The organism is Aequorivita sp. CIP111184 (assembly GCF_900489465.1).
In the GTDB taxonomy this organism is placed as follows: Bacteria; Bacteroidota; Bacteroidia; order Flavobacteriales; family Flavobacteriaceae; genus Aequorivita.
The window spans coordinates 1-57,671 of record NZ_UEFQ01000024.1 but is presented as its reverse complement, the minus strand read 5'-3'; the positions used below and the strand labels follow the sequence as shown (position 1 = coordinate 57,671).

41 protein-coding genes and 1 pseudogene (1 of these 42 running past the window's edge) are annotated in these 57,671 nt (G+C 35.9%); 23 read left to right on the top strand and 19 right to left on the bottom strand.

The annotated features are described in order from the left end of the window. From AEQU1_RS09530 to azu, 16 genes and pseudogenes are all read left to right on the top strand, one after another. Positions 1-353: the 3' end of an oligosaccharide flippase family protein gene (locus tag AEQU1_RS09530; RefSeq protein WP_111880668.1), read on the top strand. 886 nt of this gene lie to the left of the window's left edge; only the last 353 of its 1,239 coding nucleotides appear in the window; the start codon falls outside the window, past its left edge; it ends in the stop codon at positions 351-353. Continuing rightward, positions 350-1,381, top strand: coding sequence for a RimK family alpha-L-glutamate ligase (locus tag AEQU1_RS09525; protein WP_111880666.1), 1,032 nt, complete (start codon positions 350-352; stop codon positions 1,379-1,381). The genes AEQU1_RS09530 and AEQU1_RS09525 overlap by 4 nt, the downstream gene beginning before the upstream one ends. Positions 1,382-1,464: 83 nt before the next feature. Further along, positions 1,465-2,766: an O-antigen polymerase gene (locus tag AEQU1_RS09520; RefSeq protein ID WP_111880664.1), complete on the top strand. Its 1,302-nt coding sequence runs from the start codon at positions 1,465-1,467 to the stop codon at positions 2,764-2,766. Next, a complete protein-coding gene (locus AEQU1_RS09515) occupies positions 2,763-3,866 on the top strand; it encodes a glycosyltransferase (RefSeq protein WP_111880663.1) in 1,104 nt (367 codons plus the stop codon). The genes AEQU1_RS09520 and AEQU1_RS09515 overlap by 4 nt, the downstream gene beginning before the upstream one ends. Further along, positions 3,856-5,019 carry a glycosyltransferase family 4 protein gene (locus tag AEQU1_RS09510; protein WP_111880661.1) on the top strand — a complete coding sequence of 388 codons (1,164 nt, stop codon included), beginning with the start codon at positions 3,856-3,858 and terminating at the stop codon, positions 5,017-5,019. The genes AEQU1_RS09515 and AEQU1_RS09510 overlap by 11 nt, the downstream gene beginning before the upstream one ends. 69 nt (positions 5,020-5,088) lie before the next feature. Next, positions 5,089-5,325, top strand: a pseudogene (locus AEQU1_RS09505) (sugar transferase); the annotation flags it as partial. Between the two features lie 133 nt (positions 5,326-5,458). Beyond that, entirely contained in the window at positions 5,459-6,580 is a 1,122-nt protein-coding gene (locus tag AEQU1_RS09500; RefSeq protein WP_111880660.1) for an ATP-binding protein, read from the top strand. Between the two features lie 4 nt (positions 6,581-6,584). Then, positions 6,585-7,193 (top strand): sugar transferase, encoded by a 609-nt coding sequence (locus AEQU1_RS09495; RefSeq protein WP_111880658.1) that lies wholly within the window; start codon positions 6,585-6,587, stop codon positions 7,191-7,193. 173 nt (positions 7,194-7,366) lie between these two features. Continuing rightward, positions 7,367-7,957 (top strand): acetyltransferase, encoded by a 591-nt coding sequence (locus AEQU1_RS09490; protein ID WP_111880656.1) that lies wholly within the window; start codon positions 7,367-7,369, stop codon positions 7,955-7,957. 116 nt (positions 7,958-8,073) lie between these two features. Beyond that, entirely contained in the window at positions 8,074-8,640 is a 567-nt protein-coding gene (locus AEQU1_RS09485; protein WP_111880655.1) for a sugar transferase, read from the top strand. A gap of 327 nt (positions 8,641-8,967) precedes the next feature. After that, positions 8,968-10,104, top strand: coding sequence for a DegT/DnrJ/EryC1/StrS aminotransferase family protein (locus AEQU1_RS09480; RefSeq protein ID WP_111880653.1), 1,137 nt, complete (start codon positions 8,968-8,970; stop codon positions 10,102-10,104). A gap of 68 nt (positions 10,105-10,172) precedes the next feature. Beyond that, on the top strand, positions 10,173-12,098 hold the full coding sequence (locus AEQU1_RS09475) for a nucleoside-diphosphate sugar epimerase/dehydratase (protein WP_111881379.1): 1,926 nt from the start codon (positions 10,173-10,175) through the stop codon (positions 12,096-12,098). Between the two features lie 233 nt (positions 12,099-12,331). Further along, positions 12,332-13,117: a polysaccharide biosynthesis/export family protein gene (locus tag AEQU1_RS09470; RefSeq protein ID WP_111880651.1), complete on the top strand. Its 786-nt coding sequence runs from the start codon at positions 12,332-12,334 to the stop codon at positions 13,115-13,117. Positions 13,118-13,232: 115 nt separating this feature from the next. Continuing rightward, complete coding sequence (locus AEQU1_RS09465) at positions 13,233-15,614, top strand: polysaccharide biosynthesis tyrosine autokinase (RefSeq protein WP_111880650.1); 2,382 nt, start codon at positions 13,233-13,235, stop codon at positions 15,612-15,614. 10 nt (positions 15,615-15,624) lie between these two features. Then, positions 15,625-16,962, top strand: a complete 1,338-nt coding sequence (locus AEQU1_RS09460; protein WP_181566747.1) for a capsule assembly Wzi family protein — start codon at positions 15,625-15,627, stop codon at positions 16,960-16,962. A 147-nt stretch (positions 16,963-17,109) separates the two neighbouring features. After that, positions 17,110-17,619, top strand: coding sequence for an azurin (azu, locus tag AEQU1_RS09455; RefSeq protein ID WP_111880646.1), 510 nt, complete (start codon positions 17,110-17,112; stop codon positions 17,617-17,619). Between the two features lie 120 nt (positions 17,620-17,739). On the opposite strand, the gene AEQU1_RS09450 is transcribed toward azu, so the two are convergent. The 3 genes from AEQU1_RS09450 to AEQU1_RS09440 form a co-directional block, all read right to left on the bottom strand. Next, positions 17,740-18,732: a lipoate--protein ligase gene (locus tag AEQU1_RS09450; RefSeq protein ID WP_111880645.1), complete on the bottom strand. Its 993-nt coding sequence runs from the start codon at positions 18,730-18,732 to the stop codon at positions 17,740-17,742. Between the two features lie 281 nt (positions 18,733-19,013). Further along, positions 19,014-21,305, bottom strand: a complete 2,292-nt coding sequence (locus AEQU1_RS09445; RefSeq protein ID WP_111880643.1) for a TonB-dependent receptor — start codon at positions 21,303-21,305, stop codon at positions 19,014-19,016. 108 nt (positions 21,306-21,413) lie between these two features. Continuing rightward, the gene (locus AEQU1_RS09440; RefSeq protein WP_111880641.1) at positions 21,414-22,697 is read right to left on the bottom strand and encodes a sorbosone dehydrogenase family protein; all 1,284 of its coding nucleotides are present in this window, start codon (positions 22,695-22,697) and stop codon (positions 21,414-21,416) included. A gap of 379 nt (positions 22,698-23,076) precedes the next feature. On the opposite strand from AEQU1_RS09440, the gene AEQU1_RS09435 reads away from it, so the two are divergent. Then, positions 23,077-24,636: an NAD(P)/FAD-dependent oxidoreductase gene (locus AEQU1_RS09435; RefSeq protein ID WP_111881377.1), complete on the top strand. Its 1,560-nt coding sequence runs from the start codon at positions 23,077-23,079 to the stop codon at positions 24,634-24,636. A gap of 52 nt (positions 24,637-24,688) precedes the next feature. On the opposite strand, the gene AEQU1_RS09430 is transcribed toward AEQU1_RS09435, so the two are convergent. The 12 genes from AEQU1_RS09430 to AEQU1_RS09375 form a co-directional block, all read right to left on the bottom strand. Continuing rightward, positions 24,689-25,564: a hypothetical protein gene (locus AEQU1_RS09430; RefSeq protein ID WP_111880640.1), complete on the bottom strand. Its 876-nt coding sequence runs from the start codon at positions 25,562-25,564 to the stop codon at positions 24,689-24,691. Between the two features lie 20 nt (positions 25,565-25,584). Then, positions 25,585-26,790, bottom strand: coding sequence for a hypothetical protein (locus AEQU1_RS09425; RefSeq protein ID WP_111880638.1), 1,206 nt, complete (start codon positions 26,788-26,790; stop codon positions 25,585-25,587). Positions 26,791-26,864: 74 nt separating this feature from the next. Then, on the bottom strand, positions 26,865-28,154 hold the full coding sequence (locus AEQU1_RS09420) for an OmpA family protein (protein WP_111880636.1): 1,290 nt from the start codon (positions 28,152-28,154) through the stop codon (positions 26,865-26,867). A 157-nt stretch (positions 28,155-28,311) separates the two neighbouring features. Next, the gene (locus AEQU1_RS09415; RefSeq protein ID WP_111880634.1) at positions 28,312-29,910 is read right to left on the bottom strand and encodes a tetratricopeptide repeat protein; all 1,599 of its coding nucleotides are present in this window, start codon (positions 29,908-29,910) and stop codon (positions 28,312-28,314) included. 149 nt (positions 29,911-30,059) lie between these two features. Beyond that, positions 30,060-30,488 (bottom strand): peptidylprolyl isomerase, encoded by a 429-nt coding sequence (locus AEQU1_RS09410; protein WP_111880632.1) that lies wholly within the window; start codon positions 30,486-30,488, stop codon positions 30,060-30,062. A 126-nt stretch (positions 30,489-30,614) separates the two neighbouring features. Further along, positions 30,615-32,018, bottom strand: coding sequence for a tRNA uridine-5-carboxymethylaminomethyl(34) synthesis GTPase MnmE (mnmE, locus tag AEQU1_RS09405; protein ID WP_111880630.1), 1,404 nt, complete (start codon positions 32,016-32,018; stop codon positions 30,615-30,617). A 159-nt stretch (positions 32,019-32,177) separates the two neighbouring features. Then, positions 32,178-32,690, bottom strand: coding sequence for a hypothetical protein (locus AEQU1_RS09400; RefSeq protein WP_111880629.1), 513 nt, complete (start codon positions 32,688-32,690; stop codon positions 32,178-32,180). A gap of 145 nt (positions 32,691-32,835) precedes the next feature. Beyond that, positions 32,836-33,954 (bottom strand): DNA polymerase III subunit beta, encoded by a 1,119-nt coding sequence (dnaN, locus tag AEQU1_RS09395; RefSeq protein ID WP_111880627.1) that lies wholly within the window; start codon positions 33,952-33,954, stop codon positions 32,836-32,838. A gap of 138 nt (positions 33,955-34,092) precedes the next feature. Further along, positions 34,093-35,787 carry a gliding motility-associated ABC transporter substrate-binding protein GldG gene (gene gldG, locus AEQU1_RS09390; RefSeq protein WP_111880625.1) on the bottom strand — a complete coding sequence of 565 codons (1,695 nt, stop codon included), beginning with the start codon at positions 35,785-35,787 and terminating at the stop codon, positions 34,093-34,095. Beyond that, positions 35,787-36,494, bottom strand: a complete 708-nt coding sequence (gene gldF / locus AEQU1_RS09385) for a gliding motility-associated ABC transporter permease subunit GldF (RefSeq protein ID WP_111880624.1) — start codon at positions 36,492-36,494, stop codon at positions 35,787-35,789. The genes gldG and gldF overlap by 1 nt, the downstream gene beginning before the upstream one ends. Before the next feature lie 10 nt (positions 36,495-36,504). After that, positions 36,505-36,801 carry a putative quinol monooxygenase gene (locus tag AEQU1_RS09380; protein WP_111880622.1) on the bottom strand — a complete coding sequence of 99 codons (297 nt, stop codon included), beginning with the start codon at positions 36,799-36,801 and terminating at the stop codon, positions 36,505-36,507. Positions 36,802-36,869: 68 nt separating this feature from the next. Next, the gene (locus AEQU1_RS09375; RefSeq protein ID WP_111880620.1) at positions 36,870-37,703 is read right to left on the bottom strand and encodes an S-adenosyl-l-methionine hydroxide adenosyltransferase family protein; all 834 of its coding nucleotides are present in this window, start codon (positions 37,701-37,703) and stop codon (positions 36,870-36,872) included. A gap of 107 nt (positions 37,704-37,810) precedes the next feature. Here AEQU1_RS09375 and AEQU1_RS09370 point away from each other — a divergent pair, with 107 nt between their 5' ends. From AEQU1_RS09370 to AEQU1_RS09360, 3 genes are all read left to right on the top strand, one after another. Further along, positions 37,811-38,764, top strand: a complete 954-nt coding sequence (locus AEQU1_RS09370) for a PhoH family protein (RefSeq protein WP_111880618.1) — start codon at positions 37,811-37,813, stop codon at positions 38,762-38,764. A gap of 3 nt (positions 38,765-38,767) precedes the next feature. After that, positions 38,768-39,715: a phosphoribosylaminoimidazolesuccinocarboxamide synthase gene (locus AEQU1_RS09365; protein WP_111880617.1), complete on the top strand. Its 948-nt coding sequence runs from the start codon at positions 38,768-38,770 to the stop codon at positions 39,713-39,715. Between the two features lie 209 nt (positions 39,716-39,924). Further along, positions 39,925-47,382: a choice-of-anchor Q domain-containing protein gene (locus AEQU1_RS09360; protein WP_111880615.1), complete on the top strand. Its 7,458-nt coding sequence runs from the start codon at positions 39,925-39,927 to the stop codon at positions 47,380-47,382. Between the two features lie 53 nt (positions 47,383-47,435). Here the strand turns inward: AEQU1_RS09360 and AEQU1_RS09355 are convergent, their stop codons facing one another. Further along, the gene (locus AEQU1_RS09355) at positions 47,436-48,701 is read right to left on the bottom strand and encodes an acyloxyacyl hydrolase (protein WP_111880613.1); all 1,266 of its coding nucleotides are present in this window, start codon (positions 48,699-48,701) and stop codon (positions 47,436-47,438) included. 108 nt (positions 48,702-48,809) lie between these two features. On the opposite strand from AEQU1_RS09355, the gene AEQU1_RS09350 reads away from it, so the two are divergent. Next, positions 48,810-50,165, top strand: a complete 1,356-nt coding sequence (locus AEQU1_RS09350) for an alanine/glycine:cation symporter family protein (RefSeq protein WP_408730907.1) — start codon at positions 48,810-48,812, stop codon at positions 50,163-50,165. 77 nt (positions 50,166-50,242) lie between these two features. Here the strand turns inward: AEQU1_RS09350 and AEQU1_RS09345 are convergent, their stop codons facing one another. Then, on the bottom strand, positions 50,243-51,052 hold the full coding sequence (locus AEQU1_RS09345; protein WP_146743738.1) for a hypothetical protein: 810 nt from the start codon (positions 51,050-51,052) through the stop codon (positions 50,243-50,245). Positions 51,053-51,206: 154 nt separating this feature from the next. Further along, positions 51,207-52,637 (bottom strand): MBOAT family protein, encoded by a 1,431-nt coding sequence (locus AEQU1_RS09340; protein ID WP_111881375.1) that lies wholly within the window; start codon positions 52,635-52,637, stop codon positions 51,207-51,209. Positions 52,638-52,977: 340 nt separating this feature from the next. On the opposite strand from AEQU1_RS09340, the gene AEQU1_RS09335 reads away from it, so the two are divergent. Beyond that, positions 52,978-55,344 (top strand): hybrid sensor histidine kinase/response regulator, encoded by a 2,367-nt coding sequence (locus AEQU1_RS09335; protein WP_111880608.1) that lies wholly within the window; start codon positions 52,978-52,980, stop codon positions 55,342-55,344. A 3-nt stretch (positions 55,345-55,347) separates the two neighbouring features. On the opposite strand, the gene AEQU1_RS09330 is transcribed toward AEQU1_RS09335, so the two are convergent. Beyond that, positions 55,348-56,433 (bottom strand): M42 family metallopeptidase, encoded by a 1,086-nt coding sequence (locus AEQU1_RS09330; RefSeq protein WP_111880607.1) that lies wholly within the window; start codon positions 56,431-56,433, stop codon positions 55,348-55,350. Positions 56,434-56,560: 127 nt separating this feature from the next. Here AEQU1_RS09330 and AEQU1_RS09325 point away from each other — a divergent pair, with 127 nt between their 5' ends. Then, positions 56,561-57,262: a DUF4294 domain-containing protein gene (locus tag AEQU1_RS09325; RefSeq protein WP_111881374.1), complete on the top strand. Its 702-nt coding sequence runs from the start codon at positions 56,561-56,563 to the stop codon at positions 57,260-57,262. Positions 57,263-57,671: the final 409 nt, after the last annotated feature.

Below are 57,671 nucleotides of genomic sequence, written 5' to 3'. Positions count from 1 at the left end.
AGTTAATGTTGGCAGTTTCAATAATTCTTACAGCACTGTGTCTAGTTTCCTATAAGTTAGTTTTTTGGTATTTAAACATACAGGATGATAATGCTTTTACGATTCTTGCAATATTAGCATTGGGGTTGATCGGATATACTCTGTACAATATTTACGGCGTAAATTATTTCATAATAAATAGGCAAGATAAACTTGTTATGAAAAACACTATTATTTCATCTATGATTGGTTTCGTCTTAGCCTTTCCTCTTATTTTTTATTTTGGAATAATAGGCGCCGCGCTTAACTTGAGTCTTTCCAGATGGATGATGGGTTTAGGGTTATTTTATAAATATAAAAAACGTATTAAATGAAAATAGCAATTCACAACAGAAAGGATAGTTTTTCAGATAGATGGATAGTTTACTGCGAAGACAAAAATATTGATTTCAAAATTGTAAATTGCTATAGTGTTGATATCGTAGAACAATTGAAGGATTGTTCTGGACTGTTATGGCATCACCATCACAATAACTATGGGGATGCAGTTTTTGCAAAAGGGTTGTTATTTTCTTTAGAACAATCAGGCCTTCAGGTGTTTCCGAATTTTAATACTGCATGGCATTTTGACGACAAGATTGGACAGAAATATTTATTGGAAGCTGTAGGGGCTCCATCAGTGCCTACATCTATTTTTTATGACGAACAATCTGCACTACTTTGGGCAAACAATACAACTTATCCTAAAGTCTTCAAACTTCGAGGCGGGGCTGGAGGGCAGAATGTGCGGTTAGTGCGTAGTGTGGATAATTGCAAAAAGTTGATTAAAAAATCTTTTGGAAAAGGTTTTGCTCAACATGATCCTTGGTACGGTTTAAGTGATCGAATTAATAAATACAGACAGGGAACCGCCTCCATTAAAACTGTTTTTGGCGGTATTTCAAGATTATTGCGACCAAATGATTTTGAAAAAATGTCACAATACGAGAAGGGTTATGTTTATTTCCAAGATTTTATTCCTGATAATTCATTTGATATAAGGATCGTAGTAATAGGCGATAGAGCTTTTGGCTTAAAAAGAATGACTCGAGCGAGAGATTTCAGAGCTTCTGGTAGTGGAGTTATTATTTATGATAAAGAGGCGGTAGATGAAAGGTGTGTGAAAATAGCCTTTAAAGTTAATAAGAAAATCAAATCTCAAAGTATTGCTTTTGACTTTGTTTTTGACGCCAATAATAATCCATTAATTGTAGAAATCAGTTTTGGATATTCAGTTCATGCCTATGACAAATGTCCTGGATACTGGAATAATAATTTAAGTTGGACCGGTGGCATTTTTAATCCACAGGAATGGATAATTGAGAATTTAATTAATGGAATAATTGAGTCTGACAAATTTTGATATTAGAGTTTCTAGAAAATAATTAATATTACCAATAATTTAGTTTTCAATAATCTTTGATATAAACTACTTAGAGACATATAATGATTATTCTTATTATATTTTATATTTTAATTGGTGTATTTTTTTTCGTCTCCTTACTACGTAGGTTACGTAAAGATGGGTGGTCTCTTTTTACATACTCGTGTATATATCTTTTTTTATTTTATATAGTATCTCCTATAATTTCATTATCAGTCTATAATTATGAAATATTAAGTGGTCTAAATATCGCTTACATAGTTCCTGATCAAGGGAATACTGAATTAATGACTATTACATTCTTTTGTATTTGTTTAGGTATAATATTTTTTTTCCTTGGCTATAATCGGCGAGTTAATATTCGAATAATCGCAATATCGCCAAAGTTCTTCGGTCGTCAAAGATTACCTCAATTGTATGTATCTATTATCTTTTTATTCTCATTAGCAGGATTATATTTTTACGTTACCGGTTTTGGCTCATTGTCAAACGCTATTGAAAATGCTAATTTGGTTCGGTCTGGTTACTATATTAGCGTTGAAGATGGTGACACCGCTCATACATTCTTTTTTAGATTTATTTTCCTTGCTATAATACCATTACTTTTTTTCTATTTTAATAAAAATCTTCATAACGTTGTTAGATTTTTCATTATTATCACTTCCCTTATTGTCTTATCTATTCTGTATCTATATCTTTCCCCGGGGAGGCAGTCAATTCTTGACCTTATCCTTATATTTTTATTTTCAGCAATGTTGAAAAGGAAAGAAATATTTAATTTGAAAATTTTAATTTTAGGGTTTGTATTTTTGTTATTTCTTCCGATCCTTGATTTCTTTTTTTCTAATAGATCACTAGCATCTGCAAATTACTCGAGCTCTATATTTGAAATATTATTGAATGAATTTGGCTTCCCTTACTATAGTTTATCATATTCAATAAAAGAGAATTATTCTTATTTTGTTTTTTCGGATTTTGTTTCTGGTACTTTCGGAAAGATAATTCCTTCATCTTGGAATCCAGGAATAGTGGGCAGTAACTATTTAAACAGTTTTTATATGGTTGGGGTGTCGGTGAAGTCCATACCACCAGGAATATTTGCGCAAGGTTTTTATAGCTTAGGATTTATTGGAATTATTCTAGTTTCTTATTTCACGGGCTTTTTATTCAAAGTTTTTGATGTTACCTTTAAACAAGTGTCAGCAATAAACGCTGATTATATTTACATCTATGCTTATTTTATTGTGAGCAGCATGATTTGGATTAGAACTGGTCTTCCAGCTAACTATTTCTATAATTTTACATTTATATTATTTTTAATATTCTTTTTTACAACTTATAAAATTCAACGCCAAAAGCAGTGAGTCACAAGAAAAAAATCTTAATCGTCTTACCCAATGATAATCTTGGAGGAGCTGAACAGTTTTTAAAACTTCTAGGAGATTATTTTAAAGAAAAGAAAGTAGCTAGTGTTTTTGTTATTTTTTTTAAAAAAAGGAAATCAGGCGCTTGGGATAAGTCGGAATTTATTTCATACTATGGAGCTAGTAATAAAGAAAGGTATGGAGTTTTTAATGTGATAAAAAGTATCTACAAGTTGCGCCATATTAATTTCGATTACACTTTCACATCACATATTCATACTAATGGTTTGGTAGGATTAATGAGAAGACTCAATGTTCTGAAAACAAAATACCACGTGGGCAGGGAATCTACGTCAACATTTTCAAGATTTGATGGATTAAAATTGAAAATTTTCAAAACTCAGTATAGGTATGGATATCCTGGATTAGATTTGCTTATTTGCCAAAGTGAATTAATGAAGGAGCAGCTTATAAATGGGATTTCTTGGATTAAAAAGGCAACTAAAATTGAGGTTATTGGCAATCCGCTTGACTTGGAAAAGATTAAAACTTTGGCTTTAGTTAAAATAAATAAAATAATGTTTGATGGCCCATATATAGTTTCCGCAGGAAGATTAATTCCAGAAAAAGGGTATGAAATTTTAATTGAATCATTCGCTATTCTTCATTTTGATTTTCCTGATTATAAATTGGTGATTTTTGGTGAAGGCTTGCTAAGAAATAAACTTGAAGGCAAAATAGCTGATTTAGGTTTAAAACATAAAATTTTGATGCCTGGTTTTGTAGATAACATATATCCATATTTCAGAGAAGCAAAGTTATGCGTAGTTTCTTCCCGAATCGAAGGTTTCCCCAATGTATTACTTCAAATGATGTCCCAAAATACTAACGTAGTTTCAACTAAGTGTGCTGGAGGCATTGAAAATTTAAAAGGAGTTTATGTATCAGAAACTAATGATGTAAATGATTTAGCGACGCAGATGGAAAAATGCTTAGTCACTGATAATACAAAGAATAGAAAATTATTCGATGATGAATTAGATACAAGAAGTGTAGAATCGTTTGTTTCTAAAATAGATTTTTATTTGAATGAAGCCTAGACTTATCCGTATTACAACTGTACCTATGTCACTTGAGAAGCTTCTTGAGGGACAACTTGAATTTATGCAAGATTATTTTCAGGTAATTGCTATTTCGGCAGATTTAGAAAGTTTGGAGGTTTTAGGCAAGAATAACGGTTATGAAACTTATCACGTTGAAATGACTCGCCAAATAACACCTATCTCTGATATTAAATCACTTTATAAACTATATAAATATTTTAAGAAAGAAAAACCAACAATTGTCCACACCCATACCCCAAAAGCAGGAATCGTTGGGATGATGGCTGCTTGGTTGGCCAGAATCCCAAATAGATTGCATACCGTGGCCGGACTTCCCCTGATGGAAGCCACAGGCAAAAAAAGAAAATTACTAGACTTTGTGGAAAAGCTTACCTATAGATTTGCCACTAAGGTATATCCAAATTCCAAAGGTCTTTATGATTTTATAGTTGCTGAAAACCTTGCCAAGCCAGAAAAGCTTAAAATAATAGGGCAGGGCAGTAGCAATGGTATAAATACCCAATACTTTGATCCTTCAATTTTTACTGCAAAGAGAAATACTTTCCGCCAAGAACTAAATATTCCGGCAGATAGTTTTGTCTTCGTATTCGTCGGGCGTCTAGTGGGAGACAAAGGGATAAATGAACTGGTTCAAGCTTTTTCGAAACTAAATTCAGAATTCAGAATTCAGGATTCGAAATTATTATTGGTTGGTCCTTTTGAGGGGGAGCTAGATCCATTAAAACGGGAGACAATAACTGCGATAGAAAACAACCCTAATATTATTTCGGTTGGATATCAGAACGACGTACGTCCTTATTTCGCAGCGGCAGATGCTTTAGTTTTTCCTAGTTATCGCGAAGGTTTTCCCAATGTTGCAATGCAAGCCGGCGCGATGGGATTACCCTCTATTGTAAGTGATATTAATGGCTGTAACGAAATTATAATCCCAAACGTAAACGGATTAATAATTCCTCCTAAGAATACTGAAGCATTAGCAGAAGCGATGCAATTACTAATAAATGATATTGAACTTTATAATCGCTTAAAAAGCAATGCGAGAATCCAAATAACAAGCCGCTACGAAAGGCAGCAGGTTTGGGATGCTCTGCTAGCCGAGTATCAGAGCCTACTGGAAGAAAAGAAATAGTTGAATTACGCGGAATTTTCAATGCCTCCAAGTTTATCTCTATTTTTGTAAACCAAATACATAACATTGATCTACCAAAACCTCATAAAACCCTTTTTAGATTTTATCTGTTCCCTTGTTGGTCTACTGATTTTAAGCCCCCTATTCTTATTGGTTTGGATAGGTCTGGCTTTAGCCAACAATGGCAAACCCTTCTTCTATCAAAGAAGACCGGGAAAAGGGGAGCGTTTGTTTACCATTATCAAGTTTAAGACAATGAATGACAAGCGCGATGACAATGGACAATTGTTAGCTGACGCCAAACAGCCATTCTTTTATAAATAAGCCCAATTATTTTATATCATAGAATATTTCAAATTTCAGGTAACAGATTCCGAAAAAGTTGTGCTTTTTATGGATTTGATTCCGAGAAAGTTGTATTTTTGGCCTTTACTTATATATGATAAAACGCAGTTTAGAGGGTATAATAAAGAATAAGCTTTTTGATGGTAAGGCCATTTTGGTCATGGGGCCACGGCAGGTAGGCAAGACCACTTTGCTAAAAGAACTATTTTTGGCCAATGAAGAAATGATTTGGTTGAACGGAGACGAACTCGATATTCAAAACTTATTTGAAGGTGTTTCAGCAGACCGATTTAAGGCGATTATTGGCAAAAAGAAAATAGTGATAATTGATGAGGCGCAACGTATTAAAGACATTGGACTACGATTAAAATTAATAACAGATACTTTGCCAGAAGTACAGCTTATTGCCACCGGAAGCTCTTCTTTTGAATTGGCAAACAGCGTCAATGAGCCACTGACTGGGCGAAAGTGGGAGTATAAACTTTACCCACTTTCTTTCTCTGAAATGGTGGCACACCACGGATTGCTGGAAGAGCGGCGCTTACTACCGCACCGGCTTTTATACGGTTATTATCCCGAAGTGGTAAAACAGCAGGGAAATGAGAAGGAACTGCTAAAACAATTGACGGATAGTTATCTTTATAAAGATGTGCTAATGCTGGAAACTATAAAAAAACCTGAAAAATTGGTGAAGTTGTTACAAGGCTTGGCGCTCCAGGTTGGTTCGCAGGTTTCGTACAGCGAGTTGGGGCAACTTTGTGGCCTCGATTCAAAAACCGTTGAAAAATATGTTACAGTATTAGAGCAGACTTACGTAATTTTTAAGTTGAGCTCCTTTAGCCGGAATGTTCGCAATGAGTTAAAGAACAGCAAAAAAATATACTTTTATGACAATGGCATACGCAATGCACTTATAGCCAACTTTAATCAGGTTGAAAATAGGACAGACGTTGGTGCACTTTGGGAGAATTTTCTAATCTCTGAACGCATTAAATATTTGGATTATAAAGGGAAGTGGGTTAATTATTGGTTTTGGAGGACAAAGGATCAAAAAAAACTGGACTTTATTGAAGAGGCAGATGGCCAGATTACTGGCTATGAGTTTAAATGGAATTCTAGAGCCCGTGTAAAAATCCCCAGACAGTTTAGTACTAACTATCCTAATACTGAAGTAAAAATAATAACCCAAGCGAACTTTGATAGCTTTATTCTTTAGCCTTATGTACAAAATCATCATAAAGCCACTATTCGATTTGCTTTCTGCACTATTGGGTCTCGTGATTTTAAGTCCTATATTTTTTTTAGTGTGGATAGCCTTGATAATCGCTAACAATGGAAAACCTTTCTTTTACCAACGCAGGCCGGGCAAAGGAGAAAGCATATTTACCATCATCAAGTTTAAGACAATGAACGATAAGCGGGATGACAGTGGCCTATTATTGCCCGATGCCAAAAGGCTTACGGCAATTGGTAATTTTGTGCGCAAAACTTCTTTGGACGAGCTACCGCAATTACTGAATGTATTAAAAGGAGATATGAGCTTTGTGGGACCAAGACCTTTATTGCCGGAATATTTACCTTTGTACAATGAAACCCAACGCAGACGGCACGATGTGAAACCGGGAATAACAGGTTGGGCACAGGTAAATGGCCGCAATGCCGTAAGCTGGGAACGCAAATTTGAATTGGACGTATGGTATGTAGATAATATCAGTTTTTGGTTGGACGTAAAGATCTTCTTCCTTACGGTAAAAAAAGTGTTTATCAGGGAAGGTATATCGCAAGAAGGACATGTGACCGCAGAGACATTCAAGGGCAGTAAGCAATAACTGGTCCTTCGATGCACGTTCTCGCTTTTTGGGCGGAAGAACGCACTCAGGGACCTTGATTAGGATTTATAAATAAAAGCAAGATTGAAGGTGTCCGAGTGAATTCAAAAAGCGCAGCGCATTTGAATTTGTATCGAGACCACCGATTAAGAAACGAAATAATTTAATTATAAATGATACTATACGGAGCAAGCGGACATTGTAAATCTGTAATTGACATTGCAGAATCCATAAGCGAGGAGATAACACGTATATATGACGATAATCCCAAAGTGGAGGCGGTATGCCATATTCCGGTTCAAAAATTTCTTACCGAACCTTCTAATGCATATGAGCCATGGATAGTTTCAATTGGCAATAATAGAAATAGAAGGAAAATTGCAGAAAAACTTACCCAAAACTTTGGCTTGCTTATACATCGTACTGCAAGTGTTTCTTCTTGGTCAACAGTAGGAGACGGAACCGTTATTATGGCAAATGTTGTAATAAATACCTGTACTTCAATTGGAAAGCATTGCATCATAAACTCCGGTGCCGTCATTGAACACGATTGCCAGATAGAGGATTTTGCACACATTTCCCCCAATGCTAGTTTAGCGGGCGGAGTAACAGTGGGTGAAGGCACCCATATTGGAATTGGAGCTTGTGTATTGCCTGAAATCAAAATAGGAAAATGGGTCACAATTGGGGCAGGAGCTGTAATTATTAAGGATGTGGCTGATGGGGCGGTTGTAGTTGGAAATCCAGGGAGAATAATTGGTTGACCTTTTTGAATTTAGAATATATGTTAAAAACTGTAGACCACGTTTTGGATTTTTGGTTGAGGTCTCTACTGCGCTCGACCAGACAATCCGCTATCATTTAACAATTAAAATATAATATTTCCATTAAAAGAATTTTCGACATACTATTTTCAGCATTTGGTCTTCTGTTTTTCGGTTGGCTTATACTATTATTAATTGTAATTGCGGCTATTGATACTGGAAAAGGCCTTTTTCTACAAACCCGAATTGGGCAATATGGCAAACCTTTCGCCATTTATAAAATACGTTCTATGCAAGTTTGTTGCGGAACTATATCTTCCTATGGACAGTTTCTTAGAAGCTCTAAATTTGACGAGCTGCCGCAGTTGTTAAATATACTTTTGGGTCAGATGAGCTTTGTAGGCCCGCGACCCGATGTACCCGGATATTACGATAAGATGGAAGGAGAGGAGAGAAAAATACTGGAACTAAAGCCCGGATTATGCAGCCGTGCCGCCCTTAAATACTATAATGAGGAAGCGCTATTGGCAAAACAAAAAGATCCCTTACTATATAATGATGAAATTATCTTTCCTGATAAGGTTCGGATGAATTTAGAGTATTATTATAATCGTTCGTTTTTTGGAGATTTGAGGATTATTTTGGAGGTGGTTGTTTGGAAGCTTTTGGCAGTTAGGTATTAGTGAGTAAGTGAGTATGTGAGTATGAGTATGTGAATATGTGAGTATGTGAATATGTGAGTATGTGAATATGTCCTGATAGCTATCGGGATAATGTTTTACAGATTCTATTTTTAGGCTTTTACTTTTAAGGTTAAACTTCTCTAAAAGGTTATAAATCCATTATAAATTTTCTAATTTTGCGCCCTCGAAAAAAAAACATAAGTATTTGAGAATTTTGACAATACAAAGTTCTGTGATATCGTCTACTAATTAATCCAGTTTAATTAATATTCGTTCGATTTCAGATTTATATTTTAATGAAAATTTGTTTTTAAGCAAATATTGCTAATGAAAGAAAAGATTTATTTATCATCGCCGCATATGGGCGGAAGTGAGCAAAATTACGTAAACGAAGCCTTTAAAACCAACTGGATAGCTCCCTTGGGACCTAATGTTCAGGAGTTTGAAGGCGCAATAGAAAATTATCTGGGCGAGGGAAATCACGTTGCAGCACTTAGTTCTGGAACGGCCGCGATTCATTTAGCGCTTATATTATTGGGTGTTGAAAGAGGCGATGAAGTAATTTGCCAAAGCATGACATTTTCCGCTTCTGCAAATCCAATTGTTTATTTAGGTGCTACACCTATATTTATTGACAGTGAGCTTGATACATGGAATATCTGTCCCAACCATTTGGAGGAAGCTATAAAAGACCGAATAGTTAAAGGAAAGAAACCGAAAGTAATTATAGCAGTGCATCTCTATGGAATGCCTTATAAGGTTGATGAAATAAGAAAGATTTCTGAAAAATACGAAATTCCTATTATTGAAGATAGCGCCGAAGCTTTTGGAAGTAGCTATAAAGGAAACAAATGCGGCACTTTTGGAGACCTATCAATCCTCTCATTTAATGGAAATAAAATTATTACCACCTCTGGGGGTGGGGCTTTGGTTTCCCGTAATTTAAAACACAAAGAGAAAGCGATATTCTTTGCCACCCAAGCACGTGATGCAGCGCCGCATTACCAACATTCAGAGATTGGGTATAATTATCGGTTGAGTAATATTTCAGCTGGGATAGGGCGTGGGCAGATGGAAGTGCTTGATAAACATGTAGGATTAAGAAGAGAGATGAACCAATTTTACCAAAATATTTTTCGGAATAAAGCAGGGGTGAAGGTATTTAAAGAGCCAAATGAAGATTACTTTTCTAACCATTGGTTGTCCTGTATTCTTGTAGATGAAAGAACCAGTGGTTTTTCAAATGAAGAGATACGCTTGGCAATGGCCGAAAATAATATTGAATGTAGGCCGTTATGGAAACCAATGCACTTGCAGCCTATTTTTAAAAATGCACCCTATTATGGAACCGATATTTCAGAAAAGCTATTCGAAATTGGCTTATGTCTCCCATCTGGTTCAAACTTGCAAAGTGAAGAAAAGGTTAAGATTAACGATGTTTTAATACATTTAATCGATAAATAGAGTATATTTGTAGTCCCAAATCTTACTTTATTGTGGTTTATAAAAATTCTCTTTTAGAAAAATTAAGAATGCGTACTAAGACCATGTGTTTACTCAATCAACGCTATTTACCGCGTTGGGCAGTATTTTTGCTTGATATTTTTATATGTATCGTATCTTTTGGGATAGCATATATGATATTGGACGGAACTCCGTTGAAATTTCAGAAGGTATGGTCGGTGCCAGTTAGGGCTTCTTTTATATTAGCCACCAATATTTTCTTTTTCTACATGCTTCGAACGTATGCGGGGATAGTTCGCCACTCTACTTTTACAGATGTATTTAGAGTTGCTGCGGCATCATTTTTAACTGCTCTTTCGGTAGTAGTTTTTAATTTGGCTTATTTTGCTGTGAGTGGAGAAAAAATATTTCTAACCACGGGCATAATTTTATATATGTTCTTTTCCTTTACCCTGATGCTGTTTTTCAGAATAGTAGTGAAGGAATCTTATCAGTATTTGAGAAGAATGAACAGCAGCAGTTTGAAAAAGCGTGTTGTTATAGTCGGAATGGACAACCAAACCATTAATTTGGCTAGAGCACTTACTACGGAATCTGACTTATCTTTTAAATTAGTTGGGTTTATTTCTGAAGATAATTTAAACAAAAGCTTAAACGTACTTGGAAAGCCTGTTTTTTCAATGTCTATCAACAAAGATTCTATTCAGTTTGCAGATCTTATCGCTAAACATAGAATAGACGGAATATTAATGGTTCGTGATTCTCTTTCTATGGCGGAGACAAATGAAATAGTAGAGACTTGTTTAGCTAATAGTATAGAAGTTTTCAATGTGCCGTTAGTGGAAAATTGGAACAAAAAAGAGAATATACAGACACAAATAAAACACATTGAAATTGAGGATCTTTTGGATAGACGTCCTATTGAAATAGATACTGAAATTATCAAGGACGATTTAGAAAATAAAACGATTCTGGTAACTGGTGGAGCGGGTTCTATAGGGAGTGAGATAGTGAAGCAATTAGCAGTATTCAATCCCCGAGAAATTGTTGTATTGGATAATGCTGAATCTGCACTTTACGAAATGGAGTTACATTTAAGCAGTGAATTTCCAGACTTAAAGTTTTCTACGGTTTTAGCAGATGTAAGAAATGTAGAACGTTTAGAGATGATATTTTCAAATTATAAGTTTGATATGGTGTATCACGCTGCGGCATATAAACATGTGCCTTTAATTGAAAAGAATCCTCACGAAGCAATAGACGTTAATATAAGTGGAACTGTAAATTTAGCTAATCTTTCTGTGCAACATGGAATTGATAAGTTTGTAATGATTTCCACAGATAAGGCCGTAAATCCAACAAATGTGATGGGCGCGTCCAAACGGGCTGCAGAGATGTATGTGCAATCTCTACAGGAAAAAATAGGTACCCATACACGATTTATTACCACACGTTTTGGTAATGTATTGGGATCTAATGGATCTGTAATCCCATATTTTAGAAAACAAATTGCAGCGGGAGGTCCAGTTACCGTTACACATAAAGACATTATAAGATATTTTATGACCATTCCTGAAGCCTGTCAGCTCGTTTTGCAAGCAGGAACAATGGGAAATGGGGGCGAAATTTATATTTTTGATATGGGTAAGCCAGTGAAAATATTGGATATGGCTGAACGGATGATATCACTATCCGGTTTAAAACCATACAAGGATATTGACATACAGATAATCGGTTTACGATCTGGAGAAAAGCTTTATGAAGAATTGTTAAGCGACACGGCATTAACATTGCCTACTTTCCACCCTAAAATTATGGTTTCTAAAGTTTATGTTGAAAACTTCAATAGTGTTAGTGAGAAGATTCAGTCGATAATTAACGCTACTTCAAAAACTAATAAAATGGAAGTAGTTATAAAGCTTAAAGGATTAGTTCCGGAATTTATAAGTCAAAATTCCGAATACCAAATATTAGATGTTCACCATCAAAACTAAGTAAAGAAAAATTAAACTTTTTAGTATTCTGAACCTTCGTACTTATCTATGAGGGTTCTCTTTTTTTACAAAAGTGAATAAAAAGAAGTCTTAATTATCTTATTAGAATGAGGATGACTTTATTTGTTTAATAATATTGATTTGTTTTTATAGATTAAAAGATAGTTTTCTCGGTTATATGCTCTTCTGTTGAGTGGGCTAATTAGAAAAGATTATATTTGCAAAAAAAAATTATGAGGGGGTTTTTTACTAAAATTTTTATACTGTTATTTCTTGGAACCATTGGCGTATCCTGTGTTTCTTCCAAAAAAATTGTGTATTTCCAGGATTTGACTCAGGGTCAAATGCTTTTGGATACAATTCAAAAAAGTTCAAAGATTCAGCCTGATGATCTTCTTAGTATCGTGGTATCGGCATATGATTTAAATGCTGTCCGCCCGTTCAATCTTATAAGCGAGACGCGCCCTTCAGTAGAATCTTCTGGCATAACTTATAACAACAGTAACCAGCAGCAATCTTATCTTACCGCACAGGATGGTACCATAGACTTTCCAGTACTGGGAAGGATTCAAGTGGCTGGACTGACTAGAACCGAGTTGAGCGAAATGTTGAGCAAAAGCATTTCAGAATATGTTAAAGACCCCATAGTTACCATACGCATAGTAAATTTCAAGGTGAGTTTATTGGGAGAGGTCAACAGGCCAGGTACTTATAATTTTGAAGGCGAACGTCTTACATTGCCAGCAGCACTTGGATTGGCAGGAGATTTGACTCTATATGGACGTAGGGATAATGTATTAGTAGTTAGGGATGATGGCAAAACTAAGAATTATAAATATTTAGATCTTAGAAGTGCTGAAATTTTAAACAGTGATTATTATTATCTACAACAGAATGATGTTGTTTATGTGGAACCAAATAAAGCACAAGTACAAAGTAGTAGTTTTAATAGGAATACGGCTATCTATGTTAGTGTAGCCTCACTGCTTCTTTCTGCTATGGCTATTATTTTTAGATAGTATTTTTAAAGCAATAGAGATTACACTAAAAAAGTGATATTTAATTGTCGAAAATTAATAAGGTATAAATTTTTGAAATGGCCATTGTGTCATTTAGTTTGTAGAGAATGAAACTATGTTGGAAATTCAGAATAACCAAGAATCAGACGAACTTTCGCTAAGGGAGCTTATAGACCAATACGCGCGTTATTGGTATTTTTTTGTAATAGGGGTAATTATAGCACTTGCAGTTGCCTTTGTTTATTTACGCTATGCACCACAATTATATCAAAGTAAGGCCACAATCATTATAAAAGACGAAAAGACCCAAAGTCCACTAGAAATGGCTGCCTTTTCGCAGTTTGGTAGTTTTCTGTCGCGTTTTAAGAGTAACCAAATTGATAATGAGTTGGCTATATTCAACTCTAAAAGGCTAATTTCAGAAACCGTTAAGGAACTTCAGCTTAATATAAAGTATGAAGTATTGGGGAATATTAAAACCTCCGAAATCTATGGCTATAAACCTTTCGTAGTTCGTTTTCAGACTTTTAATGAAACGTTTTCAAGTAAGCCAGTGCCTACTTTGTACCTAGAAATTTTATCTGATTCTGAATTTATTATTGAAGACGAAACTAGAAGCAGTAAAACGACCCATAAATTTGGAGAAAGTATCTCTTTAGTTTTTGGTGATATAACCGTGTTGCCAAATTTAGAAGATACAGAGAGATTTGAATCATACATAAACAAAACTGTTCTTGTAAGTTATAAGTCTGTAGAAGATGTAGCATTGGGATTTCAAGAGAGGGTTAACATTTTGAATGCTGATGCTAAAAGCAATGTGGTAGAGCTTTCAATTCAAACTCAAAATAAAGAAAAAGGAGAAGATTTTTTAAATGATCTTGTGAGTCAGTACAATAAAGATGCGGTACAAGACCGGAATGAGATAGCTAAGAAAACTTCTGCCTTTATTGAATCGAGATTACAGATTATAACGCGTGAGCTAGATTCAGTAGAAACCAATAAGGAAGATTTTAAAAGTACCAATCGCTTGACAGACATTCAAGCTGAGGCTCAGATTACACTCGAAAATGCCAGTGATTTCAATAAAAGACAGTTAGATGTTTCCACTCAAATGGAATTGAGCAATACTATGATTGATTACATGAAAAATAGTTCTACTGATGAGCTGCTACCTGCCAATATTGGTATTTCAAATGAGAATGTAGGCACTGCGGTAAACAATTATAATGAGCTTATTTTATATAGAAACAAACTTTTGCAAACGTCTACTCCTAAAAATCCAGTTGTAAAGAGTGTGAACGAGCAAATATCCCAAATGAGAAACAATATTTTGGGAAGTTTGGAAAACTCTAAAAATGCATTAAAAATTGCGATGAAGGATTTAAATATCCAAGAAAATATTATCAGTTCCAAAATTTCGCAGGTTCCCGCAAAAGAAAAGATATTTAGAGGTATTGAGCGCCAGCAATCTATTAAGGAACAGCTATACCTTTTCTTGCTACAGCAACGCGAGGAAGCATCAATTGCTTTGGCAGCAACTTCTGATAAGGCGAAGATTGTGGATATGGCTTACGGTTCACAACAACCAGTTTCCCCAAAAAGACCACTTATTTATCTAGGTGCTCTTCTTGCAGGTCTTTTAATACCTTTTGGTGGTATTTACAGTTTTTATCTACTTAGTACCAAAGTGAAAAATAGGAAAGATGTAGAAAAACAGTTAAAATCTATTCCTATAATCGGTGAAATTCCGAAAGTACAAAAAGGAGATTCAGATCTTATCCAGCATAATGACCGCAGTGTAATGGCGGAAGCCTATAGAATATTAAGGACTAACCTGCAATATCTATTTATAAATAAATTGGAAGAAAGTGAGAGAGGGAAAACCATGATTGTCACCTCAACCATTAAAGGAGAAGGAAAGACTTTTGTTGCCTTTAACTTAGCCTTGACTCTTGCCAATACTGGTAAAAAGGTGGCTTTGGTTGGAGCTGATATTCGTAACCCCCAATTGCAGCGGTATCTACCGGATCATTTAAAGACAAGAAAAGGACTTACCGAATTTATAGTTTACGATGACATTCAAGTAAATGATGTTGTGAATCAAAGCGAATACAATGAAAACTTAAGCATAGTACTTTCGGGTGCCATACCTCCAAACCCGGCGGAGTTGCTGATGCAAAAACGAACAACCCAATTTATTGAAGAGCTTAAAAAAGATTTTGATTATATTATTATGGATACGGCGCCATCCATGCTCGTTACTGATACCATTTTAATTAACAAACTTGCAGATATCACACTGTATGTAGTGCGCGCAGGTTATACTGATAAACGTTTGTTAGAATTTCCACAGGACGCTATTAATGATGGGCGTTTGGCTAATGTAGCTATTGTGCTTAACAATGTAGATTTAAACAATTTTGGCTATGGAAATAAATACGGTTACGCCTATTCTGAGGAAAACCGTTCTTTTCTACAGAGAGTATTCAATAGATAAATTCTTTTTTATGAAAGCGTACGTAATAATTATATTTCTATTACCCTTACAGCTTTTGTCACAGGAATTAGGAATTGACGGTACTGTTGAGTTAAAATCCATTCTAGCAACGGAAGATGAAAACCCCTTTTGGTTTCACACGAATACAAATAATTCGGTAGGCGAACTAAGCAATCTTTCTGTAACGGCAGATTTAAAAGCTAACCTTACTTTTTCTTCGTTTAAATTAAATGCAGGTGTAGCTATTTATGGAAGAGATGGAGTTGAAGATGCAATTCAAAGAAGGGATTTATATATTCAATTTGAAAATTCTTGGTTGCTGGCTACTCTTGGAGCAAAAAAGCAAACTGAGGTGCTGGACGGACTTTCCGCTACCAATCAAAACTTTTTATGGTCAGGTAATGCACGGCCCTTACCCGGAATTCTTTTAGAAGCCAATAATCCTTTCAAAATCTCCAATACGTTTGCAATAGATTGGGGATTTGGATATTATGTATTGAATGATGCTCGTTATGTAGATAATACCCAGTTACATTATAAAAGATTGGGTTTAATCACCACATTTAACGAAAATCATAAACTGACCTTAAGTGTACAACATTATGCCCAATGGGGTGGCACTTCTCCCGATTGGGGAAAATTAAAAAGTGGCTTTAAGGATTATGTGAATGTATTTTTTGCCCACAATGCAGAAGAATATGGAATAGAGGGTGAGACTATTAATAAAGTAGGAAATCATTTAGGCAGTATTTTAATCAATTATGAGTTTGAAAATACATGGGGAAATTTCTCCCTTTACCATGATCATTATATAGAAGATGGGTCTGGCACCCGTTGGGCAAACTTTCCAGATGGTTTATGGGGTGTTTATTTTAAACCAAAAAATCAAAACATAATATCTTCAGTACTTTATGAATATATAGACACTGTAGATCAAAGTGGTATTTCTATAGGAAGTGGCAAGGACAATTACTTCAGCAATTCCATATATAGAAGCGGATGGACGTATGAAGAAAACATTATCGGAATTCCGTTTATCCTTTTTGATAAGAATGTTGAGATTAATGGCACCAACACACCCTTTATAAGTACTCGTTCAAAAGTGCATCATTTCGGGGTAACGGGAAAATTCAACAATTTTCAATGGAAGCTAAAAAGTACCTATGCAAATTACTTAGGCACCTACGGAAAGCCAATATACCCTACTTGGAAATATTGGTATAATTACGGAACACTTTCCTACAAAACCCCAAAACTGGGGATGTTTACCATTATGGCTGGGGCTGATTTCTCTAACATTTCCGAAACACTCTTAGGGGGTGGAATTGCATATTCTTATTCATTCTAAATTTTTATTTCAAAAGACTAGACTTCCTTATAATAGTAAGTTTTAAATGTTAGGAGTTTCTTAATCTTTGAAAAATTACTGCTATTAATTTTTGTTAAGGAAGCAATAGCGTTTAAATTTGTATTAATTAACCTTAATAAAAGTGATATGAAAAAGTTGATATTAATTTTTGTGGCCGCTTTGGCAATTAGTTGCGGAGACAATAAAAAAGAAGAGAAGAAAGAATTGAAAATTGGTACCCAAGTGGAGGAAACCTCTCCAGCCGAAACTACAGATGATGCTGTAGCTAATGTAACAATAGAGGGTAATGATCAAATGAAGTTCAACAAAAGCGAGATTCGCGTTAAAGCGGGTCAAAAAGTTAAACTTACATTGAAACACGTTGGGAAGATGGACAAAACAGTAATGGGGCATAATTGGACCTTACTTACCCAAGATGCAGACATGGCTGCTGTGGGACAAGCTGCTGCTCTTGCAAAAGATAGCGAATATATCCCTACAGATATGAAAGATAAGATTATCGTACATACTAAAATGCTTGGTGGTGGCGAGAGTGATACAATTGAATTTGATGCTCCAGCTCCCGGCACTTACACTTTTATGTGTACATTTCCAGGACACTACGCCTTAATGCAAGGTCAATTTATTGTTGAATAAACGAAGTGCTAAAAAACGAAATGAGAAGTATTTAATAAAAAAGCCGCAATATAATTGCGGCTTTTTTTTATAAAATGTTCTCACAATTTTGTCATCATGAGCCTGCCGAAGGGCACAAACTCACCCATAAACCAGTTCAATAAAGTCAAGCTTCGGAATATCTCCGAAATATTCCTTTATCTCGATATCCTTCAAGAGGTCTGAAATATCTTCCTTTTCATAGCGAGCACCTTCCAAAAGCTTTTCAAGGTTTTCCACTGGTTCCTTTCCGAAAAAATCTCCAAATATTTTAAACTCCTTTATATGCCCCTTCTCCACAAAAATCCGCAAATCTATCTCTCCAACAGCAAAACGTTTACTCCGCTGAATATTGAACTTAGGCGACCGGCCGTAATTCCATGTCCAAGTGTCGTATTTTTCTTCTTTTAATTGGTGAACCCCTTTCCACTCATCGTCTGTTAAATGGTAACTTTCAAAAGGTTCGCTTTCCTCATAAAGTCCTTCTAAAAGAAGTTTTCGGAATTCCTCAATCTTCAAGGGTTCTTTTAAAAATTCAGAAATATTTGCCACCCGACTCCGAACAGATTTGTGACCTTTGGATTCAATCTTGCTCATTTTTACATTCAGCGCATTAACCACTTCGCCTAAATTAGTATCTAACAAAAGCGTACCGTGGCTCACCATTCTTTTTCCTGTGGAAAACTGGGCGGTACCCGATATTTTTTTCTCATTCACCTGAATGTCATTCCTTCCTTTAAGTTCAGCATCCAGTCCTAAATTCTTTAAAACTTTAATAACTGGCGCGGTAAACTTTTTAAAATTATTTAAACTTTTTCCATCGTGATTTGTTATAAAACTAAAGTTTAAATTCCCATAATCATGATATACTGCGCCGCCGCCGGACACCCTTCTCACCACGTGAATCCCGTTTTTATCAACATATTCGTGATTTATCTCTTCTAAGGTGTTTTGGTTCCTGCCTATAATTATTGAGGGCTCATTGATATAGAATAATAGATAATCACTTTCCGCACTAAAATTCCGCAGCGCATATTCCTCCAGTGCAAGGTTGAGATTGGGGTTGGTAATGCCTTCGTTTTCTATGAAAATCATATTTGTTTTTTTGTTTTGTAAAGATAGGGGAATTTGGGAATTGGTGAATGTGTGAGTTTGTGAGTTTGTGAGTTTGTGAGTTTGTGAGTTTGTGAATTTGTGAGTAGGTGAGTTTGTGAGTAAGTGAATGATGATTGCTGAAAAGCGAATAGGGGTTAGGAATTGTATTCATAAACCTCAAATTTAATTCCACTGAAGAATTTCAAAATAAATACAGTGCAAAACACAACAAATAAAATTTATTTCTCAATACTCAATACTCAATACTCAATACTAAATTCTCACATCTTATAGTTAACCATTACTCCCCCAAACCAATTTCTTGGCATTCCCGGATAATAATAGCGAGGTTCTGAATTACCAAAACTTGTGGCATTTATCAATACGGATGATGCGTATTTTTCATTTGTGAAATTGCTGATGCCTACGTTTATTTTTAAAGAAAGCTTTTTAGAAAGTTCTTTTTTATAGGAAGCTTTTGTGTTGAAAACAGTGTATTTTTCTGAATAAAGAGAATTAGAATCGTTTAGGGGAATTTCACCAATGTGAAGAAAATTGGTATTCAATCTCAAATTTTTAAATCCTAAATTAATTCCACCATTCACTTTTTTATTCGGAACTCCCGTAAGTTGGTTGCCCGAAAAACTATCTTCCCCATCAACAAAATCAATAAATTTATGATTGTTGAATTCTGCGTTTAAAAAGGGAGAAACGTAAAAATTTGCATTGACAGGAATAGTATATTCTGTACTGATCTCAATGCCTTTATGTGCTGTTTTCCCCGCATTCCGACCAATATATTGATCTTCGCCAACGCGTTCTGCCACTAATAAATCTTCTATTTTTAAAAAATAAGCAGCTACTTGCAAATGAAGTTTTCTTTTGAAGAAGAATAGCTCGCTTCCCAATTCATAATTAAATCCTTTTTCGGGCCCCAGCTCAGGATTTATAACTCCTTCCGGAGTAAGTGTTTCTTCGATGGACGGATAATTAAAACCTTTGCTAAAATTGAAATACGAACTTATATCCGAAGTAAATTGATATAAAAGGTTGAGATTGGGCGCCAAGATTGGATCGAAATTTCGCTTGGCGCTTTTATCAATTTCATCAAAATTGTACTCATCCTTAAAATCATACTGTGTAGTATTAAAATTAAGGCCAAGTTGTGCTTTAAATTTTTCTGTAAAAGGTAATGTTACAGTTGCGAATACATTCAAATTGTCGCGAATTTCTAAATTATCACTTAACTGACTGCCCTCCAAACTTCCGTTGCCATTGTTTTCTTCGTATAAATTTTCAATGGTATTCCAGTTGTATTCATCTTTATAAAATTCCCCTCCAAAACTGATATTGGCTTTGTTTTTCAGAAAAATGAAGTCTTTTGCGAAAACAGTTCGCGCGCCATAGCCATTTGTAAACTCGTCTAGAATATTGAAAGGACGCGGCTCGTAATGATCCAAATAGGTGTAAAAAACGCTGCTCGTATTACTGAAATCTTCAGAAAATCGATGGGTAAAGCTCAAGCCGGCAAGGGTTTGTTTATTATCCTCAAATCCTTGTGCCTGTGCCCAGGTAAAAGCGGCTGCTTTCGGATTTTCCATAAAAGCGGTCTTTCCTATGGAACTTGGAATTTGCGCAAAATAATCTATATAATTTACCAAGATAGAAAGTTGGTTTTTTGAATTGAAAGTATATTTTGAAGTAAGTAGCAAAGTTTTTCTATCATAATTGCTGTTGTCCCGAAATCCCTCTGTTTCCAAATGATCATAATTTAGATTAAGTGAAAATTTCTCAAAGGATGTTGCTACAGAAACTGAGTTTTTTATCATTCGGAAGGAGCCTACTGTTAAATTGCTTTTCAATAAAGATTCGCGTCCCGGCGCTTGTTTGGAATTGAGAAGCAAAGTCCCCCCGAGATTGGTGCCATATTGTGTGGCTTTTGGTCCTTTTATTATTTCAATATTTTCTAGATCTTCGGGATCGAAAATATCTATAGCGGTTTCGCCCGCGCCATTGGTAATGGGAATTCCGTTAAAATAAGCGCGAATTTTATTAGTGCCGTAAAGTGTTCGTGAACCCACTCCGCGAATTACAATTCTGTTGGTATTTATAGCGCCACTTTGAATAAAAACTCCAGGTATTTCATTGATTGCCAAAACCAAATCTATGGGACTGTATTCCTCAAATTTTTCTGAAGTAATTTTTGAAGTAGGAATTATAACCTCGCTTTGCTTTTGATATGTGGAGGAAATAATTACTTCTTCCAGATTTTCATTTTTTGAAAGATGAGAAAGGTTGAAAATCATTTTATTTTCTGTGACTTCAGCATTTTTTATAAAATAATCTGGATGCTCAAACCGGAGCGAAAGTGGTAATTTGAATTTTTCTGGAAGAGTAAAAGAGCCATTTTTGTCGGTTTTAGTAATTTCTTTATTTTTAAAAAAAACGGAAACATTTTCAATAGGAAGGTTTTCTTCGGAAAAAACAGATCCTTCAATAGTTTGCCCGAATGAAAAATTAAAAAAGGCGGTCACAAATATAACCGCCAATGTTTTTTGAAGAAGTAACTTCATTATTTATTATAGTTTTTTAAGAGCGAAGGATATAGCGATAACCATTTGCCAATTGCCAAGAATCAAATCTTATTGGTACATGCATTTCCTAATTCACAAATTCACTTTTTACTTATTATAACTCACTTTCCAAATAACGTTTCCCGCATCATCATTTACCAGTAAATCACCTTTTGGGGTGACGGTAACACCAACAGGTCTTCCATATACTTCGGAGGCATTTTCATCTGCAATAAATCCAGTAAGGAAATCTTGGGGCTGATCCGATGGTTTTCCATCTTCAAAAGGAACAAAAACTACTTTGTAACCAGAAAGAACAGACCGATTCCAAGAGCCATGCTGTCCCACAAATAATCCATTTTTATATTTTTTAGGGAAGCTGTTGGCATCATAAAAAGTAAGGCCAAGTGAAGCTGTATGTGGTCCCACTGAAACGTCTGGTACAATTGCTTTGGCAACAAGATCAGTCCCTTTTCCCTCCATACGTGGATCTTTCAACTGACCGTAATAGGAGTAAGGCCAACCGTAAAAACCGCCTTCCCTAACACTGGTAACATAATCAGGCACCAAATTATCACCAAGTTTGTCGCGTTCATTTACGGCCGTCCACAGTTCACCATTAATAGGGTTCCAATCCATTCCGACAGGATTTCGCAAACCGCTGGCGTATACTTTTTCATTTTGACCGTTTAGGTCAACCACCAGAATATTTGCGCGACGTACTTCCTCATCCATTCCGTGCTCGGCGACATTGCTGGCAGAACCTACGGAAATATATATTTTGTCTTTGGTTTCATTGGTAATAATATTTCTTGTCCAATGATTGTTATAACCACCAGCTGGTAGCTCAACAATTTTTACACCTTTTTGGGCCTCTAATGAAGTTTGTCCTTTAGTGTATGGATATTTATAGAGTCCATCAGTATTAGCTACGTAAAAACTATCGTCAATTACAAGCATCCCAAAAGGTTGTTTTAAATCTTCCAGAAAAGTTTGGCGCAATTCTGCAGTTCCATCGCCATCTTTATCGCGTAGCAAAGTTATGAGTCCCGCACTTCCGCGTGTGTTTGCTTCACAAACAAACATATCTCCATTTGGTGCAATGTAAGTCCAACGTGGGTTTTTAAAACCATCTGCAAATTTTGTTACTGTAAAACCTTCGGGCGCAACTGGCATTTTTCCTTCGGGCCAATCTACCAATTTTGTGGAATTTCTTACAGATTTAGTGGCAAATGGTTTTGGGAGTACTAATGGTCCAATGGCCGTTTGTACAGTATCGGCAGTTTCGCTTATTTGTGAGTTTGCCATTTCTTCTGAACTCTTTTTCTGTTCCGACTTGCAGGAATAGATAGTAAAGGTGCAAAGCGCCAAGAGAAGTATATATTTTTTCATAATTTTTGGTTTTTCTTAAAATTAGCTAATTACAGTTTCACTTAAAGAATTATGTTGAAAGTTTAGATAATTTTTAACGGAGTTTGGATTGTTAGGTTAATAAGTGAATAGGTGAATAGGGAATAGGTGAATAAGTGAATAGGTGAATAAGTGAATAGGTGAATAAGTGAATAGGTGAATAAGTGAATAGGTGAATAGGTGAATAAGTTATTTAGTGAGTATATATTATTTACACATCCACACATCCACACATCCACACATCCACACATCCACACATCCACACATCCACACATTTACAGATTCACACATTCACAGACTCACAGATTCACAGATTCACAAACTCACAGATTCACCATTTAATAAATTATCTTTGTCGCCTATGAGTATATTGATTCAAATAGCTGTTTTACCTCGCCAACAGGAAGATTTAGATTATATCTTGGAGCTTGCTTTGGAAAAGGAAAAGCTTCGCAGAGATGGTATAAGCGATTGGCGAATTAGGAAACGTTCTATTGATGCGCGCCGGAAACCCATAAAAATAAATCTACAAATTGAATTATGGCTGAAGGGCGAAAAGCGGGAAACAATTCCGCCGTTTATTCCAATGGATGTTTCTTCTGCAAAACAGATAGCAATAATTGGTGCTGGTCCGGCAGGCCTTTATGCTGCTTTACGAGCTATTGAGGCTGGGTTAAAGCCAATTGTATTTGAACGTGGCAAAGACGTTCGCGAACGGAGGCGAGATCTTGCCGCAATCAATAAGGAGCAAATTGTAAATCCGGAAAGCAATTACTGTTTTGGAGAAGGTGGCGCCGGAACCTATTCCGATGGTAAACTTTATACACGCAGCAAAAAACGGGGGAATGTGTTGAAAGCGTTGGAATGGTTTGTTCATTTTGGAGCAGATGAAGATATTTTGGTAGATGCACATCCGCATATAGGAACCAATAAACTCCCAAAGATCATAACTTCAATGCGAGAGGCGATACTTGAAAATGGTGGGGAAGTACATTTCAATTCAAAATTGACGGATCTAAAAGTGAAAGATAATTCTATTGAAGCTATTCAAATCAATAATGAAAATTGGTTGGAGTTTGATAACGTGATTCTCGCAACGGGCCATTCGGCTAGGGATATTTTTTATTTACTTCACGGTAAAAATATAAAGATTGAAGCCAAGCCTTTTGCAATTGGTGTTCGTGTAGAACATCAACAGGAGCTTATTGATTATATTCAATATCACGGCGAAGATGACAATCCATATTTACCACCAGCAAGTTATTCCTTGGTAGAGCAAGTTGATGGTTTGGGTGTGTATTCATTTTGCATGTGTCCGGGGGGGATTATTGCACCCTGCGCCACAGCGCAGGAGGAAGTGGTTACTAACGGTTGGAGCCCTAGTAAACGGAACAATCCGTATGCAAATTCTGGAATTGTGGTGAGTGTGGAGCCAAAAGATTTGCCAAATTATAAAGAAGATGATCCATTTGTATGTCTCGACTTTCAAAAGTTTGTGGAACAACGTTGCTGGGAAGCAGGAGGGAAGACCCAAAAAGTACCTGCCCAACGGATGATTGATTTTGTGGAAGGAAAGGTTTCTGAAGATTTTCCGAAGACTTCATATCAACCTGGAATAGTTTCCGCAGATTTAAATGAAGTGCTTCCGCCTTTACTATCAAAACGGTTGAAGAAAGCTTTTGTATCTTTTGGAAAGAAAATGAAGGGGTATTATACAAACGAAGCAGTGTTGCACGCGCCGGAGAGTAGGACGTCTTCGCCAATAAGTATTCCGCGAAATCCTGAAACATTGGAGCACATTGAAATAAAAGGACTTTACCCTTGTGGGGAAGGTGCTGGTTATGCCGGCGGTATAATTTCCGCAGCTATTGATGGAATTAATTGTGTGGATTCGATTGCGGGGAAGTTAATTAGGGATTAGGTATTTATCAACCTGCCTACCAGCAGGCGGCAGGTTGATAATTGGAATCTATTTACTCCCCATTTCTCATTTTTATCATTTTCTGAATCATATTATACATTTCACGAAGTTCTGCCTCGCTCATGTTTTGCATTTCTTCATCGTTTTTATCGGCCAATGCCATTGTTTTCCATTCTTCAAAGGAAAGTTTGCTTAGTTTAGTCATATCTTCATTAATACTTTCCATGTCTGTTTCCATATCCATATCTTCGTTAAAATCTTCATTGTTAAAAAAACTTTCTGTTTTTACAATTGGAAAATCTGGTAGTTCAAAATATTTATCGGGAACAGGAATATCAAATTGTATACTAGTGGCTTCTTTAGAAGTAGTTATTCCCATAACAGTACTTTCAATTTTTAATGTGAAATGTTTATAAACCCATTGTTTCACGCCCATGGCTTCCCAGATTTCACACTTATAACCCTTGTAATCTTCTTCCCCAATCATTTTTCCTTCAAGTCCTTTTATCATATCTCTACCAACATCACCTGCATCGGCATCGGGGTGAAATGCTGTAATCATATCCATGGGTATCGATCTTTGAGCGGTTATCTCCTTTCTGTCAAAATTAACGGTATACCATTCACCATTGTCTAATTTGTTGACAATGTGAGTTTCCTCCGTTTCGTTTTTCTCGGTACCGAGAATTTTAATAGTCGTGTTTTGGGTAGATCTTTCATCCTTTAATTCAATAGCACCCCAATCTTTAAAATAAATTGTTTCTGTACCAGCACCAGACATAGTGCTTCCCAAAGCATTTCCTGTAATTGTAGATTTGTATTCCACAATACCCGATTTTATTTGGTACCGCTTTAATGCTTTCTGACTGTTGCTATTGCAACTTATAAGTGTTATAATTAATACTAATAATAGGCTAGATTTTTTCATTTCTTTAAAGTTTTAGATTCTTATTTTATTTCTTGTAGTTCGTATATAATATAATGACCAAATTTGCCGGGTTCATCTTTAATGATTTTGGCAACAATACCGGGTTGGTCATTAATCATCCAGAATTTTATGTTTTCATCAAAACTACCAGCAGCTTCAACAACGGTGCAGTTAAAACTTCCTGCAGGGGTTGTAATATTTTCTTCTCCAACAACTCTATAGGTGTCGTCTTCTAAAGGGTAAAGATCATTGTATTCATCATATTCATTTGGAGGTAGTTCGGCGTCTTCCGGAAGATTATAGCGGTCGTATCCATAAAAAATAAAATCAATACTCAATGTTTGCTCATCAAGGTTCGAATCTACATTTGCAATAAGCGTTTTCTTCTCAAAAACAACGGCTCCTTCTATTAATGTTGAATAGGAGTAAACCAATTGTTTTACGTTTTCCAGCTTCATCATCATTTCCATTGAATCATTCCATGGTAATTTTTGTTCGTCATCGTAGTATTTGTAATCTCCATTTTCATCATAAAAATCTTCCTTCTTAAAAGTAAGACGCTCTAGCGCTACCGTATCTCGGGTTACCTTTTTTAAGGTAGTAGCCACTTTATTATTTACAAAATTTACTTCGTTATCTGTAATAGTTACCTCTTCATTAGTACCCCTAATTCGTTCTATTTGCCCAATAATAGTCAGTCTATTAAGTTCTGCATCAAATAACCACATGCCAGAAGAGCGACCCTGCATATCTTTAGATTTCTCTATAAGCGTTAGGTTATCGGGTGCTTTAAATTCAATTAAACGACGCGTACCATCGCCCATATCATTTGCGTATTCCCATAAACCTATTAAGCCGGAGGCCAAATTGTCTTTCTCTATTTTTTCGCGATCTATTTTGCTTAAATACCACTCTTCATCATTAACGCTCAGCTGCATATTGGTGCTAGATAAGTAAACTATTTCATAGCTTTCCGGTTTTTCCTTTATATTCATTATAATGGTGTTTTCAGCTTGGTTAAATTCCCAAGTTCCCATAGGTATTTGCCGAGTATACACTTTACCATCTTCATTAAAGTCTAGCAGCGCGCCTATACTTTCGTATTTTCCATTTTTGGCTATATGTTCTAACATCCATTCCCCCGAAACATTCGTTTTTTCTTGTGAAAAACCGTTTATCGTTGCAACAAAAGTGAATAGTGTAATAAGTATTAATCTGTGTAGCATTTTTGTTTGTTTTAAAAATTCGTAAATGGTATTTCTTAACAGGCCTTAAGACCTGTTAAGAAATAGTAGTCAATTTAAAACTTGACAAATTCAACCCTTCTATTGTTGGCTTTTCCTTCAGGAGTAGTGTTGTTATCTATAGGTTTACTTTCACCAAAACCAGATGCTTTAAGTCTGTTGGCGCTAATCCCCATTTCAATAAGCTTATCCATAACGGTCTTTCCTCTGGCTTTAGATAAAGTCATATTCGAAGTATCATCCCCATCACTATCTGTGTGGCCTTCTACACTAAAATTAAGATCGGCTTGCTTTTCCATAAGGCTGTAAATTTCATTAATCGGACCCATGCTTTCTGGTTTCAGCGTAGCTTTGTTTGTATCGAATTTAATTCCATTAACAATAATTTTCCCTTCGGAAAGTACACGGTCATAATATTTCACACCGCCTTTGGCAATACGGAAGTTTTTAACGTACATCATATCGTTTTCAGCAAGAAGTGTAATTCCCCAAGGGTTCATTTCTAAATGAGGCACATTAATTAATCTTGTGTCATCCATATAAGCTTTAAATTTTCCTTTGGTATACGCAATTGAAATGTGTTTCCAAACCCCCACTTTATTCACATTCCAATTAACATTTTCTCTCCCAGGATAGCGTTTATCTGTATCTAAAAATTCTAACCCATTGGAGTAAATTTCTAATTGATCATTTTTTGTTTTATTAAATTGATTCTTATCGTCTTTAAATTTTATCCAATATCTATGATTATGAGAATCATCGCCATCAAACCAAACATCCAAATCAATTGTAAAAACTTCGGGTAAATAGTCTTCTTTTGAATTTTTTAAATACGGAACAATTCGCCCCCCACCATTTAAGAACATAATAACAGGTTCGCCATTTACTTCTCCAATTTCTGCAGATCCTCTATATAAATCCCAACGGCTAGGAAACTCACCGTTTTCTTCGTTGGCGCTTGGGCCATCTTCAAAAATTACAGTGTCTCCAGGAATAAAATCGAACTTATTCCAAACTACATTAGGGTTATTAGATGCCTGATTTCCGTTTTCTGCTGTAGAATTGCTTGAATTATTAGTATTATTTGAATTATTCTCTGAATTGTTGTCTTCTGAAGTTTTCCCATCGATGGCATCTTCGGTTTCATCAAAAGTTTTGTCAATCTTTTTATTAACTCTTCTTTCAGTTCTATCTTCCGCTTCTTTCTCAATTTTATCTTGAGCCTTTTGTGTAAGCTTTTTAAAAATTTGAGCATTCGATTGCTGCGGTGCAAAACTAAATAGCAACGCAACTAACAAGAATTTAATCGTTATGTTGAAATGGTAATTCTGAATTGGTTTTTTCATCGTGTTTATAGTTTAAATGTTAGCACTTTTACTAATGCTAAATTAGTTTTAAACTATAAAATTTACTTCATTATAAAGTGTGATTTTACTCACCCAGAAGGGTGGTTTTTAGTCTTTTAGGCTAGTAAAAATGGGAATCGGGGAGTAGCTGAATATTTTAAGCAACATTCAATTTCTGAATTGCTTGAATCCTGTTATTTACATCTAATTTTGAGTAGATATTTTTAATATGTGTTTTAATAGTGTTTTTTGAAACGAACATGGCTTTAGCTATCTCGTTATTATTTAATCCTTCCGCGATTAAAGAACAAACCTCTATTTCACGTTTTGTAAGATTGAATTCGTTTAAATGCGCAATGAAATTTTCCTGATTTATTTCATCTTTAGAATTTGCTTTGTTTTCCAATTCCTTAATTTGATTCATAAACTTTTGTAATTGATTGTTTTTAAATTCAATTTTTAAATCAGAATTTTTACGATATAAATAAAACATAATAAGTACAGCAATCATTGCACTCGAACCCCCAATTATAGATATTAACAACCTATTATAATTGGTTTTGGCATCTTCTTGTATCTCGCTTTTTTCAATTGCTAATTGTTGAATTTCAGTATCCTTTTTCTCCGTTTCATAAGCAATCTGCGTACTAACAATGCTTTTTTGAATTTTTTCGTTTACAATACTGTCCTTAAAAACCATAGCCATTTGATGAGCTTCTAGCGCGTTTTTGTAATCTTTGGTAATTGTATAATAATCTACTAATGCATGGTATCCTAAGGCAATATTTTCCTTAGACTTTATAATTTTAGCGTTTTTTAAGCCGTTGGTTATATTGTCTTTTGCAATATCAAAATGTCCTAAATGTAACTCGTTACGGCCAAGGTTAATGAGCGTATTGCTCAAATACCTAATATTATTTGTTTGTGTAAACATAGGAATGGCTTCCTTATAGTATTCGGTAGATTGTTTATAGTCTTCTTTCTTTTGAAAAAGTAACCCTAGCAGATTGTACCTAATAGCTTCACTTTCCTTATTGTTAAATTCTTTAGTAGATTCTAAGGCCTTATTGATGTAAAAATATGCCGTATCATAAGATTTCTTATATAAATACGATTCGCCAATATTAGACAAACTATATTGTTGCCCTTCTATATTCTTAGACTTTACATCAAGCGTATATACTTTTTTGAAATAGTATAATGCTTTGTCATATTCTTTAATATCAAGAAATACATTGCCTATCCCATTTAAAGCTATACTAATACTTTTATCGTGATTTATTTTTTCTGATAATGCCAGTGCTTGAAAATAATAGTCGAAAGCTTCTTTTTCCAGATTTAACTTTCTAAAACTGACCCCCAAATTATTTAGGCATTTAATTTTTAGTAGCGTATCTGTTGTTTTAACAAAATAGCTTAGCGCCCTTTTATGATCATTTACAGCTTGCTCATAATCGTTGGCATACCTAGCTGCCAATCCGCGCCTGTCGTAACTTTCGCCAAGGCCTTTTAAGTAAAATATCTTTTCTGAAATAGCTATTGCTTCATCAATAATAGCCTCATTTTTTATTTTAGAACGATTAGCTTTTTTATACAATGAAATTAGGCCATCGACCTTAGTAGTTGTGTTTGGCTTTACTTTTATTTCATTAAATAAACTATCAATTTGGTTATTAGAAAATTTTTGGGAGTGCGAAGTAATTGGTGCTATTATTAAAAAAATAAGTATATATAAATACTTCTTTTGTTCAATCATAGGTGAGGTGTCTTAGAATTGATGGATATTCACAAATTTAAGAAAAACCTTAGTATTAGTTTGCTACTTTAGTTACATAAGCTTGAAAAGTTTTAAAAAAAAAGGCCGCCAAAACGGCAGCCTTCTTCTTTAAAAAATATGATAAAAAATTATTTTATCTCCAATAGTTCAAGCTCAAAAGTAAGATCCTGTCCAGCCAATGGATGGTTAGCATCTACGATAATAAAATCGTCTTTTACATCTGCGATGCGCAGTTGACGCTCACTACCGTCAGGATTTTTAGACACAAGACCCATACCAACTTCCGGTTTTATTTCCTGTGGAAGGTTGTCATTTGGAATTTTTTGGAAAAGTTCTTTTTGAACATCACCATATGCCTCATCTTTCGGGATGGTAATAGTTTTCTTTTCATTAACCTTCATATCCACTAATCCCTTTTCAAAACCTGGAATCAATCGACCTTCTCCAAGTTTTACCTCTAGTGGCTCGCGTTGCACAGAACTGTCGAACACTTGTCCGTCATTCAGTTTTCCTGTGTAGTGAAGTTTTACGGTTTCATTTCCTGTAACTTGACTCATAATATTTTGTTTTTTTCAATTATTTAATCAATAATGGGCAAAACTATGGGTTTCAATAGCCAATTCCACGGAATAATGGTATTAATCGGTTGATTTAAGGAAATCTTAACGGAATTAAAAACAGTTTTACTTCCCGATGCAGAAATTAGCAAAAATATTTCCAAGAAGTTCGTCGTTGGATATTTCACCGGTTATTTCTCCGAAATAATAAAGTGCTTGCCGAATGTCTATAGCCAGCAAATCTCCACTCAAATCGCTGTCAATACCTTCTTGAACTTTTATAATCTCTTCCAAGGCTTTCAGCATAGCGTCGTAATGGCGGCTGTTGGTAACGATGGTTTCATTGTTTCGGAGCGCCCCGGTGTTTACAAATTCGAGTAATTTATTTTGGAGTTCTTCCACGCCCTGGTTGGTTTTAGCAGAAAGCAACAAATAGGAAGCCCCTTCAACTGCGCTCAGGGTGACATTTAGTTGTTTTATTTCTTCTTCTGTAAGCTTGTCAACTTTATTTGCAACAATTACAAGATTTTTTAAGGGATACTTATTTTTTATCGTTTCAATTTCAATTTGAAATTTGGAGCTTGAAACTAGAAACTTTTCAGCATCAAAAAGATATACAACAACCTGTGCAGCATCAATTTTTTCAAAAGTTTTCTTTATCCCCAAGCCTTCAATAACGTCAATCGTTTCTCGGATTCCCGCAGTATCAATAAAGCGAAACCCGATTCCGCCTATGCTTATTTCATCTTCAATAGTATCGCGTGTAGTTCCTGCAATTTCTGAAACTATGGCGCGGTCTTCATTTAACAGCGCATTTAAAAGCGTAGATTTACCCACGTTGGGTTCGCCAACAATGGCAACAGGAATACCATTTTTTAACACATTTCCTGTGGCGAAGGAATCTATCAAGCGCTTAAGAACAAGGGTGATTTTTGAGATAAGTTTTTGAAACTCTTCCCTATTAGCAAACTCCACATCTTCTTCTGCGAAATCTAGTTCCAACTCAATTAAAGAAGCAAAATTTAAAAGCTCTTCGCGAAGTTTTTTTATTTCTGAAGAAAAGCCGCCGCGCATTTGTTGTATTGCCAATTGGTGGCTGGCAGCACTGTCGCTAGCAATTAGGTCTGCAACTGCTTCTGCTTGGCTTAAATCCATCTTTCCATTGAGGAAGGCACGTAATGTAAATTCACCCGCCTGTGCCATTCGGCTACCTTTTCGAAGGCATAGTTGTATTATTTCTTGTTGGATGAAACTACTTCCGTGACAGGAAATTTCCACCACGTCTTCTCCTGTATAGCTGTTTGGGTTTTTGAAAATTGTGATTAGCACTTCGTCTATAACACGTTCACCATCTTTTATATTTCCTAAATGTACAGTATGTGTTTTCTGCTTTGCGAGTTCCTTTCCCGAAATGGAAGTGAAAATAGAGGAAGCAATGTTGATAGCCTCTGGCCCTGAAAGCCTTAAAATAGCTATTGCTCCAGCGCCTGCTGGGGTTGCCATTGCCACGATAGTGTCTGAGTGTGTCATTGGCTGCAAAAGTACTAATTATTGTTGTTTACACTTCTGGACTTGAATAATAGTTATCGATTTATAAATAGTATAATAAAAATTGAAAAGTATGCTACTTTAAATAAAAAGGGAAACAACACAAGATTATTTCCCTTTTTACTCCGTCTTAAAAATTCTTTACAAACCAGAAACTACCATATTTTTGAAATTACCATTTATAGTAACTGTGACTCCTGAATTAATAGTAGCTGTAACATTAAAAGTCCCTGAAACAACTCTATTGTCTGGGTCGGCATTACTTTCATTGTTTTTTTCAATATTTAAACTTCCCGAATTTGCAGTATAGATAATTTGGGTTGCTTGGTCTCTAAAAAGAGCACTTGTTTGAAAGCCGTCTCCATCTACATCTCCCACTTCCTTAGTAACACCACTGCTAAATCCACCTGTATTGTTCATAAAAAGGCGGATAGTATTTCCATTTTCGTCAACAACTGCAATTGTAAGTCCGTAAGTACTATCAGATGAATAGCTACCTAACTTTGCCACAAAGTTGTTATAGGGTCCGCCATTAATAGTAGCTGTAAATTCAGCTTCAGGATCGGTGCTACCTTCGTCATCACCATCATCTTTGGAACAGGAAAGAATGAGTAGAGAGAAGAATAAAATGCTTAATGTTTTTAATGTTTTCATGTGTGTAGTTTTAGTTATTATTGATTTTAAGGATTAAACTAACTACACATCGAAATAATAAATAAAATGTCATCACATATTTTGAAATAAAAAAATCCACCAAAAGGTGGATTTTTTAAATCTAATTATCTAACAATCGAAGAATCTAATTGTTCAGCATTACTGGCATAACAAGCATAGTAACTGTTTCACCTTCATCTAAGCCATCAACAGGAGTTAGAATTCCTGCACGGTTTGGAAGGCTCATTTCCAAAGAAACTTCATCGCTCGTTAGGTTATTTAGCATTTCGGTAAGGAAACGGCTGTTAAAACCAATTTGCATATCATCCCCTTGGTAATCGCAAGTTAAACGCTCTTCAGCTTTGTTGCTGTAATCTATATCTTCTGCCGAAATATTCAGTTCTGCTCCAGCAATCTTCAAACGAATTTGGTGCGTGGTTTTGCTTGAGAAAATGGAAACACGACGAACAGAATTCAAAAACTGGTTTCTGTCAATAATTAATTTATTCGGATTTTCCTTTGGAATAACAGCTTCGTAGTTTGGGTATTTTCCATCAATCAAACGGCAAACCATTTCAGTATTTTCAAAAATGAACTTTGCGTTACTGTCGTTATATTCAATAGTTACTTCGTCTTCGCTACCGGCAAGAATACTCTTTAAAAGTGTAAGAGGTTTTTTAGGCATAATGAATTCCGCAGTTTGCGAAGCGCTGATATCATCACGTGTGTATTTCACCAATTTGTGGGCATCGGTAGCTACAAACACTAAGTTGTCTGTTGAAAACTGAAAGAAAACACCGCTCATTACAGGTCTTAAATCGTCATTCCCCGAAGCGAAAATAGTTTTGCTGATTGCTGTTGCAAGCACATCGCCTTGCACTACAGTTGAAGAAGGATCTTTCAACTCCACAGCGTTTGGAAATTCTTCGCCACTGGCGTATGCCAAAGCGTACTTCCCGTGGTTACTGCTTATTTCTATAGTATTGTTGTCTTCAATAGTAAATGTTAAAGGTTGTTCCGGAAAGGTTTTAAGTGTTTCCAATAAAAGTCTTGCGGGAATGCAAACCAATCCTTTTTCAGTACTTTCCACTTCCAATTTTGAGGAAATTGTGGTTTCCAAATCGGAAGCTGAAACTGTAAGGGATTTTCCATCTAAATTGAACAGAAAATTATCTAAAATAGGCAGGGTATTGTTATTGTTGATGATACCGCCTAAAACCTGTAGTTGTTTTAATAAATACGAACTCGATACGATGAATTTCATTATGTGTGTTTTTGATGAAATAATTCTCAATAATGCTCGCCACAACTTTTAATTTATAGTGTAATAAAAGGTTGGTGAACCTGTCGAACCACAAATATATTTCAATTGAAGTGTTTGTTAAAACAAACTTATCAACATTCAATGTGTGTATTTGCGTTTGCGGTAAATGGTGAAAACAATTCCGAAAAGAGCCAGTAACCCCAACGGTAACAATATATTAAGTATTTGCCACTTGTTTCTTTGTTCCAAGGTTTTTTGTGGATCGAGAAATGGCACTGCAATTTGCCGTGTTCTAATGTTTATAAGTCCACTGTCATCGAGAAGGTAATTGACGGTATTAAGCAGAAATTCTTTATTTCCGTAGAATTGATTGGTCATTTTATCAAAGCCAAGCTCAAGGGGACGATTGCCTTGCATTTGGTTTTTTATGATGTCGCCATCGCTAATAACAACCATTTTTGCAGGGTTTCCGTCATCAATATTCTTTAGTTCACCTTCAAGCTTTATTGGCTTCACGCGATTTTTAAATACCGAGGTAAATTCCCCTTCCATTAAAACTGCCAACGGTACTTCTCCCGCGTTGTATTCATCAGGATTGGGACCTTCGTTCACTACTTGTAAATTCTTTGGGATTTCTGATTCATAATCAATAGGGAATGGGAGTCCCACGATTTTAGTTATGGGTGAAGTAGAAAGTAAAACCGTTTTTTTAATGTTGTTCGGAAGTGTGTCAATAGCACTGGCATAATCAAACTTTACAGCTTCAATATTCGAAACGATTGGATGATTGTTTGCGCTGCTGCTCAATGGACTAAAAAACCACGGATAGCGGTTGTATTGTGCGTCGCGTTCATCGCCACTTGCCAAAACTATTGGCGCGGAATAGACGTCTTTAACTAAGTTTGGATTGATTCGGATTCCGTATTTAAAAAAGAAATCATTCAAATTTAAATCTTTTCCGAAGGCGTAGCTTTTTCCGCTAACAGTATCAACCTGCATTTGTGTTGCATCCATTAACCAAAGCGATTCGCCACCGTTCATAATATATTGATCCAACACATATTTTTCAGTATCACTGAAGGCTTCTGTGGGTTGGGCGGCAACTATTAAATCAAAACCTTCCAAAGCTTTTAAAGTTTTTTCAGGATTTGAAGCGACGGAATCGAGTGTAAAAGGTGCTATAAAATAATATTCCCGAAGGGTGGAAAAAAAATCGGCAATGTAGCGATCGTCATATTCACCATTTCCTTTTAGCACGGCTATTTTTTTGGATTTTTCAGTAGCTAATTTTTTAAAACCATCGGCAAAAGCATACTGTAAATTTTGAAGCGAACTATTAACTCGTTCTTCAGAAGTTGCTCCGAGTTGATTTTTCAGTAAACCAATTTTAACAGATTTACCGTCGTGATGAGCAAGTGCCCAAGGATAGACAAGTTCGGTGCTTTGTTTGCCACTTTCGGTTACCGAAACTTGCGCAGGCGTTAATCCAAATTTTTCAAATTGTGATTGAAAGGCTTCATTTCCTTTTTCAGTAGGATTAATGAATTCAAATTTTATGTTGGGATTGTATGCTGAAAATTCTTCTAAAAGTTGTTTGGTTTCACCTTGGAGTCTTCGGAATTCTGGCGGAAAATTTCCTTTCAAAAAAACATCAACGATTAATGGAGAATCTACTTGATCTACAATTTTTTTTGCTTCATCAGAAAGAGTGAAACGTTTATCCTGTGTAAGGTCGAAGCGTATGTAGAAATAGTTTCCAAGAACATTCAATAGAATTAATCCTACTAGTAGAATAAGTACAGAAACGATATTTTGTTTAATTGTAGTCTTCATTACAGTTTCTTCAATTTAAAAATGGTTAGCGCAATGAAGAATACCGTTACGCTCAAAAAGTAAATCAAATCACGTGTATCTAAAACTCCGCGTGCCACACTATCAAAATGTGCTTTCATGCCCAAATTTGAAATATTAAAAGAGGAAGAAGTAAAGCCTTCAAAACCATAATAAAGTGCAAAACAAAGAAAGACAGCAATTATAAAAGCCACAATTTGGTTTTGCGAAAGCGTGGATGAAAATATTCCGATTGAAGTATAGGCCAGCACCAAAAAGAACAGACCAATGTAGGAGCCAATTGTGCTGCCAACATCCCAGTTTCCGGGTGGGTTGCCAAGTTCAGCGATTGTAAATACGTATAAAACAGTTGGAAGTAAAGCTATTAAAATTAATATTACTGCTCCAATGTATTTCCCCAAAACTATATGCTGTAATGATATGGGTTTGGTAAGCAAAAGTTCCAAAGTGCCCATTTTCATTTCGTCACTAAAGGCGCGCATGCAAACTGCCGGAATCAAAAATAATAAAACCCAAGGAGCGAGTTCAAAATAAGGGGAAAGGTCTGCAAAACCAGAATCTAGTATGTTGAAATTTCCATTAAAAACCCAAAGAAACAAACCGTTGATTACCAAAAAAACAGCAATCACCAAATACCCGATGGTACTGGAAAAGAAGGAGTTTATTTCGCGTTTTATTAGTGTAAACATTGAGTTCTAATTATTTCAAACTGTGAAGAGTATCAACGCTCCAAGCTGCGGCTTTAGTTTTGAACATTGGTTTTGTTTCGCTCCAAACTTTTTTAAAAAGTTCGCTGGTTCTGTAATTTTCTAAATCAGCTTCATCATTCCAACGACTATAGGTGAAAAAGATTGTTTCGTCATTTTTATCGTTGTAAAGTTCCAAAAAAGTACAGCCGGGGAAATTGCGAATCTTTTTTTTAACTAACTCAAAATTAGCCAGAAAAGTAGCTATGTTTTCTTTTTCAAATTCCATTTTTACTATTCTTGTAAACATATAGTTAATTTAAGATTACTGAGCTTATAGTGCAAATGGTTACAATTATCATGAACATTTCTTCCTTATTATACATTAAAATTTACTGTAATTGTATCTCTAAATTCCAGCCCAAAAAGACTGGAGGCACCGCCCACCGAGGTAGGATTGCTTTTATAAATAGCCAATTCCAGAAATTGTGATGAATTCCAAAGAGCCAGTTTCTTTCCGTCTTCCTCGCGTTTTTCTGGGGGAAGATCAAAATTTATAGCATCACTATAATGTGTGTGTATTTGATTGAATTTAGCAGTTCGAGCATTTATAATAAACTCTCGGCCGCGACCTACTTCTTCAAAAAGCTTTTTTGTTATGTTGCTTATCACATTTCCATAGTTATCAATATAGATAACATTTCCAATTATTTGACTTTCTTTATTGCTCACAACAGGACGGATGCCGGTTAATTCCTTTATTTCAGAAATAGTTTTACCAATAACTTCAAGTGTTCCTCCACGGGCAATATGTCCAGCAACTTTCACGAAAACATCTAAAACAGGGAAATTGCTAATTATACGATCGTGAATATTTATCTCAACAATTTTTTCAGGACGAATTTCTGAAGTTAGCATAGAAATAATACCATTATCTGCACAGACAAAATAGTGTCCGTCCATATAAACAGCAATGTGCTTATTTTCAGGGTTTAACTCAGAATCTACCCCAATTACGTGTATTGTTCCTTGCGGAAAACTCTTGTATGCGTTTTGGATTATATAGGCAGCTTCGTGTAAGTGAAATGGCGAAATAGAGTGCGAGATATCAACAATTTTGGCATCTTCCATTTCGCTGTAAATAGCTCCTTTTACTGCGCCCACAAAGTGATCCTTCTCTCCGAAGTCAGTAGTAAGTGTGATTATAGGCATAAATGGATTGTTGATATTTTCTTAAAAGAGTTACCACAAAAATAGGTTACTTTTGTTAGTAGCAAAACTATTTTTTGCATATTCCACATAATAAAAATGCGCGCCTTTTGAACGAACTTATCATCGAACTCACAGAGATTAGTCCAAGAGATTTCTTCGGACTTGAAAATGCTAATATTGACCTTCTTAAAAAATATTTCCCAAAACTCAAAATCGTTGCACGCGGCAATAAAATCAAAGCCTATGGCGATGAAGATGTTTTGGAGGAATTTGACAGAAGAATTACAATGCTTTTGGAGCATGTTGCTAAATACAATAAGCTTGATGAAAATGTAATTGAGCGTGTACTTTTAAGCAGAAATAAGGAAGAATATGAAAGTCCAGCAGGAAGCGGAGAAGTAATTGTCCATGGTTTAAGCGGAAAACCTATAAAAGCCCAAACAGCAAACCAAAGAAAATTGGTGGCGCTAATGGGAACAAACGATATGGTTTTTGCCGTTGGGCCAGCCGGAACTGGAAAAACCTATACAGGTGTTGCCTTAGCCGTTAAAGCATTAAAAGATAAAGAAGTTAAGCGAATAATCTTAACAAGGCCTGCAGTGGAAGCTGGAGAGAATTTAGGTTTTCTTCCTGGAGATTTAAAAGAAAAATTAGACCCCTATATGCAACCTTTGTATGATGCACTTCGCGATATGATTCCTGCAGAAAAGTTGGCTTCACATATTGAAACGGGAATTATACAGATTGCACCTTTGGCATTTATGCGTGGTAGAACATTGGATAATGCTTTCGTGATTTTAGACGAAGCCCAAAACACGACCCACGCCCAAATGAAAATGTTTTTGACCCGTATGGGGAAAAACGCCAAGTTTATGATTACGGGCGACCCCGGACAAATAGATTTACCGCGACGCGTAACCTCTGGATTGAAAGAAGCATTACTTGTTTTGAAAGATGTGAAAGGCATAGGAATGGTTTATCTTGATGACAAAGATGTAATTCGTCACCGTCTGGTAAAAGAAGTGATTGCTGCTTATAAAAATATTGAAAACGTAGATTAAAGAATGAGTAATACTATAATTGTCACAGATTTCAGCTTTCCTGGACAGAAAAGTGTTTATCACGGAAAAGTTCGAGAAGTTTATACTTTGGAAAATAACAAACTTTTGATGGTAGCAACGGATAGGCTAAGCGCTTTTGACGTAGTTATGCCCAAAGGAATTCCTTATAAGGGTCAGATTTTGAACCAGATTGCTACTCAAATGATGCGCGATACTGAAGATTTGGTGCCAAATTGGTTGACTGCCATACCAGACCCAAACGTAGCTATTGGTGAAGCTTGTGAACCATTTAAAGTTGAAATGGTAATTCGCGGTTATATGAGTGGTCATGCAGCGAGGGAATACAAAGCAGGTAAACGAATTCTTTGTGGCGTGGAGATGCCGGAAGGAATGAGTGAAAACGATAAATTTCCGCAGCCAATAATAACACCTGCAACTAAAGCAGAAATGGGCGATCACGATGAAGATATTTCCCGAGAAGATATATTGAAAAGAGGAATCGTTTCAGAAGCTGATTACCTACAGTTGGAAGACTATACCCGAAAACTTTTTCAAAGAGGAAGTGAGATTGCTGCCAAGCGCGGATTGATTTTAGTGGATACGAAATATGAATTTGGAAAAACGAAGGACGGTAAAATAGTTCTTATAGATGAAATCCACACTCCAGATTCTTCACGTTATTTTTATGCAGAAGGTTATGAAGAACGACAAAAAAATAACGAGCCACAGAAACAGCTTTCAAAAGAGTTTGTGCGCCAATGGCTAATTCAGAATGGCTTTCAGGGTTTGGAAGGACAGAAAGTTCCATTTATGAGCGATGAATATATTGAAACCGTTTCTGAAAGATATATTGAGCTTTATGAAAATATTACAGGTGAAAAATTTGTGAAAGCAGATGTTTCAAATATTCATGAGCGTATAGAGAAAAATGTTTTGAATTATTTAAAATAATTTTCACTGTTATCAAATTAACTCTAAAGCACCTTTCTAAAGGTGCTTTTTTATTGAGATTAGGTTATATAAAAAAAGGATAGTTGTATTCTTTTTAACATATTGGAATGTTCTAAAATACTATCATTCAATAAATTTAACATTTCGTTGGGAAACCGTGGTTTTAGAATTTAACGTAAGTATTGATAATTAACTTAAAAATCAAGCTTATGAAAATTAAAATTACGCGAAATCTTTTCTTATCGATTTCATTTTTACTAACGGCATTCTTGTCATTTGGTCAAGTAACCAATGGCAATGATACAGGTCCTGGTTCATTGCGTCTAGCAATAGCAAACGCCAATGCAAACCCTGGTCCAAATACAATTACTATTGGGTTGTTTGTCAACCCAGTTTTAACATCGGGTCCAATAAGTATTACAGATGAATTAACTATTTCAGCCTTTGGAAGCACAATTAATGCTGCTGCAAATAATGGTAGAATTTTTACAATCACTAATGCGAATTCTGTAAAGATTACGAACGTAACTTTTATAAATGGTACCGACGTAAATGGGGGAGCTATATATAGTGAGAATACTAGTCTCGATATAAATGGCTGTTCTTTTAATGACAACAATGCGAATGGATCTCCAGGAAGTGGGGGTGCAATTTTTAATATTGGAACTGGAATTTTAGATATTAATGGAGGTTCTTTTAGAAGAAATACAGCAAATAGAGCAGGTGGAGCTATTGAAGTTCAATCCTCTAATAATTTAATTGTTACCGGAAACACAGTTTTCTCGGACAATACTGTTACAGGTCCTCCAGGAAATGGTGGAGCTATTCATATTACAGGTGCAGCATCTTCAACTTTGTCTGCTAGATTTTTAAGAAACATAGCAGTAAATGAAGGAGGGGCTTTATGGAATGGTACAGGCACAATGACTCTTATAAATTGTGATCTTAATGGAAACTCTGCACTGGGCCCAAATACTGGTGGTGGAGCTTTATTCAATAATGGTGGAAATTTAAATGTTGATGCATTAACAAAACTTACTGCAAATATCGCAATGGGTACAACTCCAGGCGGACGCGGTGGAGCAATCTTTAACAATACCGGAGGAACACTTACATTGGCTTCTGGTCTAATTATTAACGGTAATTACGCAAGTAGAGCTGGTGGTGCAATTGAAGACACTTCAGGCGGAAATTTAACCTTGACTGGAATCACTTTGGAAGGAAATTCCGCAGGGGCAGACATTGGATTGGGAACAATGGCAAATCCAGGAAACGGAGGCGCTTTGCATTTGTCGGGAACTACTTCTGCAACAATTTCAAACAGTACAATAAGAAATAATCAAGCCGCCCAAGAAGGAGGTGGACTATGGAACAATGCTGGAATGATGTCAGTAACAGGTTCAACTATTTCAGGAAATATAGCTTCGGGTAATCTTCCAGATGATGGTGGTGGAGGTATTTTCAATAATGGGGGAGCTTTAATGGTTTCTTCAACAACCATATCCAATAACATTGCAGATGGAACTGCGGGTTCGGGAGGAGGAATTTTTAGCCTTACCCCGGGAATCTTAAATATTAACGGAATTAATATCTCTGGAAACACTGCCAATAGAGCAGGAGGAGGTATTGAAGTGCTTTCTGCTCCAGGTGAATTATACAACTTTTCCAATGTTACTTTGAGAAATAATACAGCAACGGGAGCAACTGCACCAGGAAATGGTGGAGCCTTTCATATAAGTGGAGTCGGAAATTCAACTTTCACTAATTGTATTGTTCAAAATAACACAGCCGTTGAAGGTGGTGGACTTTGGAACGGTACCGGAATAATGACTATTACAGGTAGCGATACAGAGTTAAGCACAAACGAAGCTACAGGAAACAATCCTGAACAAGGTGGAGGTGCTCTCTATAATGATGGAGGAACCATGAATATTGATTCATTCGCAGATATTTTTAGCAATATAGCAACTGGAACTTCTGGTTCTGGGGGAGCTATTTTGAGTACTTCTGGAACTCTGAATGTAAATTCGGCGGCACTTACTTCAAACGGAGCAAACCGTGCGGGCGGTGGAATAGAAATTATAGATGGAACAGCAAATCTTGTTGATCTGCAATTAATTTTCAATGATGTAAACGGAACAGCTACTGGTGGAATTCCAAATCCAGGAAATGGGGGTGGACTTCACGTAACTGGTAACACAACCAATGTAACTTTAAGTGGAATCGTATTTTTGAATGCGGCCGCATCTGAAGGTGGAGGATTATGGAACAACGGCGGAACTATGACTGTTCAGGCTGGAGCTGTAATCTTTGCAGATACCTTTATAGATTTTAACACAGCAGAAGGTGATGCTTCTGATAATGGTGGCGGAGGTATTTTCAATAACGGAGGTACCCTTACTCTTGCGCCAGGAACTCAAGTAGTGCGAAATGTAGCAAGTGGAACTGCAGGTTCTGGAGGTGGAATTTTCAACCTTACCCCAGGAACTTTGGTAGTTGATGGGGTAACTTTTGAAGACAATTCAGCAAACAGAGCCGGTGGTGGAATTGAACTAAATTCTGCTATGGGCGAAACGTATACATTCAACAATGTTGTTTTAAATCAAAATACAGCCAACGCTCCAGCGCCAGGAAATGGAGGAGGACTTCATATTACTGGTCCTGGAAATGTAAACTATAACGGCGGAAGTGTTACAAATAACATGGCTTTTGAAGGCGGTGGACTTTGGAATGGGACTGGAACAATGTCTGTTTCTGGAACTTCCATTACAGGAAATAAAGCAACTGGTGATGCAACCGGTGGTGGTGGAATTTTCAACTTTGGAGGTATTTTAAATGTTGATGCTGCAACTACGCTTACTGCTAACGTAGCAATGGGAGCAACCCCAGGAGGACGCGGGGGTGCTTTGTTTAATAACACGGGAGGAACATTAAATGTTGCAACCGGAAGTGCCATTTCAGGAAACTATGCAAGTCGTGCAGGTGGGGCAATAGAAGATGCGTCAGGAAATACGCTCACTTTAGACGGAGTTACCTTAAGTGGAAACTCTGCAGGTGTTAATATTGGGTTAGGTACAATGGCAAATCCGGGTAACGGTGGCGCTATTCACCTTTCTGGAACTACGAACGCAGCTATTTCAAATAGTACAATTCAAGATAACAAAGCTGCCCAAGAAGGTGGTGGACTTTGGAATAACACTGGAATTATGACTGTTGAAGCAACAACTCTAAGTGGAAATACTGCAAGTGGTCTTTTGGCAGATGATGGTGGTGGAGCTCTTTTCAATAATGGGGGAATACTTAATGTTTTAGCAGGAACTGAAATAACAAATAATAAAGCAGATGGAACGGCAGGTTCTGGTGGTGGAATTCATAGCACTGATGGAACTGTAACGGTAACCAATGCGATAATTACAGATAATGTTGCAAATCGTGCAGGTGGTGGAATTGAAATCGCTGCAGGAACATTAATAATATCTGGGACTACTTTAAATACAAACAATGCAGGTGTTGCACCAGCTGTTGCCGCTCCAGGAAATGGTGGTGGGCTTCACGTTGGTGGAACTGGAAATGCAACTATTACAGGAGGAACCGTTGATGCAAATATTGCAGCTGCAGAAGGCGGTGGTCTTTGGAATGGCGGCGGATCAATGACTGTTGATGGAGTGCCAGTAACAAATAATATTGCTAGTGGTGCAAATGCCGACAATGGTGGTGGTGGAATCTACAATGATGGAGGAACTTTAGATATTCTTGAAGGAACTTCCATTAATAATAATATGGCTAACGGAGCTGCAGGCTCTGGTGGTGGAATTTTATCGACAAATGGAACCGTAACCGTTGCAGATATTGCAATAACCCAAAACTTTGCGAATAGAGCAGGAGGAGGGATAGAAGTAATTGATGGAGCCCTTAATTTAAATGGCACCTTTGTAGCGCTGAATGATGTAAACGGAACTGCAGGTACACCAAACCCCGGGAACGGTGGTGGAATACATATTTCTGGAGCTACTACAACAATTATTAATGATGCGTCTATTTCTGCAAACAACGCTTTCAATCAAGGTGGTGGAATTTGGAACCAAGAAGGAAGCACCATGAGTGTTTTCAATACAATGGTTAATTTAAATAAAGCCATTAGCGGCTCTGGTGGGGGAGGAATTTATAATAATGGTGGAGAACTAGGGGTTATAAATGGAACTATCCAAAGCAATCTTGCAACTGGAACCTCGGGCTCTGGTGGTGGAATTTTAACAACTGATGGTGGTGTAGCCATTATCGGAGGAATGATTGATGCCAACGCCGCAAACCGTGCAGGTGGAGGTATTGAAATAGTTGCAGGAACATTAGATATGACAAATACTTCTTTAATAGGAAACAAAGTTGATATTACTGCTGGAACACCAAACCCAGGAAATGGTGGTGGAATGCACGTTACTGGAATTGCCACAATAAACATTTCTGCAAGTACCATAATTAATAATGAAGCTGCAAGCGAAGGTGGGGGTCTATGGAATCAAGTAGGAAGCACAATGACTGTTGACAGTTCTTTATTGGACAGCAACGTAGCTCGTGGGAATGATGCCACAAATGGTGGTGGAGGTATTTTTAATAATGGAGGTATTTTAATTGTTCAAAGTGCTTCAACAATCACAAATAACAACGCATCCGGTACAGCTGGCTCCGGTGGTGGAATTCAAAATGTTGATGGTGGTTCACTGACTGTGAATAATTCAGTAATTGCAAATAACTCAGCGAAGAGAGCTGGGGGTGGTATTGAGGATAATTCTTCAGTTTCACCTGGAAATATTACACTTTTTTCAACCAATTTGGATAATAACACAGTTGGAACTGCCCCAGGAAACGGTGGTGGTCTTCATATAACTGGCCCTGGAATTGCAAATATTACTAATGGTACCGTAAATGGAAACTTTGCAAACGCAGAAGGTGGTGGCTTGTGGAACGGAAGTGGAACAATGACCGTTGATAATGTTGTTATTGATGGAAATACCGCAAGCGGAAATGATCCAGATCAAGGTGGCGGTGGTATTTTCAACGAAACCGGTATTTTAATTGTTCAAAATGGAACAACTATTAGCAATAATATTGCTGGCGGAACTACTGGTTCTGGTGGAGGTATATTGAATAATCTTGGAACGTTATCAGTTATAGATTCTGAATTAAGTGGAAACACTTCAATGAGAGCTGGTGGGGGAATTGAAGAAAATTCTGCATCAGGAAGTTTATTGACTTTAACAAATTCAGATTTGATGAATAACAGCACAGCTTCTGCTCCCGGAAACGGTGGAGGATTGCACATTACAGGTGCCGGCGATTCAAATATCACTGGAGGAACTGTTAGTGGAAATACTGCTTCCCAAGAAGGAGGTGGACTGTGGAATGGCGCAGGCATTATGACTGTTGATGGAACTACAATAGATGCAAACATTGCAAGTGGTCCTTTAGCCGATGATGGTGGTGCTGGTATATTCAACAATGGAGGTACTTTAAATGTACTAAATGCTACAATTTCGAATAATATTGCCGATGGAGCTGCAGGTTCAGGTGGTGGAATTTTGAACAATGAAGGAACACTTACCGTTACAGATTCAGATTTAACTGGAAATATTTCAATGCGTGCCGGTGGTGCAATTGAAGAAAGATCGGTTGCTGGAAGCATTTTAACTTTGACAAATGCAAATTTGACGAATAACAGCACAGCTTCTGCTCCCGGAAACGGTGGTGGATTGCATATAACTGGCGCCGGTGATTCAAATATCGCAGGTGGTATTGCAACAGGGAACACGGCTTCAGCCGAAGGTGGTGCATACTGGAACGGAACTGGAACAATGACTATAGACGGTACAACTGTTGATGGAAACACTGCAAGTGGTACTGATGTTGACCAAGGTGGTGGAGGTATTTTCAACGAGATGGGAACCTTGACTGTTTTAAATGCAACCATTTCAAACAATATCGCTGATGGAGCTGCAGGTTCTGGTGGTGGTATTTTGAACAACCTTGGAACCTTGACTGTTTCTGATACACAATTCACAAGTAATACATCAGTTAGAGCTGGTGGTGCAATTGAAGAAAATTCGATTGCAGGAAGTGAGTTGAATCTTACTAATGTAATTTTCACAACAAACACAACTTCTGCAGCTCCCGGAAACGGAGGAGGACTTCACATTACTGGTGCTGGAGACTCAAACATTACAGGCGGTTCTGCAACAGGAAATGTTGCTTCCGCTGAAGGTGGTGCACTTTGGAATGGAATGGGAGTTATGACTGTTGATGGAATGATTATAGACGCTAACATGGCCCAAGGAGCTGACGCCGACAACGGTGGAGGTGGTGTTTTTAACAATGGTGGAACATTGAATATTGTAAATGGAACTTCAATTACAAACAACCTTTCAAACGGAACCGCTGGTTCAGGTGGTGGATTGTTGAGTACTTCAGGGGATGTATCGGTTTCTGATTCTTCTTTCAACGGGAACTCAGCAAACAGAGCTGGTGGTGCAATTGAATTGATTGATGGAACACTTACTTTCACAAATTCAGATTTAACAAATAATGACGTTAATGGAACTGCAGGAACTGCTGCACCAGGAAATGGTGGTGGTCTTCACGTAACTGGAACAAGTGGTTTGGTTACTATTTCTGGAAGTATAATTTCAGGAAACGAAGCAGCTCGCGAAGGAGGTGGACTTTGGAACCAAAGCGGAACTGTTATGAATGTTAATACTACAACAATCGATGGAAACAGTTCATTTGGAACTGCAACAGATGATGGTGGTGCTGGTATTTTTAATAATGGAGGAATGTTGGAAGTTATAACTTCAACCATTTCAAACAACAATGCAACATCTGGAACAAGTGGAGGTGGAGCAATTCACAATGCGACTGGTGGTGATGTAATTGTTATGAGAAGTACACTTTCTGGAAACACTGCAAACGGTGCTGGAGGAGGTGTTTATAACAACGGTGCAAGTTTTGATTTAAATGCAGTAACTGTAGCAATGAATACAGCTGGTTCAAGCGGTGGTGGTATTGAAGGTGCTTCAAGTACTTCACTAAAGAATACTTTGATTGCATTAAACACTGCAAGTTCTGGTATGGATGTTAATGGTTCTTTAGCATCAAACAATTATAATTTAATTGGAACGGATGATGCAGCTGCATTCCCAGAACAAGCAAATGATGTTGAAGAAGTAGATCCAAGGGTTGGCCCACTTCAAAATAATGGTGGTGTTACCGCAACCCATGAACTTTTAATAGGTTCATTGGCATATAATGCAGGTGATCCTTCAGATTTGTTCAATGACCAAATTGAGCAAGCTGTTTTTGGTGGAATTCGCGATATAGGGGCTTTTGAAGCACAGAATATTCTTCTTTCAATAGAAGATATTACTGCTGGTGAAAGCGGTATTGTAATCTATCCAAACCCTTCAAGAGGTTTTGCAACTGCAAAAATTCCTGCAACTTTTGGAAACGATGTTCAAATAGTTATTGTTGAATTAGGTTCAGGTAAAATAGTTCGCAATTTCAAAACTACAAATGGCGAAAAAGATTTAGATTTCAGTAGCTATTCAGATGGAGTATATGTAATAAAAATTGTTTCTGAAACTTCAAGTTCAACACACCGATTGATCTTGGCGAAATAATTATTTAATTAAATTAAATTTTAAAAACCCTTTCTGTAATAGGAAAGGGTTTTTTATTTCCGTTCCCGAAAATTAAAACTGTGAACATATCCTAAACTAAGTTCCGTAAAATCTGCTTGTCCAAGATTTGCGTTGAGGTGTGCGCCTATGTAGAAATTATTTTTCGGTGTTTTTTCCATTCCTATTAAATAGTATTTAAGACCTAATCTTGAGGAAATGCGATGTTTTTTCTTATAACTTGCATCTAACTCACCCAAAACCCAACTTTCAGGAATCTCCCTAGGGGTATTGTCCCAACCTTGATTAATTCTCCATTCTGCTTTGTAAGCAGGCTTAAAAATATTATATCCCAACTGTAGATCAATACCCACGTGATTTAAGTATATCTCTCCATGAAGACTAACTCCTAAATTGGTAGCATAATACCACGGATCGTTTCTGAAATAATCAAACTCGCGTCCATCCTGCACCAAAGATTCGTTTCCTTTTATATAATCGTAGTAGTGTTGGTAAAATCGGTAATAAAAACCAATTCCAATTTTAAACGTGTTATTATAAACCCGGCCGTATTCCCCTGCGATAGTGTAAACATTTTTCTTATCATTAAAAGCAAGTCCAAATACGTTTTGGCCGAGCCCACCACGAATCGCATAATAATCATAAACTGTTTTTTTATAAACTGGAAGGGATTGAGATGTAACAGTTTCAGATTGATTTAAAGGATTTTTAATATCTGCCGAAAAGCTTACCAAAAAAGAATTATATCCTTGATTCAGCAAACGCATATGTCCATTGGAGTGATGCGAATAACCTAAACCAACCCTCCAATCTATGCTTTTTGTTGAAAGAATTTGGTAATAAAGATACATTCGAAATGCCCAAGTTATATCTGTAGTTACGGCTTGGTTTTGTGGATTTGTTTCTGCGTCGAATTTTTTTGTGAAATAGCTAGCGCCCATTCCCGTAAATATTTTCCAACGGTCGCTTCCAAAAGCTTTAAATTCTATAAAGGGCATTGCTGTTATAGCGATTCCCAAACTATCCAAATTTCCGAAATGAGTTATGCCAAGTGACAAGCCTGTTTTTGGCGCCTTCAGTTGCTGTGCCCAATCCTGTGGATTATTATTGTGATTGCGACCAAAATTTAAAACAGCTTGTTTCTGTAGCTTTGTTTCCGGAAAGCCATCATTAGCTTCCATGGTTAATCCCACAAGAATTTCCGGCGTAAAAGTGAAGGCACTTTTCTTCCAATCGGTCTCTGTTTGAGCGAATGTCAGAAAAGATACAAAAAGAAAGAAAATGGTTAGTTGTAGTTTCATTTGGCGCTGCAAGTAACAATTTCCCTGTTAATTTTAAAAATTTTAATCCTACATTAGTTGAAAATTTAAGTATCTCCTTTGAAAGAACTAGACAAAATTGTTTCGCAAATGGCCTCTGCAGCTTGGGGTTTGCCATTATTAATACTTTTAATTGGAGGAGGATTATATCTTTTAATTAGAATTAAATTTCTTCCATTTCGTTATTTGGGACACGCCATTGCAGTATTGAGAGGAAAATATGACAACGAAAGCGATGCTGGCGAAATAACACATTTTCAAGCATTGACAACAGCTCTTTCTGCCACAGTTGGAATGGGAAATATTGCAGGAGTTGCCGTGGCCATTGCTATTGGTGGCCCAGGAGCTGTTTTTTGGATGTGGGTGAGCGCTGTAATTGGGATGTCAACTAAATTCTTTACGGCTACGCTCGCCATTCTCTACCGCGGAAAAGATAGTGAAGGAAAAATTCAAGGCGGCCCTATGTATTTTATAACAGAAGGTTTGGGCAGAAAGTGGATGCCTATGGCAGTTTTATTTAGTGTTGCAGGGTTGGTTGGGGCTTTGCCAGTTTTCAATGTAAACCAACTTACCCAAGCTATTAATGATATACTGTTGAAACCTGCCGGAATATACTATGGTTTTAAAACAGACTTAATTATTGGTTTGGTGTTGGCTGCAATCACTGCCCTTGTAATATTAGGAGGACTTTCGCGTATCAGCAAAACAGCTTCTAAAATTGTTCCAGGAATGGTGATTCTCTACTTTCTATTGGTTTTAATCATTTTAGGGGTTCATATTGATGTAGTTCCCAAATACTTGGGAATGATTATTACCGATGCTTTTTCTGCAAATTTTTATAAAGGTGATGCCTTTCTGGGCGGGGCTATTGGAGGAATAATTCTTTTGGGAATTCGTCGTGGTGCATTTTCAAATGAAGCAGGAATTGGTACAGCGCCTATGGCCCACGGCGCAGCAAAAACCAGTGAACCAATAAGGGAAGGACTTGTAGCAATGTTAGGTCCAGCAATAGATACTTTAATAATCTGTACGCTTACAGCTTTGGCAATTTTGGTTACGGGTGTTTGGCAGAGTAGCGATGCAAACGGTGTTAGTTTAACTGCATCTGCATTTGAGGAAAGCATGCCGGTTTTAGGAAAATACGGTTTATTGGCATGCATTGTCACTTTCAGTATTTCTTCGCTTTTTTCATATTCTTATTACGGTAGTAAATGTATGTCATTCCTTTTCGGTGCAAAAAACAAGGGGATTTATAACTATTTCTACATTATAAGTATTCTTATAGGAGCTACAACATCATTGAATATGATGATTAATTTGATTGATACCTTTTTTGCATTGATGGCAATTCCTACGATGACGGCGACAATTATACTTGCGCCAAGAGTGATAAGGGAAGCAAAGGTTTATTTTGAGAAATTAAAGCATAAGAAGATGTCCTTATAAACCTACCTTCAAAAGTGAGGTTTATCATCACTAGCTTAACCGTTGAATTAAGGGCAAGGATTATGAAATCTTTATTTTTAATGAGGCCTCTTTGGTGCTTTCGTAGAAAAACTATCCAGTTTTTGGTTTACCAAAGCTGTGAATTTTTTTGCTCCATCTGGATTTAAATGGTTTTCATTTAAAAAATCATTCACTATAAATTGGAGTGTATCAGTTTCCTCTCTCAAAAGTAATACGTTGCTGTATTTTTTCTTAATTATAGTAAGTATGCTGTCTCTTCGATGAACTACAGCTGGGTTTCTTTTTTTAAGATATGTTTTATACAAGGGAAAGGTGCAAATTATTACGCTCAATTTTTTGGACTGCATATAGTCCAGCATATTGAATAGATATGTGGTATTGTTTTTAAATATATCTAAATTTTCGCGCGTATATATTTTAAAATGATTGTTAGTGATTTTGGAAGTGTCGTAGTTTAATTTATTGAAGGAGCCGTAATAATTATTAGTATCAAAGCCGAACTTATTCAAATGAACCTTATCATCTTTATATATATAATAGTTTCTCAATTTTGCAGAATAAAATCTTGCGTTTGATAGATATAACAGTCTATCTTTAAAATAAGTGGTTCGTTCAAAAGCATTAATATCATAATATTTTAGATAAATGTTGTTTTTCCAAAATTCATTTGAATGATATGGCAATTCTAAATGCATATAGGATACTTCAAACAATACATATTTTAAATTTGGAAGCCTATCTATAGTTCCCTGTAAAATTAAAAAATCTTCTTTGTGATGTTGCGACGAAGAAGCAATATTAATAGCTATTTTATTTGATAAGGCAGGGTTAAAGCCGCATCTTACCTGAGATGACCCTAAAGCCATTAATTCAATTTTTTTTGAATGTGAATTTAAATAATCACTCACAACCTTGTAATTTATAGGAAGATTTACAGCTAACATCTCCAGTATACAATAGATGATAACCACAGGTATGAAAAAAAGCAGGCAGTATTTTAAAAATTGCCGCTGCGATTTATTAAAATTGGAAATAGATAAAATCTTCTTTAAATCCGGCATATTGAAAAATGAAAAAAATGAGAGTATAATAAATAATCCAACGCACAGGCAAACTAACATATCTGTCAATTTTACTTAACGGAAATTCCTTAAATCGCGTCAATATTTCAGCAGTTATCATAATAAAGAAGCATACCAAAAAATATTTGTTTATTAATAAACCAATATTGCCACTAGGAATAAAGGAAAAAATTCTTTGAAAAATAAGCCAAACATCATCAATATTTTGACTTCTAAAAAGGATACTGGATGCAATAATAACAAGCAAACTGAATAAAGGAAAAAGTAAATGGGGTCTCAGTGTTTTATGAAATAGTCGAGATCTACCATTTTTTGATATTGGGGTTCTTTCTAGAACAATTAAAAATCCTTGAAAAACACCGAATATTATGAAGGTAGAATTAGCACCGTGCCACATACCTACAAGGCCCATAGTTAAGAGAACGGCTATATTTCGCAACCATTTGCTGCGAGGGTTTTGTTTTGTTAGTGGAAAATAAACGTAATCTGTAAACCAACGAGTTAGGGTTATGTGCCAACGCTGCCAAAAATCTGTTACACTTTTGGCTAAGTATGGTATATTAAAGTTTTTACTAAGTTTAAAACCGAATAATTTAGCGCTACCAATAGCAATATCTGAGTAGCCCGAAAAATCACCGTAAATCTGAAAAAAGAAAAGCACTGAAGCATAAAGTAAGGAAAGACTTCCATAATCCTCGGGAGAAGCGTAGACCATATTTACAATATAAGCGGCATTGTCTGCAATTACCATTTTCTTAAAAAGCCCCCAAAGAATCTGACGTAGGCCTTCTTTTACCTCTTCTTTTTTAAAAGTCCGCTTTTTGCTGAACTGAGGCAACAAATCAGAAGCTTTTTCAATTGGCCCTGCAACTAACTGTGGAAAGAAACTAACAAAACATAAAAAGTTGAGCAGGTTTCCAGTAGGTTTAATTCGTTTTTTGTAAACGTCAATGGTGTAGCTCATCGTTTGGAAAGTATAAAAACTTAACCCAACTGGAAGAATAAGGTTTAATGTACTAAAAGCATATTCGCCTTGTTGCAGATTAAAAAGCAGTGCAAATTCATCAATAAAAAAATTGTAGTATTTAAAAATGAAAAGCACTCCCAGATTCCAAAGAATACTGCTGTAGAGATAAAATTTTTGAGTGTTATTCTTTTCGTTCTCTTTTATAGCAAGTGCGGCATAGTAATCTACAAGTGAGCTAGCAATAATAAGAAACAAAAATCGCCAATCCCAAAGACTATAAAAAAAGTAGCTGGCAACAAGTAGAATTAGATTTTGAGCTTTTATTCTTTTGAAGCCAACTGCCCAATATAATAAAAGGGTTATGGGCAGAAACAATCCAAATGAAAAGGAGTTGAATAACAAAAGCTGGGGAATTTTGAGGTAAATATAATAAAATTGCAACCAGAGTAAAGCTTTTCATAGATACCTCAGAATTATTTATAGATAGTTCATTTTAGATATTAGAATAATAATTCATTTTACGTATTGAATATTGTTTGCAATATAACTTGTTAGGTATTTTATAGTCAGCAATTTACACTAATGTATTTCTTTATTTTTTTTAAATTATTTAAGAGATATAAAAAAAATAGGCTTGCATAATTAATATGCCATCCTTTTTATCAATCTTAAATAATTTTAATAAAACTTAAAACTCTTTGTAAGTTTTTTCCGTATGTTTAAATGTTTTTAAGTCCCCACAATGAAACACCTACTACTTTTATTCTTCATTATAGGATTTGGCTGTAATGCACAAAATGCTGTGTTTGATACTGAGAACAGTAAAGGAAAACTATATGAATATGCTGAATTTTATGATGCCGGAAAATCTAATTACGAGCTTTCAGAAATCCAGCATGGTTTTTCAAATAAATTTTTGCCATTAAATTCCGAAAACCAAAGTACTGGCTTCACCACGGATAATTATTGGATTAAGTTTAAGTTGGAAAATAGCAATGATCAAGCTAAAACATATTACCTTGAAACAGCTAGGCCTATTACAGATGTTGCCGAACTTTATCAAATTAGCAATGATGATAAAATAACGAAATTTAAAAGTGGAGACCAAATTCCTTTTAATGAACGGCAAGTGGCGCATCGTTCTACAGTTTTCAAAATAGAGCTTCCCGAAAATAGTGAACAGCAATTTTATCTCCATCTTAAAAGTGATGGTGAAACAATTAACCTTCCATTCAACCTTTATACAGAATCTGAATTTTGGCAAGTAAATTATAAACAACAAATGTTTCTTGGGTTATTTTATGGAATATTGTTTTTGGCCGGAATTATTTATTTATTCTTTTATACCAGTTTAAGGGCAAAATCTTTTCTTTATTACGGGATTTATGTTCTTTCCATTGGCTTGATGCAGGCTGCGCTCGATGGACTTCTTTTTCAGTATTTTTTCACTTCCCCAAGTTATTTCGCCGCCAGAGCAGTACTTATAACTGCTATTTTTTCCAACTTTTTTCTTTTGAAATATTGTGAGCATTTCCTTGGAGTAAATAGTAAACTACCGCGTTTTTCAATAATATATAAAATACTATATGCGCTCATGGCCATAGCGGCTTTATTAATTTTTATAAATCCGAAAACGTTAGCTGTTGCGTATCCAATTTGCAATATTAATGGTATGTTGAGTTTGTTGCTTATTATAACTACCATTGTTTTAATGCGTTTTAGAAAAATCACAATAGACAGGTATTTTTCGATTGGAATTTTTTTCTTGGTAATAGGTCTAATGGGTTTCGTAATGAATAATTTAAACTTGCTGCCCAATAATTTTTATACTCTTAATAGCGCAAAATTTGGGACTGGTTTTGAGATAATTTTTCTTTCCATATCCATGACCTATTTCATTAGAAATTTAAGGATTGAAAAAGAAAAATCACAAGAAGTAGCCCTTCAAAAATCCGAAGAAATAAGTGGGCTAAAATCATATTTTATGTCCAATATGAGCCACGAACTTAGAACCCCTCTCAATACTATTATGGGTATTGCTGAAATTGAATTGAGCAAACTAAATAATAATGAGGAGCGCAAGCAATTTGAGATTATTAAAAATGCCTCCATCAGTCTTTTAAGTAATGTAAATGATATTCTCGATTTTGAAAAAATTGAGACGAAACAACTCGAATTGAAAAAGGAAGAATTCAATCCATCTATTATTCTTAATCAAATAAGTAATAACTGGAGAGAAGAAGCTATTAATAAAGGACTGAATTATCAGTTCGAGATGGATTATGAAATACCAATTTTGGTTAAAGGAGATCAGGAAAGATTTGTACAGATAGTCAACAATGTGTTGGGGAATGCGGTGAAATTTACCAATACTGGAAACATTCTCTTCAAAATGAGATGTACAAAACGCGCAAAAGGAATATATAATTTTTCCTTTAATATTTCTGATACAGGAGTAGGGATAGATTCCGATTTCAAACAAAATATATTTGACAGTTTCAATCAAATGAAATTAGACCACAAACGCCGATTTGGAGGAATAGGTCTTGGTTTAACTATTGTAAAGTATTTAGTAGAATTACACCAAGGAACAATTAATATTGAAAGTACGCCTAACAAAGGCACCCAAGTTTTTATAGATATTTTGATTGAAGGTGTGGTGAAGGATTCATCTATTGATACCCCAGCCTATGTAGAATCCAGTTTACAAAATAAATTACACGTATTGGTTGTGGAGGACAATGTATTAAACCAAATGGTAATGCGCAAAATGCTAAACAGTTATTCGGGAGTAAGCTTTGCAGTTGTAAATAATGGGGCAGAAGCTATTGAAGCCTTAAAAAAAGATATATATAATATTGTTTTAATGGATCTTCAAATGCCCGTAATGGATGGATATGAAGCCACCCGGCTTATTAGAAATGGAGCATCGGGTAAAACAATTTCAACCATCCCAATTATTGCCGTTACAGCAGATGCTATGCAGGAAACGCACAAAAAAGTTTTGGACATTGGGATGAATGATTATATGACTAAGCCTGTAAATAGAGACTTATTAATAGAAAAAATGAAAAAGTATAAAAATGATTCAATTTTAAAAATTGCCTAGCTATCAATCAAAATAGCTAAAGGTTTCACCATCTTTTATATTTAGCAATGTTTCATAAATAAGTTTAATTACATTTTCAACATCATCACGATGGACCATTTCCACAGTAGTGTGCATATAACGTAAAGGAAGGGAGATTAAAGCACTCGCCACACCTCCATTGCTATATGCAAATGCGTCTGTATCTGTTCCCGTAGCTCTAGATAGTGCAGCCCGTTGAAATGGAATCATTTTCTTTTCTGCAGTTTCAACTATTAAGTCGCGTAGTTTTTGTTGCACTGCCGGGGCATATGCTATTACAGGACCACAACCAATTTCTGCCAACCCTTGTTTCTTTTTGTCAATCATTGGGGTAGTGGTGTCGTGGGTAACATCAGTAACTATAGCTACATTCGGTTTTATACGATCTGCAATCATTTCGGCGCCACGGAGACCAATTTCTTCCTGTACTGAATTGGTGATGTAGAGCCCAAAAGGTAATTGGATTTTATTTTCGTGAAGTAATCTCGCTACTTCGGCAATCATGAAACCACCCATTCGGTTATCCAAAGCACGGCAAACAAATTTATCCTTGTTCAAAATATGGAATTGATCGGGATATGTTATTACACAACCCACGTGAATACCCATTTTCTCTACTTCTTCTTTATCCTTTGCACCTACATCTATAAAAATGTTGTCAGGTTTAGGGGTTTCTTCTTTTGATTTATCGCGCGTATGTATTGCCGGCCATCCAAAAACACCTTTTATAATACCATTTTTAGTATGAATATTTACAATTTTTGAAGGCGCAATTTGATGGTCGCTGCCGCCATTTCTAATTACATATAGCAATCCATCATCACATATATAATTAACATACCAAGAAATTTCATCTGCATGCCCTTCAATTACAACCTTAAATTTAGCTTTGGGATTTATTACGCCCACTGCAGTTCCATAGGTATCGGTGAAAAATTCATCAACGTACGGTTTAAGATAGTTCATCCACAATTTTTGTCCGTCCCATTCATAACCAGTCGGCGCAGCATTGTTTAAGTATTCCTCTAAAAATTTTAAAGATTTGTCAGTTAATATTGAAGTAGTCATATAGTTTTTTGTTCTGAAAAGATGTGTATCGGTAAAATTAGCGATTTCTTATTAAGTCGCACAATGCAATTTGCTTATTTTTGGAACGTTTTTGGATAACATCTCGCTTTCTATAAAAACTATTGGAATGAAAATCACAGTACCTATATATATATGTATAATAATATTCAGTTTGACCACGGCTATTGGACAAACCGATACAGAGACTCTGGAAAAACAAAAAGATTCCACTGAGATTATGTACTATATAATTAAAGGGGATACTACGGCTCGTGAAATTATTAATCTGGATGAAGTGTATCTTTTGAAAAAAGTTAAGTTCATGTCAGAACAGGATAAGCGTCGGTATTTAATTCTTCGCCGAAAAACACGTAAGGTATATCCATATGCCAAGCTCGCTGCCGAAAGATTGACCACAATGACAGAAAGGTTAAAGACTATAGAGAACAAAGGGGATAGAAGAAGATATACCAAACGGATACAAAACTATATTGAAGGAGAGTTTTCTGAAAAATTGAAAAAGCTAACACACACCGAGGGCCAAATATTGGTAAAGCTTATTGATAGACAAACGGGCCGTACGGCTTTTGATCTTGTAAAAGAACTCCGCACTGGTTGGCGAGCCTTCTGGTATAATACTACTGCCAGTCTTTTTGAAATTTCCCTTAAAGAAGAATATAAGCCTTTTGAGGTGAAAGAAGATTATTTAATTGAAGACATCCTGGAAAGATCTTTTCGGGATAATATACTTGAGCGCCAAGCTCCTGCATTTCCAATTGATTATTTAGATCTCACCTCACATTGGAAAAGAAAATCTGTTGATAACTAAAAGGCGGTGCAGGTTGCACAGGAGTTTAAAAGGTATTACTTTTGAAGTTCGTTCTTTTAATTTTTGATTGTTATCTAATTCGCTGAATAAGCCTTGTTTATGGTTTTGTCTGGTGTTTTTTTAAAGCTTCTTACCTATCTGAATAGTTTGTAAAAACTTTTTTGTTTTTAAATAGGTAGCTTTCAAATGCTTGGAAAGTATTTGAAAAAAACTTTAAAAAAACTACGAATTAAGTTTGTGGGATTGAAAAAGCGATCTATATTTGCACCCGCTAAAAAGAACAACTAGAGGTGTTCTAAAAAGCAAAGAGCAACGGTCTTAAATTTTTTTTGAAATATTTTTTAAAAAGTATTGCAGGATTAAAAAAGAGTTGTACATTTGCACCCGCTTAGAGATATAGGCACGGTCT

Coding starts and splice junctions, on each gene's coding strand:
- AEQU1_RS09420 (WP_111880636.1), bottom strand. CDS start 28,154: ATGAAAAAACCAATTCAGAATTACCATTTCAACATAACGATTAAATTC.
- AEQU1_RS09380 (WP_111880622.1), bottom strand. CDS start 36,801: ATGTTTACAAGAATAGTAAAAATGGAATTTGAAAAAGAAAACATAGCT.
- AEQU1_RS09425 (WP_111880638.1), bottom strand. CDS start 26,790: ATGCTACACAGATTAATACTTATTACACTATTCACTTTTGTTGCAACG.
- AEQU1_RS09440 (WP_111880641.1), bottom strand. CDS start 22,697: ATGAAAAAATATATACTTCTCTTGGCGCTTTGCACCTTTACTATCTAT.
- AEQU1_RS09465 (WP_111880650.1), top strand. CDS start 13,233: ATGTTGGAAATTCAGAATAACCAAGAATCAGACGAACTTTCGCTAAGG.
- AEQU1_RS09375 (WP_111880620.1), bottom strand. CDS start 37,703: ATGCCTATAATCACACTTACTACTGACTTCGGAGAGAAGGATCACTTT.
- azu (WP_111880646.1), top strand. CDS start 17,110: ATGAAAAAGTTGATATTAATTTTTGTGGCCGCTTTGGCAATTAGTTGC.
- AEQU1_RS09525 (WP_111880666.1), top strand. CDS start 350: ATGAAAATAGCAATTCACAACAGAAAGGATAGTTTTTCAGATAGATGG.
- mnmE (WP_111880630.1), bottom strand. CDS start 32,018: ATGACACACTCAGACACTATCGTGGCAATGGCAACCCCAGCAGGCGCT.
- AEQU1_RS09400 (WP_111880629.1), bottom strand. CDS start 32,690: ATGAAAACATTAAAAACATTAAGCATTTTATTCTTCTCTCTACTCATT.
- AEQU1_RS09475 (WP_111881379.1), top strand. CDS start 10,173: ATGCGTACTAAGACCATGTGTTTACTCAATCAACGCTATTTACCGCGT.
- dnaN (WP_111880627.1), bottom strand. CDS start 33,954: ATGAAATTCATCGTATCGAGTTCGTATTTATTAAAACAACTACAGGTT.
- AEQU1_RS09470 (WP_111880651.1), top strand. CDS start 12,332: ATGAGGGGGTTTTTTACTAAAATTTTTATACTGTTATTTCTTGGAACC.
- gldF (WP_111880624.1), bottom strand. CDS start 36,494: ATGTTTACACTAATAAAACGCGAAATAAACTCCTTCTTTTCCAGTACC.
- AEQU1_RS09360 (WP_111880615.1), top strand. CDS start 39,925: ATGAAAATTAAAATTACGCGAAATCTTTTCTTATCGATTTCATTTTTA.
- AEQU1_RS09350 (WP_408730907.1), top strand. CDS start 48,810: ATGGCCTCTGCAGCTTGGGGTTTGCCATTATTAATACTTTTAATTGGA.
- AEQU1_RS09480 (WP_111880653.1), top strand. CDS start 8,968: ATGAAAGAAAAGATTTATTTATCATCGCCGCATATGGGCGGAAGTGAG.
- AEQU1_RS09500 (WP_111880660.1), top strand. CDS start 5,459: ATGATAAAACGCAGTTTAGAGGGTATAATAAAGAATAAGCTTTTTGAT.
- AEQU1_RS09335 (WP_111880608.1), top strand. CDS start 52,978: ATGAAACACCTACTACTTTTATTCTTCATTATAGGATTTGGCTGTAAT.
- AEQU1_RS09510 (WP_111880661.1), top strand. CDS start 3,856: ATGAAGCCTAGACTTATCCGTATTACAACTGTACCTATGTCACTTGAG.
- AEQU1_RS09495 (WP_111880658.1), top strand. CDS start 6,585: ATGTACAAAATCATCATAAAGCCACTATTCGATTTGCTTTCTGCACTA.
- AEQU1_RS09355 (WP_111880613.1), bottom strand. CDS start 48,701: ATGAAACTACAACTAACCATTTTCTTTCTTTTTGTATCTTTTCTGACA.
- AEQU1_RS09365 (WP_111880617.1), top strand. CDS start 38,768: ATGAGTAATACTATAATTGTCACAGATTTCAGCTTTCCTGGACAGAAA.
- AEQU1_RS09415 (WP_111880634.1), bottom strand. CDS start 29,910: ATGATTGAACAAAAGAAGTATTTATATATACTTATTTTTTTAATAATA.
- AEQU1_RS09445 (WP_111880643.1), bottom strand. CDS start 21,305: ATGAAGTTACTTCTTCAAAAAACATTGGCGGTTATATTTGTGACCGCC.
- AEQU1_RS09460 (WP_181566747.1), top strand. CDS start 15,625: ATGAAAGCGTACGTAATAATTATATTTCTATTACCCTTACAGCTTTTG.
- AEQU1_RS09490 (WP_111880656.1), top strand. CDS start 7,367: ATGATACTATACGGAGCAAGCGGACATTGTAAATCTGTAATTGACATT.
- gldG (WP_111880625.1), bottom strand. CDS start 35,787: ATGAAGACTACAATTAAACAAAATATCGTTTCTGTACTTATTCTACTA.
- AEQU1_RS09435 (WP_111881377.1), top strand. CDS start 23,077: ATGAGTATATTGATTCAAATAGCTGTTTTACCTCGCCAACAGGAAGAT.
- AEQU1_RS09330 (WP_111880607.1), bottom strand. CDS start 56,433: ATGACTACTTCAATATTAACTGACAAATCTTTAAAATTTTTAGAGGAA.
- AEQU1_RS09410 (WP_111880632.1), bottom strand. CDS start 30,488: ATGAGTCAAGTTACAGGAAATGAAACCGTAAAACTTCACTACACAGGA.
- AEQU1_RS09520 (WP_111880664.1), top strand. CDS start 1,465: ATGATTATTCTTATTATATTTTATATTTTAATTGGTGTATTTTTTTTC.
- AEQU1_RS09430 (WP_111880640.1), bottom strand. CDS start 25,564: ATGAAAAAATCTAGCCTATTATTAGTATTAATTATAACACTTATAAGT.
- AEQU1_RS09325 (WP_111881374.1), top strand. CDS start 56,561: ATGAAAATCACAGTACCTATATATATATGTATAATAATATTCAGTTTG.
- AEQU1_RS09345 (WP_146743738.1), bottom strand. CDS start 51,052: ATGGCTTTAGGGTCATCTCAGGTAAGATGCGGCTTTAACCCTGCCTTA.
- AEQU1_RS09450 (WP_111880645.1), bottom strand. CDS start 18,732: ATGATTTTCATAGAAAACGAAGGCATTACCAACCCCAATCTCAACCTT.